Consider the following 55,646-nt stretch of genomic DNA (forward strand, 5'->3'; position numbering starts at 1 on the left):
TGGATCACGTCGTAGGCGAAGAACATCGGGATCTTCAAGCGGCTGCGCATGGCCGCGTCCTGCATCGGACGGTTTTCCGGGCGGGTGATGGAGTTGAACGTGCCACCGATGCGGCCGGCGGCGATTTCCTTGCGGATCAGCTCGCGGGGCATCTCGGGGCCGATGCTGATCAGGCGCAATTGGCCGATCTTTTCGTCCAGTGTCATCTGCTTGAGCAGGTCGCTGACGAAGGCGTCCTTGTCTTTAAGCGCAGCAGGCTTTGTTTCTGCCCAGACGGGGTGGGTGGCCAGAGTGGCAACAAGGCCGAGCAAACACAGCTTTTTCATGAATATCCTTTTTCGGCTCACTGCGCAGCATCAAGGGAACGCTGGCGGCCAAAATGTGGGGAGCGTCTATTGTTGTTCGGGTGTTGTTCAGATAAATGCAGCACACTCTGAACTCTTTTTCGCGCTGGGCATCTTTGTAGCTGATTGGCTCAATGCATTCCAGTGGTGGCGGATTATGCCCCAAGCGCGCGGTGTATAGGGTCACTCGTAACATTCCATCAAGATTGGGCAGGAGAAACACCATGCAAGCAGCACAAGGTTACCGCTGGGGCTTGAAAGCCGCGGTTTTGCTATTGATCAGCACAGTGCTGAGCGGTTGTGGCATCAACAACATCCCGACCCTGGACGAACAGGCCAAGGCTGCCTGGGGCCAGGTGCAGAACCAGTACCAGCGCCGCGCCGACCTGATCCCCAACCTGGTGGAAGTGGTCAAGGGCTACGCCGCCCATGAGCAAGACACCCTCACCGCCGTGATTGAGGCGCGGGCCAAGGCCACCTCGATCCAGGTGGATGCCAGCACCCTCGACAACCCGGAAAAACTCAAACAGTTTCAGCAAGCCCAGGATGGCTTGAGCGGCGCACTCAGCCGTTTGATGGTGGTGTCCGAGCGCTACCCGGACCTGAAGGCCAACCAGAATTTCCTGGCCCTGCAATCGCAGCTTGAAGGCACCGAAAACCGTATCGCCGTGGCCCGCCGCGACTTTATCCAGGCCGTTCAGGCCTACAACACCGAGATCCGCACTTTCCCTGGCCGCCTGTGGCACAGCGTGATGTACAGCGACTTGCCGATCCGCGCCACGTTTGAAGCCACCAGTGCCGATGCCGATAAAGCGCCGCAAGTGAAGTTCAAATAAAGCTGCACTGAGGTGTCGATGCGTTTATTACGGATAGGCCTGGCGCTGTGGCTGTTGGCCTGCGTCGGCGTGGCCCAGGCCGCACTGAGCTTCCCGGCGCTGAGCGGGCGGGTGGTGGACACCGCCCAGATGATCGACCCGGCGGTGCGCGAGCAGATTACCCAGCAATTGCAGGCACTGGAGCAAACCCGTGGCGACCAGATCGTGGTGGTCACAGTGCCAGACCTGCAGGGTGTGCCCATTGAGGACTACGGTTATCAACTCGGCCGCCAATGGGGCATCGGCCAGAAGGGCAAGGACAACGGCGCGCTGTTGATCGTCGCCCGCGATGAGCGCAAATTGCGCATCGAAGTCGGCTATGGCCTGGAAGGTGTGCTCACTGACGCGCAGTCGTGGGTGATCATCAACCAGGTGATCACACCGTCTTTCAAAGCCGGTCACTACAGCAAAGGCATCAGCGACGGCGTGGCCGCGATGGTGCAGGTGGTCGGCGGTGAACCGTTGGCCGTGCCGGCCCATGTGGCGGACGCCAACTTCGCCAAGGATAATCCGGTTTTTTCCATCGGCTTGTTTATCCTGCTGATCGGCGTGTTGTGGCTGTGCCATCGTATGGGGCTGCCGGTGGGCGCTATCCTGCTGGCGATTCTCAGCAGCAGCGGACGCGGCGGTGGTGGTGGAGGCGGCGGCGGTGGTTTCCGGGGCGGCGGTGGCGGCTTCGGCGGCGGCGGGGCTTCAGGCGGCTGGTGATGATAATAATGAGAGAGCAACGACAACCATGGCATTACTGACTGAACACGAGCAGCGCCAAGTCGCCGAGGCGATCGCCCGGGTGGAAAAAACCACTGACGCGGAACTGGTGACCGTACTGGCCGCTCGCGCGGACGACTACGCCTATATCCCGCTGCTGTGGGCCAGCCTGATCGCCTTGGTGGTGCCCGGTGTGGTGCATTACTTGTCGGGCTACCTGACCATGTACACCTTGCTGCTGGCGCAATGGGCGACGTTCATCGTGTTGTGCCTGGTGTTTCGCCTGCCTAAGGTCACCACACGCCTCATCCCCCGTTCGGTCCGTCACTGGCGTGCTTCGAACCTGGCGCGTCGGCAGTTTCTGGAGCAGAACCTGCACCACACGGTGGGCAGTACCGGGGTGCTGATTTTCGTCAGCGAGGCCGAGCGGTATGTGGAGATCCTGGTGGATGACGGCATTTCCAAGTGCCTGGATGACAGCAGTTGGGATGCGATCGTCAAGGCGTTCACCCAGCAGGTGAAACAGGGACAGACGTTGGCGGGGTTTATCAGCTGCATTGAAGCCTGTGGCGAGTTGCTCAAGGTGCATGTGCCGGTGACCCAAACCCGTAACGAACTGCCTAATCGCTTGGTTGTACTCGAATAAAAAACTCAACACGGGGCTAAAAATGTGGGAGGGGGCTTGCCCCCGATAGCGGTGGATCAGCCAATAAATCGAGTACTGACACACCGCCATCGGGGGCAAGCCCCCTCCCACATTGGGTTTTGTGTCATCCATTCAGAGCACCGCTGATCAAATAACCCCGTGCCCTGAATCACGATCCCCCCTAAAATGCCCGGCATTCCCTGCCCGAGGCGTTTTTGTTCATGTCTGTCACTGCTCAACCGGATCATCATGCCCAGTTCATCGAACTGCTGAGCGCAAGCCTCGCGCAGAATGCCTTTATCAAGCTGGTGCTGGCCAAATACGTCGGTGACGAGACTGAGTTGCAGCGTTTGATCATCAAGCCGGTAACGGTCAAGGAGCAGCCGTGCCTGTCCTTCGTCTACCGTTACAAGACCCGCGATATCACCAAGAACTTTCCTTTGGCAGACGGCGTGACGGCGATTGCCGAGCTGCTGCCCGCCCAGTTCAAGAACGCCCACCTGCTGTCGCTGACCGACGAAGCCCAGCTGGAATACAGCAAGAAGAACAAAAGCTCGCTGTTCAAAAGCAAATCGCAGCAACTGCGCGAAGCGCCCTCGGCTGAGCATAACCGCGAGAAGAACCGCTTCCTTGACCTGAGCCGGCCGTTCCTCGCCGACCTGGGTGTGACCGACGCCAAGCAGGCGCTGATCCCATCGATGTCGCGCAAGTGGAAGCAGATCAACAAGTTCATCGAAGTGTTCAGCCATGCGCTGACCTCGTCACCGTTGAAGCTGGACCAGCCGGTGCGCGTCGCCGACTTCGGTTCGGGCAAGGGCTACCTGACGTTTGCGATTCACGACTACCTGCGCAACACCCTCAAGGCCGAGGGCGAGGTGACGGGCGTCGAGCTGCGTGAAGACATGGTCACCCTGTGCAACACCGCCGCCGCCCGCCTGGAACACCCGGGGTTGGTGTTCAAATGTGGCGATGTGCGCAGCGTGGCCCCCAGCGAGCTGGACGTGATGATCGCCCTGCATGCCTGCGACATTGCCACTGACTATGCGATCCACACCGGCATTCGCTCCGGCGCGTCGATCATCATGTGCTCGCCGTGCTGCCACAAGCAGATCCGCCTGCAGATCCAGAGCCCGGTGCTGCTCAAGCCCATGCTGCAATACGGCCTGCACCTGGGCCAGCAGGCGGAAATGGTCACCGACAGTCTGCGTGCGCTGTTCCTTGAAGCCTGTGGCTATGAGACCAAGGTGTTCGAGTTCATCTCGTTGGAGCACACCAACAAGAACAAGATGATCCTTGCCGTGAAGCGCGCCGAGCCGGTGGACAATGCTCAACTGCTGGAGAAAATCCAGGAGTTGAAGGCGTTCTACCACATTACCGAACACTGCCTGGAAACCTTGCTGCGTGCGGAGGGTTACCTGAACTGAGCACCGAACCCCTGTGGGAGGGAGCAGGCCCCCTCCCACATTTAGACTGTGCTGGGCTTGGTGGCTGGTGCAGGCTGCACCGCCGTCTTGCGCCCCAGCATCACCGTCACGATCACCCCGCACGCAAACACCCAGGTGATCGGCTCGATATGTTCACCAAAGAACAACGCCGAAAACGCGATGGTGAAGAAGATCTGTAACAGCTGGATCTGGCTGACCCGCGCGATGCCGCCCATGGCCAACCCGGCGTACCAGGCAAAGAACCCGAGGAACTGCGAGAACAACGAGACATAGCCAAACGCCCACCACGCGCGCATCGACACCGCGCCTTGATGCTGCGCCGCCAGGTACCACACCGGGCCGATCAAGACCGGTGTCGACAGCACCAGCGCCCAGCAGATCACCTGCCAGCCGCCCATCTCCTTGGCCAACCGGCCACCTTCGGCATACCCCAGGCCACCGACAGCGATCGCACCCAGCATCAGCAGGTCACCGGCTTGGATACTGCCGGCCCCGGTGATCAGCGCATAACTCAACACCAACGCACTGCCCAGCGCGGCACAGGCCCAGAAGGCTTTTGATGGCCGCTCGTGGGACAGCCACGCCGCGTACAGCGCCACGCACAGCGGTTGCAGGCCGTTGACCAGCGCGCCGTGGGACGCCGGCAAGGTTTGCATGGCCCAGGCCGATAGCACCGGAAAGCCGAGAATGACGCCGGCGATCACCAGGCACAGCCCGCGCACCTGGCGCCAGGTGGGCCAGCGCTCGCGGCGCCACAGCAACAGCGCCGCCGCCGGAATCGCCGCGAACAACGCACGGCCCAGGCCGTTGAGCAACGGGTGGATTTCCTGCACCACGATGCGGGTGAAGGGCAGGGTCAGGCTGAAGATGATGACGCCCAGCAGGCCGAGGGCCATGCCGGTGTTTTCGCGCGAGCTCATGGGAGGGATCCGAAATCCAGAGGGCTTCAAGGGAAGCCCATCTAGCCACATCCCCCGCAGAGTGCGGGCCTACAGCTGGGTACGGATTTATCCGTACAGTTGAACACCGCGTCGCCTGCATCGCGGGCAAGCCCGGCTCCCACATTGACCGTGCCGGTCTTCAGAAGAAGCGGGTGATGCTGATCTTGGCGTTGCGGCCTTCGCTGTAGACACCTTCGCCGCTCAGCGCGGGCTGGTAGCTGCGGTTGAACAGGTTGTCGACGGTGAAGTTGATTTCGGTGCCTTTGAGACCTGCCTGCTGCGGTTTCCAATTGGCGAACAAACCTTGGGTGTCATAGCTTGGGTTTTCGGTCTGGTCGTAGATGAAGTCGCCAATGGTGGAGTTCAAGCCGCTGGGGTAGATGTCTGTGGGCACGCGATCGGTCTTGCGCACGAACTGGCCCTGCCAACCCACCTGTGCGTCCCAGCTCGGGATCTTGGTACCCAGCACCACCACCCATTTGGCCGGTGGAATATCCCGCGCCCATACGTGCAGGTTGGTCGCCCAGGGGTTGGTGTAGGGGTTGTCGCGCTTGCCTGTGGCCCAGGAGTAAGTCAGGGAACCGAACAGGTAGGTCGAGTCGTAGTAGCTTTCCAGCTCAACGCCCTTGATGGTCATGCCACCCACATTGCGATAGTTGGTCCTGGATGCCGCGTCGCTGCACACCGAACCGATACTGCCCGGCACTGTCAGTTGCCGTTCGCAGCCGATGCCGGTGGCCTTCATGATTTCGTCTTCGATGCGGTTGTGGAACAACGTGGTGCGCAGTTGCAGGTTATCGTCGCGGGTGAAGAGCCCTGAGAAGTTGGTCACGTTGCCCGCGGTAATCGCCGTAATGCGCTCCGGGTCCAGATTCAGGCTGGTGGCGCTACGGGTGCTGATAGGGCCCTGGACTTCGTACTGTTCATCGATCACCGGCGCACGCCACGTGCGGTTCCAACTGGCGAAGAAGGCCACATCCGGGGTCACGTTCCAGAACGCCGCCAGGCGCGGCGACCAACCGGTGTAAGTGCGGTCGCTGTAGTCGTGGCCCACGCGTGGGTCAGGGCTGCTGTAGTACGGCGCATCATTGGCTTCGCCGCGGTTGCGCACATGGTCGTAGCGCAGGGACGGCGTGATTGTCAGGTCACCTAGGGTAATGGCGTCCTGAATATAAAACGCGTTGCTGTCGACCTTGCCGTGGGGCATGAAATACGGCTGGAAATGCCCATAGTTGTATTGGGCGGTGTTGTAGGTCGCGCCTGGCATCCAGCTTTCGGTTTCACGCTTGTGCTTGCGGATCTGCACGCCGGTGGTCACGGCGTGCTCCAGCGGGCCGGTGGTCAGTAGGCTGGTATTGCGCAGTTCGAGGATGCGGTCGGTGTAGGACGTATCCATCTTGCGTCCGCCGGTGGCCAGGCCAATCACGGCATTCGCGGCGCGCTCATCGGTCTGGTCGGTATTGGACTGCGAGTAGCTCAGCTTCAGGTCGATCAGCGGGTTGTCCAGTGGGTGGTATTCGTACTTGCTCGACCAGGTGGTGTCCACCGTGTCGCGGTCGGCCAGAAAGCGCGAGACGGCCGTGGCGTAGCCATAGCGGTCGATGTCCGATTGCCTCGGCGGCGATGGGTAGGATTTAGCCGAGAACGGCGTCATACGTTGGCTTTGGGCGCGAGAGTAAGACAGGCCCATGCTGTGTTCGTCGGTGAAATAGGCGTTGAACTTGAACAACTGGCCTTCGACATCCTGCGCGCTGTTGGGCAAGCGTTTGGGGTTGATCGGGTATTGATTGCGCGGGTCGGGCGGTGTGTCGGCAAGCTTGAGGTCGTCGCCGTCGCGCTGGGTCAGGTAGGCCAGGGCGTCCATGCGGCCGTCGTCGGTGCGGCCATACACTGCGCCGGTGTAGACCTGTTCGTGGGTGTTGCTGGCGTAGCCGTATTTGACCATCGCTCCGGTATTGCGCCCGTCCTTGAGCAGGTCGGATGCGTCTTTGGTGATCATGTTGACCGTGCCGCCAAAACCGCCGTTACCGGTGAATGGCGAGTAAGGGCCTTTCTCCACTTCAATGCTTTTGATCAACTCGGGCTCAATGAAGATGGTGCCTTGTTGATAGCGCTCGAAACCGCTTTTGGCCGCGCCATCCACGGTCATTGGCACATCCTCGGCATCGCCCATGCCGCGGATGTTCATGGTCTGGCCGCCGGGCTTGGGTGAGCCGCCCATGGATACCCCGGGCAGGGTCTGCAACAGCGAAGGAATGTTATCGGGCTGGTAGCGGTCGATATCCGCCTGGCTCAGGGTGGAGCGGCCGACGGTGCTGGAGTCGACCTCGTTACCGGTGCCGATCACGCTCAGGGCATCCAGTTGGATCGCGCCGCTCTGGGTGGTTTTCGCCTCTTCGGGCCTTACCACGTAGGTGCTGCCGATCTTGATCAGGGTGAACTCGCCGTTTTTCAGCAGGGTACGAATCGCCACTTCCGGCGTGAAATCACCGTTGAGCGCCGGCGCTTGCACGTTCTTGAGCAGTGCTTCATCGAACAGCAGCTGGATCTGTGCCTGCTGCGCCACTTGGCTCAGGGACGTGGCCAGCGCCTGGGCGGGTAGTTGGAATGTCTCGGCCTGGGCACTGAGGCTGAACGCCAGGCAAGTGGCGATGAGGGTCGGTCGAAGAAGCAGAAGCGAAGCGTGGCAAGGCGCGCGAAACATGAAATCCCCCGGTGCGGCCAAATGGCCAAAAAGATGTGCGTATCAGGTGCAGACCGGAGGAAGACGGGGCAGGTGAAAAAATCCACACCTGCGAATGCAAAATATTCTCAAGTACGTGTCTTTAGGGATTATTTGCTCGGTTCGATGCGTACGATGCCATCGGCCGACGCCACGGTTTTTACCGGTAGCAACGCGGGCAGGGCATTGAGCAGGGCGTCGGGGTCGTTTACATCCAGATTGCCCGACACCTTCAGGTGCGCCACGGCTTTACTCACCTGCAGCGGTGCCTGGGGGCGATACAGGCTCAACTCATCGATCAGGCTAGCCAGTTCGCGGTTGCGAAACGACAAGTGCCCGCTGCGCCAGTCAGCGACTTCCTCTGCGGGGAGGGTTTGCTGTTGCAACGTGCCTTTGGCGTAGCTGTAGAGGGCGCGTTGCTGTGCACCCAGCAGGCTGACGGGGCTTTTCGCGTCAGGCGCGAAGGCGACCTGGCCATGGGCGACGCTGACCACCAGTTGCTGCTGGCTGCGCCGCACATCGAAGCCGGTGCCCACCACGCGCACATTGGCTTCGCCCGCCTGCACGAAGAGTGGCCGTTCCTTATCGGCGGCCACGTCGATGTACACCTGGCCCTTTTCCAGGTGCACGATGCGCTGGTACGCCGTGAAATCCAGCCGCACGCGGGTGTTGGCATTCACATACAAGGTGCTGCCATCGGGCAGTTCCAGCGTGCGCATGCCTTTGGCGTGGCCCGCGACGTGAGTGTGATACAGCGCGCGGGGCGCGCCGATAGGGGTGGCCAACACCGCGCACAGCAAGGCGGCGGCCACGGCCACGGCGGGGCGCCAGACCGACGGTTTGCGCTTGCCCAGCGCCACCGGTTTGTTCAGTTGCTGCAACTGGGCCAGGTCTGCCCACAGCTGCTCGAATTCGGCATAGGCGCGGGCATGGGCGGGCTCGGCTTGCCAGGCGGCGAAGGCTTTGCGGTCGGCACGCCCCGTGTCATTGCGGTTGCGGGCAAACCAGCTGGCGGCTTGGGCATCGATGGAGTCGCTCGCTTCGATGTCCAGGGCGTCGGTGTCGCTCAGGCGGTTCATTCTGGCTGCTCCGTGCCGGGTTCGGGTTGAAGGCGTCGCTTGCAGTGCAGCAGGGCAAACGCGATGTGCTTTTCCACCATGCTGGTCGAAATGCCCATGCGCTTGGCGATCTGCGTTTGGCTCAGGCCTTCGAAGCGGTGCAGCATAAGGGCTTCTCGCCTGCGGGGCGAGAGTTCGGCGAGGACTTCTTTCAACTGTTCCAGGCGTTGCAAGCGTTGCGCGGCGACCATGGGCTCGTTTTGCTCGTCGGTGGCAGGCTCCACGTCCCTGTCGGCCTGATCGTGATGGGCGGTCTGCCGTACCTTCTGTTTGCGCCAGTGATCACGCAGCAGGTTGCGCGCCATCTGGAACAGGAACGCCCGTGGCTGCTCGACCTTGGCTCGGTCGCGGTAGTCCAGCCACTGAGTAAAGACATCCTGGGTCATGTCCGCCGCGTCGCTGGCGTTGTCCGTGCGTTTGCGCAGGAAATACAGGATATCTGTATAAAACCCGCGAAAGGCATCGGCCGACAACGGGTCGGGCTTGGGACGAGACATGGATATCCTTCTTGACGAAGCACGACGTGGAAAAGTCGCGGATTCTATCGAGAATCATTATCATTTGTCTCTATTTATAGGATGTGCTCGATTTAAAATGTGGAAGGGGGGCTTGCTTCCTCCCTCCCTCCCACATTGGCTCGCGGCTTTAACGCAGCAATGTTTTCAGCTGTTCGATTCCGGCCTCGCCCAATGGGAACACCGGCAAACGTGGGTCACCCACCTCCAACCCGGTCAAGCGCAGCCCGGCCTTGATCGTCGCTGGCAACCCGCCCTTGAGGATGAACTCCAGCAAGGGCAACTGCGCATAAAACAGTTCGCGCGCCTTGCCCAGGTCATTGGCCAACACTGCCGCATACAAATCCAGATTCATCTGCGGGATCAAGTTCGGCGCGGCCGTGCACCAGCCCTTGGCACCCGCCGCGAAGGCCTCCAGCGCCAGCGGGTTGCAACCGTTGTAGAACGGCACATCGCTCTGGCGATGCAATTGGTGCATGCGCTGAATATCCCCGGTGCTTTCCTTGACCATGCTCACGTTGGCGACCTGCTTGACGATGCGCAGGATCAAGTCCACCGACATGTCGGTGCCACTGGTGGCCGGGTTGTTGTAGAGCATGATCGGCACGCCAATGCTGTCGCCAATCGCGGCGTAGTGGGCGAGGATTTCCGCTTCGCTGAGTTTCCAGTAAGACGCCGGCAGCACCATCACCACATCGGCGCCATTGGCTTCGGCGTAGCGGGCGCGACGCACGGCTTTGGCGGTGGTCAGGTCCGAGACGCTGACGATGGTCGGCACGCGCCGAGCGATTTTCGCCAGGCTGTAGGCGCTGACTTCATCCCACTCGGCGTCGCTCAAATAGGCACCCTCGCCGGTACTGCCCAAGGGGGCGATAGCGTGTACGCCGCTGGCGATCAGGCGATCGATGGAACGGCCCAGGGCGTTGAGGTCAATGTGCTGGCCGTCGGCGCTGAACGGCGTGATGGTGTAGCCGATGATGCCGTGAAGGGTGGGGCTGGACATGGACGGTCTCCGGGTAAAAAAAAGGCAATCAGTTCAGGCAATCGGCGTGTTGGCGCAGGTTCTGCCGGGCGTAGTAATTGAATGCGGCGCCATGGCGCTTGGGCCGGGAGATCCAGTCATGGGCCTCGCGCCCCAGCTCCGGCAGGATCGGCTTGATGGTGCCGGCCGCCATTGCCAGCAACTGCAACTTGGCTGCGCGCTCGATCAATTGCGCGATCACGCAGGCTTCCTCGATGCTCGTCCCGGTGGACAACTGGCCGTGGTGCGAGAGCAGGATCGCGCGCTTGTCACCCAGTGCCGTGGTGATGATTTCGCCCTCTTCATTGCCCACCGGTACACCCGGCCAGGCCTCCAGAAATGCGCAGTCTTCATAGAGCGGGCAGAGGTCCATGTGCGACACCTGCAGCGGTACTTCCAGCATCGACAGCGCGGCGATGTGTGTGGGGTGCGTGTGGATGATGCACTTCACATCCGGCCGGCCACGGTACACCCAACTGTGGAAACGGTTGGCCGGGTTGGGGATGCCATGGCCCTCCAGGACTTCAAGGTCTTCATTCACCAACAGCAGGTTGCTGGCGGTGATCTCATCAAAACCCAAACCCAGTGGCTGAGTGTAATAGGTGCCCGGTTGCGGCCCGCGCGCGGTGATCTGCCCGGCCAAGCCGGAGTCGTGGCCGTTCTCGAACAGGATGCGACACGTCAGCGCCAGCTTTTGCCGGTCGGTCCACGTATTATCCGCGAGGGTGTTTTGCATCTGGATCAGCGCTTGCTTGACCAGCTGGTCTTTCGGGAGTGCTAATGTCTTGGCCATATCGGTGTCCTTTGGGTGGTTCAATGGACGTCTTGGTTTGCTGTCTCCCGCTGCTCGCAAGGTCGTTGGGTGAACGCAAATGACACTAAAGATGCTATATGACACATTGTGTCATTGGCAAGCACAGCTCATCGCTTACTGCATGGATTAATCGCAGCGCATGTCTATCCGTTTGAAATTATTGAGAAAAAAACTTGGCGTGACCTTGGAAGCGCTGGCTGAAAAGTCCGGCATGACCAAGAGCTACCTGTCCAAGGTCGAGCGCGGGCTCAACACGCCGTCGATTGCCGCCGCGTTGAAACTGGCCAAGGCGTTGAACGTGAAGGTCGAAGAGCTGTTCAGCGAAGACAGCGTGAGCCTCGACAGCTACAGCCTGGTGCGCAGCCATGAGCGGCCGGACACCTCACCGGGTTACGCCGTGCTGGCCCATCAGGTCAGCGAGCGCAGCCTGCTGCCGTTCATCATCTACCCGCCGGCGGAGTTCACCGACAAGACCTTCAAGGAGCACGTGGGGGAAGAGTTTCTGTTCGTGCATGAAGGCCAGGTGGAGGTGGATTTCATGAGCGAGCGGGTGATCCTGGAGCGTGGCGACGCGCTGCACTTCAATGCGCAGAAGCCTCATCGGTTGCGCTCGGTGGGGCCGGTGCAGGCGCAGTTGCTGGTCGTGGTGCACAGCACGGAAGACTGACGTCGCTCAATGTGGGAGCTGGCTTGCCTGCGATAGCATCAGCTCGGTTCAACTGACAGACCGAGGTGCCTGCATCGCAGGCAAGCCACACACATTGGATCTAAGTCGCCCGAAAAATCAGCGTTCGACGGGGACTGACAGTGCTGGATTGCCCAATGGATGCGTCCGCCCCGCAAAAAATTTCAGCTCCACTCCAGAGCCATCAAACAACTCCGAATACCGCCGCTTCTGCTGACGAATAAACCCGTCAGTGCGCCCCGACACCGAGATCGCCAGCGTCGTCACGTTGGCCTGGCGAATCGCGTCCACCAGATGCTTGTCCTGCGCCCCCAAATCATGGCCGAAGACGCACAGCGCACCTTCATGACTCAGCAACTGCTCATAACAGAACGACAGGTAATCCGAGCTGCGGATGGTCTTGAGCTTCTCTTCCACCTTGCCCTCGCTGACAAACAGCGGCACGTCATCCAGGGTCTTGAGGGTGTTGTTGATCGCAAAACTACTGAGCAAGGTACTGTCGGTGGTCGGCAATTTGCGCGCGGTGCCATCCAGGTTGCGCACCAGGTGCAGGCCCCCGTGCAAGTACAAAATGCGCGTGGTGTCGGTACGGGTATTGCGCAGATCGAAGCTGGCGTCGGCGCTGCGGAACAAGTCGTCGATGCCGGGGGCATGCAGGATCGCCCAGTAGTTCAGCAGGTCGTAATTGGTGGTAAACACCGTGGGGTAGTTCGCCAGCTCGCTGTTGATCGTCGCCAGCGTCGACGGTTGCACCAGGCGCCATGGGATATGCACGGTGTGGATAGTGTTGATCAACGCTTCCTTGATCGCGTAGTAGCGATTGCGCGGTGCCGCCGAGCTGACCGCCAAGGCCTTGTTGACCCGGCTGGTGGTCTTCAACGCGCCCAGGGCCTGCTCGAAACTGCGGGTCTGCAGGGCGTCGAACACGCTGAGTTCGGATTGGCTCAGGGGTTTCTCTTCGACGGTGCGGGCGTTTTCGAACAGCGAGTCGTAGGCGAAGTCTTCCCAAATCGTGCGGCTTGCGCCGTTGCCGATCAGAATCCCGCTGAAGTCGAGGGTCGCGCGCAGTGCGCTCCAGTCTTCAAGGTGGGCGTCAATATCCTGGAAATCCTTCATTGCGGCGGGTCTACTCGAAATCGGCTGGACGGTGACTTTATCACGGGTTGGCGTTGATCCTGATCAAGATGCCGCAGGCAAGTGAGGTGGATGCTGTAGGCATAAACGTCATCCGAGGATTCGCCATGAGCAGCACCTTCTTCATCCCCGCCGTTAACATCATGGGCACCGACTGCCTCGACGAAGCCATGATTGCCATCCGCAACTACGGATTTCGCAAAGCGTTGATCGTCACCGACGCGGGCCTGGCCAAGGCCGGTGTGGCCAGCATGATCGCCGAGAAACTGGCGATGCAGGACATCGACTCGGTGATCTATGACGGCGCCAAGCCCAACCCCAATGTGGACAACGTCGAAAAAGGCCTGGCGTTGTTGCAACAGAGCGAGTGCGATTTTGTGGTCTCCTTGGGCGGCGGCTCGCCCCATGACTGCGCTAAGGGCATCGCCCTGTGCGCCACCAACGGCGGGCATATCGGCGACTACGAAGGCGTCGACCAGTCCAGCAAGCCACAGCTGCCACTGGTGGCCATCAACACCACCGCCGGCACCGCCAGTGAGATGACCCGCTTCTGCATCATCACCGACGAAACCCGCCACGTGAAAATGGCCATCGTCGACCGCAACGTCACGCCGCTGCTGTCGGTCAACGACCCAAGCTTGATGGTCGGCATGCCCAAGGGCCTCACCGCCGCCACCGGCATGGATGCACTGACCCATGCCATCGAAGCCTATGTGTCCACCGCCGCCACACCGATCACCGACGCCTGCGCCATCAAGGCCATCGAGCTGATCAGCGCCAACCTGCGCCTGGCGGTACGCGACGGCAGCGACAAGGTCGCGCGGGAAAACATGGCGTATGCGCAGTTTCTTGCCGGCATGGCCTTCAACAATGCATCGCTGGGTTTCGTGCACGCCATGGCCCACCAGTTGGGCGGTTTCTACGACCTGCCGCACGGTGTGTGCAACGCGGTGTTGCTGCCCCATGTGCAAAGCTTCAACGCCAGCGTCAGCGCCAAACGCTTGAGCGACGTGGGCCGTGCGTTGGGTGCCGACATCAAGGGCGTCACCGACGAAGAGGGCGCCCAAGCCGCCATCGCCGCCATTCGCAGCCTGGCCCATGACGTTGAAATTCCCGCCGGATTGCGGGAGCTGGGCGCCAAGTTGCAGGACATTCCCTTGCTGGCGACCAATGCGCTCAAAGATGCGTGTGGTTTGACCAACCCACGGCGGGCGGATCAGCGTCAGATCGAGGAGATCTTTCGCAGCGCGTTTTGATCCGACCGGCAGCGGGCGACGCACATTGATGCGGCGCCTGCCAACGCCACACATAAAACGGCTAACGGCCACGCCTGCGGACTCACCAGCAGGCTCGCCATGCCGCCGATCAATGCGGCCATCAACTGATGCATAAAGCCGCTCAAGGCCATGGCATAGGAGCCGTTCACCGGCGATTCATCGTTGGCCACGGATAAACTGATCGGGTAACTCATCGACTGCCCCAGCACGGCCACGCAATACGGTAGCCACAGCAGGATGGCGAGCCCGCCAGCAAACACGCTGCCCAGCAGCATCACGGCCGTCCCCGTCAGAACCAGGGCCACGCCCCAGCCCATCATCTTCAGCCGCCCCGTGCGAGCCACGAAGCGGTTGACCATCAATGCCCCCGCCAGATACGCCGCGCTGATTGGCCAACCCAGCCAGCCATATTGCGCTGCGCTCCACTCGAAACGTCCTTGCAGAATCAACGGTGCGCAGGTGTTGAAGGCGATGATCACCCCATAACCCAGGCCACCGGCCAAGGCTGCATGCAGAAACGGCGGATGCCGCACGATCGTGGCGTAAATGCGCCAGGCGGATGCACAAGCGTCGGCTTTCACCCGTGCCGGGAACATCACTCGCTGCAACACCAGCATCAACATGACCGCGCCAATCGCCAACCCGTAGAAGATCGCCTCCCAGCCGAAGATCACCTGCAACAACGACCCAACGAATTGACCGATGCCCAAAGCGATCACGAACGTCATGCCCAGCCACGACAACCCTTTTGCAAGCAATGCACCGCTGAAGCTGTCACGCACCAACACCCGCGCCATCACCGAAACACCGCCTGCCCCCAAACCTTGAACCAGCCGCAACGACAGGAAGACTTCAACGCTGGACGCCGAGGGGATCGCCGCACTCGCCAACGCGTACACGGCAAGCGCCGCCAACAGCACAGGCTTACGCCCAAAACGCTCGCCCAGGCTGCCCCACAGCAACATCGGCAACGCCATGCCGACCAGGTAGATCGCCAGGGCCAGCGCGACGTGGTCTTCAGCTGCAGGGAGGGCGCGGGCGATAGCGGGGACAGCGGGCAGGTAGCTGCTGATGCCGACTTGGGCAAGGAAGGCGGCGCTGCAGGCCAGGGCGAGGGTGGTGGTATTGTTCAAGGGCAGGCTTTTCCTTTTTCAGCGGTAAACTACAAGCTGATAGTGTGTTTGTCTCTAACGTGCGGCTAATCGTTTGTAACCAAGGAACCAACCCATGAGAGTTCTGTTATTCGGCGCCACCGGCATGGTCGGCCAGGGTGTTCTGCGCGAGTGCCTGTTGGCCGCTGACGTTCAGGAAGTCGTCGCCGTCGGCCGCACGGCCTTGACCCAGGAGCACGGCAAGCTGCATCAGGTGTTGCACGGTGACATGCTGGATTTCCAGCCCTTGGAGAACCTGTTGCAAGGGTTTGATGCGTGCTTCTTCTGCCTCGGTGTCTCATCGGCAGGGATGAATGAAACCAAATACACCCACCTCACCTATGACCTGACACTGGTCGCCGCCAGCACGCTGGCGCGGCTCAATCCGCAGATGACCTTTATCTACGTGTCCGGCGCCGGGACCGACAGTTCCGAAGCGGGCAAGTCGATGTGGGCGCGGGTCAAGGGCAAGACCGAGAACGCCTTGCTGCGCCTGCCGTTCAAGGCGGTGTATCTGTTTCGGCCGGGGGTGATCCAGCCGTTGCATGGCGTGCGGTCGAAGACGCCGTTGTACCAGTCGTTCTATTCCGTGCTCGGTCCGTTGCTGTCGTTGGTGCGTCGGCTGAAACCGGGCTGGGTGGTGAGTACCGAGACGGTGGGGCGTGCCATGTTGCAGGCGGCCAGTCACGGCGCACCCCAGCCGGTGGTGGAACAGGCCGAGATCAACCGGCTGGCCAGCGAGCGTCGCTGATGCTGCACAAGAGCCTGGTACGTCGGCTGGACCTGATCACATTGCAGCTGTTCGTCGCGGTGTTTGAGGAAGGCACGCTGACCCGTGCCGCCAACCGTGAAGCCATTGCCGTGTCGGCCGCCAGCAAGCGCTTAATGGAGTTGGAGCAGGTGCTGGGCGTCAGTCTGTTCGTGCGGCGTGCCAAGGGCATGGACTTGACGGCGGCTGGCGAAACCCTGTTGCACCATGCGCGACAGATGCTGTTCAACGTCGAGAAGATGGGCCTGGAACTGGGCGAGCATAGTCACGGTGTGCGCGGTTATGTGCGGATGCTGGCCAATCTGTCGGCGATCATTCAGTTCCTTCCGGAAGACTTGCGGGACTTTTCTGAATCGCACCCCGAAGTGAAAACCGACCTCGAAGAACGTCCCAGCAATGGTGTTGTGCAAGGCGTGCTGGATGGCGTGGCGGACCTGGGGATCTGCTCCAGCGACACCGACACCAAAGGCCTGCCCAGCGTGACTTATCGCCACGACAAACTGGTGGTGTTGATGCCGAAGGATCATTCGTTGGCCTCCCGCGAAAGCCTGGCCTTCGCCGAAACCCTCGACAGCGATTACGTCGGCCTGCACGCCGCCAGTTCCATCAATATGCGCACCCACGCCGCCGCGCGTGAGGCGGGCAAGATGCTGCGCCTGCGCATTCATGTGCCGGGGTTTGATGCGATGTGCCGGATGGTCCAGGCGAATATGGGCATCGGTGTCCTGCCGCAGAAGGCCTATGAGTTGTTCGGCCGCGCACTGGGTTTGCATGCCGTGCCGCTGACGGATGACTGGTCGGATCGCAACTTGATTCTGGTGGTGCGCGACGAGGCGCAGTTGTCACCCGTGAGCCGGTTACTGTTCGATTATTTGAGTGTTCGCGTTTAGCGAACGCTCCTTGCCAACTGACGGTTGGATTTCTCCTGCGCCGCGACTCTAGTCTTGGCAGCACATTCCAAAAACAAGAGGTACACCCCATGACGGCTCCCCTGAGCGGTATCAAGGTGATCGAGATCGGCACCCTGATTGCCGCGCCGTTCGCCGCCCGGCTGATGGCCGAGTTTGGCGCCGAGGTGATCAAGATTGAAGCCATGGGGCAGGGCGACCCACTTCGCAAATGGCGAAAGCTGCACGAAGGCACGTCACTGTGGTGGTACCTGCAATCGCGCAACAAGAAGTCCTTGGCGCTGGACCTCAAGTCGCCGGAAGGCCTGGACCTGATCAAGCAATTGCTCGGTGACGCCGACGTGCTGATCGAAAACCTGCGCCCCGGTGGCCTGGAAAAACTCGGCCTCGGCTGGGACGTGTTGCACGCCCTCAACCCCAAGCTGACGCTGGTGCGCATCTCGGGCTACGGTCAGACCGGCCCGTATCGCGACCGCCCCGGCTTCGGTGCCATCGGCGAGGCGATGGGCGGCATCCGCTACACCACCGGCAACCCGGACTCGCCGCCGGCGCGGGTCGGCGTGAGCCTGGGGGATTCCCTGGCCTCGCTGCACGGCGTGATCGGCGCACTGATGTCGCTGCTGCGGGTCAAGACGGGGCAGGGCGACGGGCAGATTGTCGATGTGTCGTTGGCCGAAAGCGTGTTCAACCTGATGGAAAGCCTGGTGCCGGAATACGACATGCTCGGCCATGTGCGTGAACGCAGCGGCGGCGCCTTGCCTGGCATTGCGCCCTCCAATACCTACCTGACGGCCGACGGCGCCTATGTGGTGATCGCCGGCAACAGCGACCCGATCTACAAGCGCCTGATGACCACCATCGGTCGCACCGACCTGGCCGAAGCCCCCGAGTTTGCCCATAACGATGGCCGCGCCGCCAAGAGCGGGTTGCTCGACGCTGCGATTACGCACTGGACCAGCAGCCTGCCCATCGAGCAGGTGCTTAGCGCCCTGGAAGCGGCTGAAGTACCCGCCGGGCGTATCTACTCCGTGGCCGATATCGTCAGCGACCCGCACTACCAGGCGCGTGACATGTTGCTCAATGCCGAGCTGCCGGGCGGTGTGTCGGTGAAGATGCCCGGCATCGTGCCCAAACTCTCGGAAACCCCCGGCGGCGTGAACTGGCAGGGTCCGTCCCTGGGGCAACACACCGACGAAATTCTCGGCAGCCTGGGCCTGGCCGGCGCGGATATCCAACGCCTGAAAACCTCGGGAGTGGTGCAATGATCACAGACTATTCAGACCCGCTGATCGTGCAGGAAGTGTCCCCGCGCGATGGCCTGCAAATCGAGCCGACCTGGGTCGAAACGCAGGACAAGATCGCGTTGATCGACCAGCTTTCCCTGGCCGGTTTCTCGCGGATCGAAGCAGGCTCGTTCGTCTCGCCCAAGGCCATCCCGGCATTGCGCGATGGCGAGCAAGTGTTCCAGGGCATCGAGCGCAAGCCGGGTGTGATCTATGTGGCGCTGATCCCCAACCTCAAGGGCGCCCAGCGTGCCATCGAGTCCCGCGCCGATGAGTTGAACCTGGTGATGTCCGCCAGCCAGACCCACAACCTGGCCAATATGCGCATGCGCTGTGAGGCGTCGTTGGCGGCGTTTGGCGATATCACACGCTTTGCCGCCGACCACCCGGTAAGGCTCAACGGCAGTATCGCCACCACCTTCGGTTGCCCGTTCGAGGGCAAGATCGATGAAGACCGCGTGCTGCAGATTGTCGAGGCGTACCAAGCGCTTGGAATCACCGGCATCAGCCTGGCCGACACCACCGGCATGGCCAATCCGCGACAGGTCGAGCGCTTGGTCAAGCGCGTGTTGCAGCGCGTGTCCGCCCGCGATCTGACCCTGCATTTCCACAACACTCGTGGCCTGGGTCTGTGCAACGTGCTGGCGGCTTATGAGGCCGGCGCCCGTCGTTTTGACGCAGCGCTCGGCGGGTTGGGCGGTTGCCCGTTTGCGCCGGGGGCGTCGGGCAACATCTGCACTGAAGATTTGGTCAACCTGTGCGAGGAGGTCGGGATTTACACCGGTATCGACCTGCCGCACCTGCTGCACATGTCCCGTCGCTTGCCGGCCCTGTTGGGCCACGAACTGCCCGGCCAGGTGGCCAAGGCCGGGCGTAATTGCGACCTGCATGCCCCCCCGGCCTACATCGCCGCGCTGTAACACAGCACCAGACAACAAAAACAATCGGGCGCCAATGAGCAGCCCGCTGGAGAGAAAGCATGAGCACTAATACGTTGGAGGCCGGCGTGCGCCCGGCCGCTGAAATCGATGCCGAAAAAGCCCTGGTCAGCAAGGTCGCCTGGCGCCTGATGCCGCTGATCATGGTGTGCTACCTGTTCGCGTTTTTTGACCGTATCAATATCAGCTTCGCCAAGTTCCAGCTGCAGGCGGACCTGAGCCTGAGCGACACCGCCTATGGCTTGGGCGCGGGGTTGTTCGTGGTGGGTTATGTGATCTTCGAAGTGCCGAGCAACATGATGCTGTACAAGGTCGGTGCCCGGCGCTGGATTGCGCGCATCATGATGTCGTGGGGCCTGGCGACGGCGGCGATGGTGTTTGTCACCGCCGAATGGCAGTTCTATGGCCTGCGCTTCATCATCGGTGCGATGGAGGCGGGTTTCGCGCCCGGCGTGCTGTATTACCTGACGTTGTGGTTCCCGCAGCACTTCCGGGGGCGTATCACCTCGATGCTGTTCCTGGCGTCGGCGTTTGCGGGCCTGGTGGGCGCGCCGTTCTCCGGCCTGGTGCTGGAGCACCTCGACGGCGTCTTCCAGATGCGCGGCTGGCATTGGCTTTTCCTGCTCGGTGGCTTGCCGTGCATCGGCCTCGGGTTCCTGGTGCTGACATTGCTCAAGGACCGTATCGAAGACGCCCATTGGCTGACGCCGGCGGAGAAGGCCTTGCTGGCCAGCCGTATCGCCAAGCATGAGCCGAACCCGCATGGAGGCTCGCTGCTGTCGGCGATCCGCATCCCTGGGTTCCTGATGCTTGGGTTTATCTACTTCCTGATTCAGGTGGCGTCCTACGGCCTCAACTTTTGGGCCCCGCAACTGATCCGCAGCGCCGGCACCCAGAGCCCGGTGATGATCGGACTGCTCACGGCGATTCCTTATGTGTGCGGTGCCATCAGTATGGTGGTGATCGGGCGACTGTCGGATGCCACCGGCGAGCGGCGTAAGTTCGTCTGCGGCCTGGTCGTGCTGGGGGCGGTGGGCTTCTTCTGTGCGGGCATTTTTGCCGACCACACCACCTTCCTGATCATTGCCCTGGGCATGTTGGGCGCGGGCATCATCGCCTCGATCCCGACGTTCTGGACCCTGCCTCCCAAGTTGCTGGCCGGTGCCGGGGCAGGCGCGGCGGGCGGTATTGCGGTGATCAATACCCTCGGGCAGTTCGGTGGCATCGTCAGCCCGGTGATGGTAGGGCGGATCAAGGACCTGACCGGCAGCACCACCCCGGCGCTCTATGTGATCGGCGTATGTGCGCTGTTGGCCGCGGCGCTGTTGTTGTGGGGCCTGCCACAAAAGCTGCGCACCCTCGATAAGGGCTGATCAGCCAGCGGTCGCCAAGGCGCGGGCGGGCGTGGTGCTGAACTGAATCAACGCTACGCCCCCGATCAACAACAACGCGCCAAGAATCCGGGGCGTTGTCAGTTGACGCTCCACCAGGCCGAACAGGCCAAAATGATCAAGCGCCAGCGAGGCCAGAATCTGCCCGGCCATGGCCAAGGCGATAAAGCCCGACGCGCCGAGTTTGGGCAGCAGTATCAACGCCAGGGAAATAAAGCACACGCCAAACGCGCCGCCCGCCCACATCCACAGCGGCGCCTTGCTGATAAACGCCAGGCTTGGCAACGGCAAGCGCAGCGCCATCATCACCGGCAGCAACACGAGGATGCTCACCAGCAATGACGCCAGCGTGGCCCACAGCGGGTGACCCAGCCCGCGCCCGAGGTTGGCGTTGATCGCACTCTGGAACGGCACCACCGCTCCGGCGACGACCGCCAGTGCCAATAATCCCAACCAATGCAACGTGGTCATTTTTGAATCTCCCAGAGGTTTTGCTGGACTCTAGGCTATTCGTCGCGCAAATTTAAATTCCAAGTTCTTATGCCGAGCATGCAGCTGATGAATGATCTGCGCCGCATCGACCTCAACTTGCTGGTGATTCTTGACGCCTTGCTCAGCGAGCAACAGGTCACCCGCGCCGCCGAGCGTTTGCACCTCAGTCAACCGGCGGTCAGTCATGCGCTGGCGCGCTTGCGTGATCTGCTCGGTGATCCGCTGCTGGTGCGTCAGGGCGGCAGGCTGGTGCCAACCGCTCGCGCGCTGGAGCTGGCCACGCCACTGGCTGAAGCCCTGGCCCAGGTACAGGCCTTGCTGGCGCCCAATCGCTTCGACCCGGCGTCGGCCAAACGCCGGTTTCGTCTGGCGATGTCTGACTACAGTGCGGCGATTTTCCTACCTGACCTGGTGCGTACTTTGCGCCGTGAAGCGCCGGGTATCGACCTGCAGATTATCCAGGCCAGCCGCGAAGGCATGATGGATGGGGTGCTCAATGGCGACCTCGACCTGGCGGCGGGGGTCTTCCCCGACATGCCTGCCGAACTGCGGACTACGCCGTTGTTCGACGAGCACTACACCTGCCTGGTGGACCGCAACAGCCTGCCGGCAAGTGGCATATTGGACCTGCCCACCTACCTGTCACGTCCCCATGTATTGCTGGAAATGCGCGGCAGTGGCACGCCGGAAATCGAACGGGCGCTGACAGCGATTCGTCAGCGTCGGCATGTGGCGATCAGCCTGCCGCATTGGGGTGTGGCGCCGCAGTTGATTCAAGGCACCGACCTGATTCTTACCGTGTCGTCGCGTGGCTTGCTGAATATTGATCACGCGCACTTGCTGGCCGTACCGCCGCCGTTTCATATTCCGTCTTTTGCGTTTGAGCTGGCATGGCACGCAAGGCGGGGCGGGGATGCGGGTTTGCAGTGGTTGATTGGGCGGGTGCAGGGGGGGGTAAGTGATTGAACATCCGCTACCAGGATGCGGGCGGCTGGCGCCGCGTATGGAAAATCCGCATGACTTGTAATCGTCCCTCTCGGATACGGTACGGAACGATGTAGGGCCATCGAGGCATAACCCTCTCGCGTGTTCCAAGTGCAACATACTACATCGTCACCGCCACCATGATTTGCCCCGTTCGTGAGGGGGTAGCGTTCTGAACGTGAAAAGGATATTTCCATGCTTTGCGGCTTCAACCACCTGACCCTGGCTGTCACCGACTTGGACCGCAGCGTCCGCTTCTATCATGAGTTGCTGCAACTTCAGCTGGATGCCACATGGGACACCGGCGCGTACCTCTCGCTGCCGGGTCTATGGCTGTGTCTGTCACTCGATCCACTGCGCGACGCCAAGCCGGCGGCCGATTACACCCATTATGCGTTTACCGTCGCGGCGGCTGATTTCACCGCGTTGGTCGCACGCCTGCGAGCAGGTGATGTGCAGGAGTGGCGTGACAACCGCAGCGAAGGGGCGTCGTTCTATTTTCTCGATCCCGATGGCCACAAACTCGAAGCTCATGTCGGTGACCTGGCTTCACGGCTGCGGGCCTGTCGTGCCAAGCCCTATGCGGGAATGAGGTTTTACCCTTAGCCTGGGAAGGTGCAGAATTCCCGTACCTCTTGACCCTCTGTTTGAGTCGCGCCCATGACCCCATCCTTGTTACTCGCCGTCCTCTCATCTGGATTTATCTACGGTATTACGCCTGGCCCCGGCGTGTTGGCTGTGTTCGGCATCGGCGCCGCCCGTGGTCGCCGCGCAGGGGCGGGTTTCCTGTGCGGGCACTTGCTGGGGGATGTGGTGTGGTGCTCGACGGCATTGATCGCCATCGTTGGCGCGCGGGAAGTGGGCAGCAGTGCGTTTGATGTGCTCGGCGTGCTCAGCGGCCTGTACTTGTTCTGGCTCGGCTGGCGTGCGATTCGCACTCAGCGTCGCAGCGGCGATACACCTCAGGGCGCGGCACGGCATCCGTTCTGGCACGGCATTCTGTTCGGCCTGACCAACCCCAAGGCGTACCCGGTGGCTGTGGCGACGTTTACGGCGTTGCTGTCCAGCCGTGCCGAGTTGCTGACCTGGTCGATGCTGCCTTCGCTGATCTTCCTGAGCTTCATCGGCGGCGTGCTGGCCTACGCGATCCTGATCGGCGTGGTCGGTGCCCAGCGGGTGCGCACGGTGTATCAGCGGCACGAAATCCTCATCACCCGGCTCTGCGGTGTGATGTTCATCGGTTTCGCCATCAATGCCCTGGCGCACGCGTTGCCAGGCCTGTTCGGCAGCAAACCCACCTGAATTGAGGACGACCGTTCGTCGCACTGGCGAGTTTTTTCTAAACCTTTGCCGCGCATAAAATTCGAATCCAGGGCGGGGTGTGTTCCCCCGCACTTATTTTTACCCTGGAGGAACCCATCATGAGCCGCATGGCTATCCGGTTACGCACCGCCAGTTTCGCGATGCTGCTGGGCCTCGGCGCCAGCAATGCTTTCGCCCAGTCACCTGCTGAATTCATCGAGCAGGCTTCGGCCAAAGGGATGGCTGATATCGAAACCAGTCGCATGGCCCACGCCAAAACCTCGTCCCAGGAAATCAAGGACTACACCATCGAGGTGATCAACGAGCGCACCCTGGCCAACCAGCATTTGGCGGCCATTGCCAAGAAGCTCGACCTGCCGGTGGCGCCGCGCGAGAAGATCGTAGATAAAGCCGAAACCCTGATGCCCGAACTCAAGGACGGCGACTCCTTTGACGCCGCCTACACAGCGCAACAGGTGAAAGAAAACGAAGACGCTATCGCCCTGTTCAAAAAGGAAGGTGCAGCGTCGGATGTGCCGGAAATAAAGGCCCTAGTGGATGAGACGTTGCCTAAGTTGGAGGAGCGTCTGCAGAAAGCCCGCGCATTGGCCTCGACTTACGGCAAGGGTCATCAAGGCGACGGTTGAGTCTGTCACCTGAACTGAAAAACGGCGGTTGGAGCTTCTCCAACCGCCGTTTTTTCATGCCTGGTTCAAATCGGTTTTGATCGGCGCCGCATCGTCGACGTGCTCGCCGCAACTGCTGTTGAGACTGACGTTGCCCGTCGCGCCGATGCTGCGGTATTCCTTGCGCAGTTTCTCCAGTTCTTTACGGTCCAGCCCATCCAGGCTCAACACCGCATTCTGCGCATCCTTGGAAACGCGCAGCAGTTCATCGATCTTGATATGCAGGATGTCGTTGTCGCGGTTTTGCGTGTTCTGGATCAGGAACACCATCAGGAATGTGATGATGGTGGTTGAGGTGTTGATGATCAGCTGCCAGGTGTCGTTGTAGTGGAAATATGGCCCGCTCAGGCTCCACGCCAGGATCAACGCCATCGCCGCGTAGAACGTACGCGGGCTGCCTGCCCAACGGGACAGGGACTGGGAGACTGCAGAGAATTTCATGACCGCTTTTCCTTTGGAAGGGGGGTGATGAAAGAGTGGACCGCAGCGCGTCTTTGAAATTTCTTTTTACATTTGGCGTGATGAGCAACGTGGAACGTTTTGTCGTTAGCGACCTTAAAAAGCCAATTGCGCCTGGCCGGTGCCTTCCAGTGCCAGCAAATACTGCTTGGCTTGCAACCCTCCGGCGAACCCGGTCAGCCCGCCTGATGCACCGATCACCCGATGGCACGGCGCAATGATCGAAATCGGGTTACGTCCATTGGCGGCACCTACCGCACGTACGGCTTTCGGCTTGCCGATCTGCTGCGCGATCTGGCTGTAGCTGCGGGTTTCGCCGAACGGAATCGTTAGCAGCGCCTGCCAGACCTGCTTCTGAAAGTCGGTGCCCGAGAAATCCAACTCCAGCTCGAATTGGTGGCGGGTACCGGCGAAATATTCCTTCAGCTGGCGCTCGGTTTCCAGCAGCACCGGGCTGTCATTGGCCTCGCGCAATTCACCCAGGCGCACACGGTTGGCGCGCTCGTTTTCCCACAGGATGGCGCCGAGTCTGCCGTTGCGCGCCACCAGGGTGAGTTGGCCAACGGGGGAGGGCATGAGCGTGTATTCGTAGGGCATGGGCGTAATCCGTGACTCTGTATGGCGCCAGTATCCGTCTTGCGTGCCTTGGGGAAAACTCGTTTTTTGCGATGGAATTCTACACGGGCTAAAAACGCCAGTGAATCCAGTTGCCTGACCCATAGACCCAGGAAACCAGGAAGATAAACCAGATTATCGAGGGCGTTGACAGTGCGACCACTGAGCCTAGGTTGAGTAGAGCAATGATGGCCGCGCCGATTGTCAGGCCTCGGCTGGCATGTTGCCTTGCGTACCATGCACCGTAGAAGGACCCGGCAACGGCCGCTATCGATGCAACGCGTCCCAGGCCAAAAGGGATCGGCGTCAGTGGGAGCAGTAGCGGGATTATCAGCACTAACCCCACGACTTTTCTAAGAACCTGCCTCGACGTTTTTTGTCCACGCGGGAGCATTCTGCTGTGTCCTGTGGCTGGGTAGGGTGCTTGCGATGCTGATAGGCCAACGATGAAGCCTCTGTAGGGATTGGCTTAATCAATGTTCCTGCTGAAGCACTTTCAGCGCCGCTGACGCCAGAAACCCCGAACGGCTTTTTTCTTCCGGGTGGTGCAGCACATAGTCGTCGATGCGGTTCAGCAGATAGCCGGGTAACGTGATGTTGAGCTTCTGCGCCTTGCCCAGGTACTTGGTGACATCAATGTCCACTACGGCCCAGGTGCAGCCTGCGTATTGAGGGTTGGCGGCATGTAAAGTGACCTTTTGCGCACTGGGAATCGGTGCACCGTCTTCGGCGAGGATCTCGAAGTGGCCTTCAATGGCTTCGCGGGCCATGGCCATGGCGTCGTCCAGGTCGTCGCCGGCGGAGTAACAGCCGGGAATATCCGGTACCTCTACGCCCCAGGCGTGATCGTTGTCGCCGGTTGAAATCGCAATCGGGTAAAGCATGTTTGTTGTCCTCCACGGACGATTAACTCAGCAGCGCCTGTTTCAAAATGCTCTTGGCTGTTTTGTCCAACAGGTCCTTCTTCGGATGGGGAATCGTCACCAGCCCCGGCTTTGTCGGGTGCTTGAAGTGGTGGTGACTGCCTCGTATGCGCGCCAGGTACCAACCGTCCGCAACAATGTGGCCTATCAAATATCGGCTATCCACAACACCTCCTTGTGGTGTGTGTTGGTGGTGACTATAACCACTGATTTGGAATTATCAATACTCTACCTACCAGCGGTCGATGACCGGCATTCTGGTAGGCGGTAAAGGGAGTGTATGAGCGCCTCAGAATGGCGCCGGAGATAGGTATTGCGGGGTTTTGCTAAGGCGTTACCGAGTATGTAGCGTCTGTGCAATGACGGCGAGAAACGCATCCACCAGCACACTTTTTGTTTCAGTTCGGGTCAGAGCCAGCAACTTTGCACACGCATCCCCCTCCACCAGCGGCCTGTATGTCACGCCTTTATTCATCAGACTCTGCGTGCACGCCGGTACCAATGCCACACCTTGACCGGCCGCCACCAGTGCAATGATCGATGTGATCTGCCGCCCGGTCGGGCCGGGGCGCATGGGTTGGCCGTGGTGTCGGTAAAGCTGTTCGATGGACTGGTTGAGCCCCGATCCATAATCCGCTGGAAACAGAATCAACGGGTAGGCACTGAGCTGCGCCAGGTTGACGCTCGGCTGACTGGCCAGCGGACTGCCACTGGACACGGCGGCCACCAAGCGTTCTTCGCCCAAGGACAGCGCTTGCACCTCGTCGCTCTGTGGTAACAGGCGACTCAGCCCGATATCCAGCCGACCGTCCGCTACCTGCGCGCCCAGGCTGCCTGAGGCACACTCCACCAAGGTCAACTGCACATCGGGAAACCGCAGGGCAAACGCCTGGATCGCCTGGCTGAACAGATCCGACAACGCGATCGAGCTGACATACCCCAGCGCCAGCTGCCCGGCAGTGCCCGCCGCCAGCTTGCCGGCGATCACTTGCGCCAATTCCACCTGCTCCAGCACGCCGCGTGCGTAGGGCAGGAATGAACGACCTTGAGCGGTGAGGGTGACGGTGCGGCTGGTGCGATCAAACAGCTTGAACCCCAGCTCGGTCTCCAGCGCCGAAATCTGCCGCGTCAGCGGCGGCTGCGCCAGGTGCAGCCGAATGGCCGCGCGACCGAAGTGCAGTTCTTCGGCGACGGTCAGAAAGTAACGCAGCTTGCGTAGGTCGAGCATCCTGGTCCTTGGGTATTGATCGGTCCGAAATCGGTATTGGTTCAGGACCCACCGGCCATTCTATAAAGACCTCACAAAATAAAACGAGAGGTTTCATGAAACCGCGCCTGCATTGTGCCCGCCTTGCCCTGTTCCTGTGTGGCTGCGCGGCGTTCCTCAACCTGTACGCCACCCAGAGCATTCTCCAGACCTTTGCCACGCAGTTTCAGATCAGCGCCAAGGCAGCAGGGTGGAGTATCACCGTGACGACGTTGGCCGTGGCAATGACTGCGCCGTTTGTCAGCCGGCTGACCGGGCGCTTTGAGCAACGCACGGTGATCAGCATGGCGGCCTTGCTGCTGGCGGTGCCGGCGCTGATGACTGCCTATGCCGACAGCTTTGCCGAAGTGCTGGTGTGGCGGTTTGTCGAGGGTATGTTGATCCCTGTGGTGTTCGCCACCAGCGTGGCGTATATCGGCGACCGCTGGAGTGGCGGCACGGTGACGGAAGTCACCAGCCTGTATGTGGCGGGCACCGTGTTGGGTGGCTTTGCCGGGCGCTTTGTCACGGGGGTGATGACCGAATACGTGGGCTGGCGCGAAGCCTTTGAAGGGTTGGCGGTGTTGAGCCTGATGGTGGGTGGGTTTATTCAGTTCTTGTTGCCTGTGAGTCGTGCGCGCTCGGCGAAGGTTCAGTCCCCATTTTCGGCTGTTTTTCGCAAGCCTTTGCTGGCGGCCTACGCTGTAGGATTTTGTGTGCTGTTCTCCCAAGTTGCAGCGTTTACCTACGCAGGTTTGTACCTGGGATTACCGCCATTCAACCTCGGACCTGCGGCGTTGGGCACGCTTTACATGGTGTTCCTGCTGGCGCTAATCGTTATCCCCATCGCCGGTCGCCTCAGCAAGTCGCGGCCTCACGCCGAACTTCTAAGCGTTGCTGCGCTGCTCGGCATCAGCGGCTCAGCGCTGACCCTGGTGCCTTCGTTGTGGTGCATCGTGGTGGGCCTGGCCCTCAGTTCCACCGGCGTGTTTCTCGCTCAGGCGGCGGCCAACGCCTTTACTGCCGCTACCGCCCGCGATAACAAAGCAAGTGCCGTGGGCGTGTACCTCACGTGCTATTACCTGGGGGGCAGTTGCGGTGCGATTGTCCCGGCTTTGATTTGGGAGCGCTGGGGCTGGACCGGGTGTGTGGCGCTGATTATCACCTTCCAGATACTGACCTTGCTGATCGCCCTGAACGGCTGGAAGCCCTCTGAACCTGAACTGATCCCGACGCCATGAACGACACTGTTGCTGTGCCCGCTCCCGCCTCATCAACCCGTCGACGCACGCTGATCGCCGGCTGCAGCGCCCATGCCGTGCATGATGGCCTTACCGACGTCATCTACGTGCTGCTGCCGATCTGGCAAACGCAGTTCGCGCTGTCCTACGCTCAGGTCGGACTTTTACGTGGGGCTTATTCGGGAATGATGGCGGTGTTCCAGCTCATGGCCAGCCGCGCCGCGAAACGCTGGGGCCGTGTGCCGATGCTAGTGGGCGGAACCGCCCTCGCGGGGACGGCTTATCTAATGGTGGGGCAAGCCACTGGACTGGTGATGCTACTGCTGGCGTTGCTGTTGGGCGGATTGGGCGCCAGTACCCAACACCCACTGGCGTCCTCGATGATCAGCGATGCCTATGAGGACGGTGGCGGAATCAAGCAGGCCTTGGCCCAGTACAACTTCTCCGGTGACATTGGCAAAACCCTGGTTCCCGGTCTGGTCGGCTTGTTGCTCACGGTCATCAGTTGGCGCGCCAGTGCCACGTTCCTGGGATTGCTGGGGTTGGCTGCGGCGGGGTTGTTGTGGTGGCTGATTCCCCGCCAGCCGGACGCCTCGTCGGCGACCCGAAAAAACAAGTCGCCTATCGGAGCCGGCTCTGTCACCGGCCTGCGCGCACTGATCCTCACCGGCACCCTCGACAGCGCCGTGCGCATGGGATTTCTTACCTTCCTGCCGTTTCTGCTGCAAGCCAAAGGTGCGGGCACCGCCGGTATCGGCCTGGCCCTGACCCTGCTGTTTATCGGTGGCGCGTTCGGCAAATTATTCTGCGGCTACCTGGGCGCGCGCATGGGCATGATGAGGACGGTGTGGTTGACGGAAAGCAGCACGGCGTTGCTGATCGTCGCCGCCGTGTATTTGCCGCTGACCGGGCTGATGGTGATGTTGCCGTTGCTGGGCCTGGTGCTCAATGGCACGTCGTCAGTGCTGTACGGCGCGGTGCCAGACCTGGCGGGTGCAGGTAAGCGGGAGCAGGCGTTTGCGGTGTTCTACACCGGCACGATTGGTGGCGGGGCGCTGGCGCCGGTGGTGTTTGGCGGGGTGGGGGACGCATTGGGCGTGCCGGTAGCGGTGATGGTGCTGGCGGGGGTGTTGTGGGTGACGTTGCCGTTGGCGTGGGTGGTGCAGCGGGGGATGGAGAGGGAGGATTGATTGCCTCTTTTCCGGAAACGCAGTTCTGTCCTACACATGCGCAGCCTTAAACGGACGAATCCAGCGTAAACGGAATTCGCAACGCACCAATAGGCCCTTCCCGAACACCGCACATTTCATCGTGTACGCAGTGCTGCACCAGCACACAGGGAAACGGCGGAACCCGTTGCAACAAATCGCGCAAATGCGTGGTGGAGCGGATGCGCAGCGGCTTGGCATCATCGCCCTGCAATGTCATTTCGGCATGATCCAGCTTGACGCGCGCGAGGTAGAAACCACCCTCCAGCGACAGCAGCTGAAGCTCGCGAATTTCACCTTTTACTGCCAATTCAGTCAGCCTGTGCAGATTCATGATTCTCTCCCGTGGTGGGTCATTCACTGACGACGAAAGAACAGCGTGACCTGGCCCCATTCGACGCCGAACTTGGTCATGCTGGAGCGGTTGATCAGGGTGTCTTCGTCCATCAGGTACATCCAGTCATCAAAGCTCACCTCGTAGACCGAGCCGTCCACCGGCAGGTTGAGTCGGTAGCGCCAACGCAGTGCGTTACCCGCCACTTCGCCGATCGCCTCGCCGACCACATCACCCGCTCGACCGCGCCAGCGCCCCGGGCCGTCCGGTGTCAGCGTCCACACCCGCTGTTGACGCGTGCCGTCGCTGTACAGGAAGCGCTCGTCGAGAATCAGGGCGTTCCCCTCGCGTCGGCTGGCGATATTCACTTCAAAGCGCTTGGCCACTTCGCCCGAGCGTTTCTGGAAAATCCCCCAAGCCTTGACGGGCTTGCTGAAGAATCGCTCCAGGTCCAGTTGCGGCTGTTGGCCAGCGTAGTGCTCGACGCCTACGTTGGCGCAACTGCCCAAGCTCAAGGCCAGCAACAATGAAACCAATAGACGTGTCATTGCTCGGCTCCGTGATCGTGTGTCAGTGCTTGAACTGAAGTGAGTCGTACATACCGCTCGTGCCCCCGTAGCCCACTGGTGAACACATCTAGAGGCGCGGGGGCGATTAACGCCAAAGAGAACGTCCTTTCTTCGTGGCTCAGCGGCGAAACAGACGGTCTAAAACCAGCAGCGCCACTGCACCAATCGCAATTGCAGCAACTGGTTTTTCTCTTACGAACGTAGATACGCTGTCTAGTGCATCGCCATAGGTTTGCGTCAACTGACCAGCAACTTGGCGCCCGGCACCTTCAGCTTCCAGCTTCGAATCACCAAACAGTTTACCGACTGCGCTCTGCGCTTTGCCGGCAGCCTTTTCTACAACGCCCTCTACCTGTTCGCTCTTCATGATTCACCAGACCTTCGTGTGTAAGTGGGACGCTCAGGTGTCGACCTGAGCTAGAGGTTATCTGCAAAGGATTAGGGGCATGGGCGTCATGAATAGTTCAAAGTTGATGGGCTTCGGTAGCTGTGCGCAATCTCACTGGCCTGAACGGAATGAGGGGACTCCCCAAGGAGGACATTTCGCCATTCGTATCTCTACTGAAGGAATTTTCCTACTTACTACATCCGCTTCGCAAATCTTGCTCTTGGCAGTGGGGAGGGTCGAAGAGCTTCATCATGGTTGCTTAGGATGGCTGAGATCTTGAGCAAGGCTCATAGGTGTAAGCTGAATTGCGGCATTGTCTTTAAAGACCTCCAATATCCAGTCCACAAAGCAGCGCACACGAGCCGATAAGTGCCTGGAGCCAGGATAGACAATATGAACTGGACGAGGAGAAAAGTGCCAATCTGGTAACACGGGTACGAGCTTTCCGGATCGGACGAATCCTTCAACCGCGAACGGAGCACCAGGGCAGATACCGCTTCCCGCCATGCATGCTGAAATAGCTACATCGGGTTCGTCGAATTGCATGCCATCGCCTGGCTGCAGCGTAAAACGTTTGGGCCCCGACTCTAGCTCCCAGGCAAACGGATTGCGCTCTCTGCCATTGAACCAACTTATTCGCTTAAGTTGCGATAGCGCGTCCACTGCATCTACGCCCCCTATTGAAGCCAAGTAACTGGGCGACGCATACAACCCCATCTGAATGTCGCAAAGGTGTCTAGCGATCATGCTCGAATCCTTGAGCGTGCCACCTCGAATCGTGCAATCAATGCCGTCCTCGAGCAGCTGGCTGATCCGATCCGAGCTGCTCAGTCGCAACTGAATCCTTGGATACCGTGCCTGAAAATTGTGCAGCCTTGGAGCAATCACCCAACGTGCGATTGAGACGAGGGAATCCACCCTCAGCCGGCCAATGGGTGTCGCTGTTCCACCATTTAGCGTGGCCTCCATCTCGTCAATCTGCTGCAACAAGACTTGGCACTTATCAAAGTATGCAGCGCCGTCATCTGTAAGGCTCAGGGAGCGCGTCGTTCGATTAAGCAATCTCACACCCAAATGCTTTTCAAGGTCGCTGATGCGCTGGGATACACGCGCCTTGGGGAGATCGAGGGCATCGGCGGCGCGCGTGAAGCTGCCGGAATCCACCACCTTCACGAAGGTGGCCATTGCAGTGAGCTTGTCCATCCATTGTTCGCAATTATTGAACCAAGAGTCATTGTGGATCGTATTTTTCTTTTTTGCACGGCCAATTACGATTCAACCCGTCACGTAACTTACCTAAAAGTCACCACCCAAAGCGGTCGTTTAAGTTTCTGGATCCAGCCGTACCAGGTGTTTTGCCGGAACGGTCAAAGGACAAAGCCGCCTGGGCTTAATACTCGCGCCCATAAACCTCTTGAAGGATTTCAAACATGAAACTGTACTACTCCCCTGGTTCTTGCTCGCTGGCTGTCCACATAGTGCTCCGTGAAGCGAACGTTCCTCACGAACTCGCAAAGGTCGATCTTTGGAAGCACAAAACCGAATCGGGCAGCGACTACTACCAGATCAATCCAAAAGGCACGGTACCCGCCCTCGAGCTCGACGGTAATCTGCTGACTGAGGGCCCTGCGATAACCCAGTACCTTGCAGATCGTTACGCCCCCGAGTTGGTACCAGCCAACGGCACGCTGGAGCGCGCCCGGCTGCATGAAATGCTGAATTACCTATCTTCTGACTTTCACAAGTCTTTCACCCCTTTGTTCTACTTGGCTGCCAATGCCGATGCCACGGATGCGCAGCGCCCCGTGATTGCCAAGCTGACTTACCTGAATAAAGTTCTGGCTGGCGGTCGCCAGTACATCATGGGTGACACCTTCACCGTCGCAGACGCCTACCTATTCGCGCTCACACGCTGGTGTGCCAACTTCAAAATCTCGCTGGACGCGTTCTCGGAATTCAAAGGCTACATGGCGCGAGTCGAAGCTCGCCCGGCAGTCAAAGCAGCGCTCAAGGCCGAAGGGCTAGAAGAGGCATATGGTCAGCGCTGAGATCTCTTCACATATCTGAAGGGGGTTGAGATCAGCGTGCTGCTACGCGAAGTCAGCGTTGGCGGCTCGACGCTCATTTCAATCCGCAGTGATGCGACCCCATTTTTCTAACTCGTTTGTAGCGGATAGCCTGGAGATTGAAATGTCTAAAAAAATTCTTGTCATAGGTGCGACGGGAACCGTCGGCAGGCCGTTGGTTAAAGGATTGATAGCGCGTGGGGAAGCAGTCAAAGCTGCCTCGCGCCTGGGCCAATCGGTCAACGGCGCGGAGGGGACGCTTTTCGACTTTGCTAATCCGGATACCATTGCTGCAGCATTGGAGGGCGTCAACCGCGCCTATCTATTAATGCCAGCGGGCTATATGAATGTGCAAGCCCTCTTGCTGCCCTTCGTCCAAGCCGCAGCGGCCCGTAATGTGAAGGTGGTCTTCCAGAGCGTCATCGGTGTGGATGCGGATGACTCCATCCCCTATCGTCAAGTCGAGATAGCACTAGAGAAATCTGGGACATCCTATGTGATCTTGCGACCAAACTGGTTCTCGGACAACTTCCATACTTTCTGGAAGCAAGGCCTTGATCACGGTCAAATAGCCCTGCCCGCAGGAGATGGTAAATCTAGTTTCATCGATGCCCGCGATATTGCCGACAGCGCAATAGCGGCGCTGACCACAAGCACGTTCGATGGCAAGGCATTCAATCTAAATGGCCCCGATGCACTTACGTATGCTGAAGCGGCAGTGATCCTTTCCGAAGTTATTGGTAAGCCGGTGCAGTACACCGCGACCTCGGACGAGGCGTTCATCGATATGCTGAAGGGCGGCGGTGTGCCCCCAGACTACGCAGAGTTCATGGCGTCGATATTTTATCCTGTCCGTGTAGGTTGGACGGGCGCAGTGACCAATGATGTCGCTACGCTTACGGGCAAAACACCGCGAACGCTTAAAGCCTATGCGCAGGACAACTTGTCTGCGTTGAGGGCCTAGCCCAAACTGCAGCACGGCCCCACTTTTAAGGTCGTGACGCTTTCACCGCGCGCGACGTTTGGTGTTGTAGGGGCGTTCTGCGACTTCAAAAAAATTCGCCAACACGAACTCAATAAGGTTACCGGAGAATCTTTTTAGTGCTGCGCTATGCTGAAGCCTCCCTAAGGAGCCCAAGCAAATGCCCAGTGAATACTCGTTATCAGACGTGCTGGAAAGGATGTACCAAAACCAGCTCGCCCTAGAGGCGGCCCTGATGGAGCTGACCTGAACTGGTCAAGTAATCTTGGCCACTGATTTGGGCGCTATCATAGCGCCCGATTGAAGTGTCCAAAATCATTAGGCCAGTTCACCATGCCTCCCTGCGTGCCTGATATCTATTGACTGCGTCTGACAGTGATGACCGTTTGCTTTGATGCTCGGTTTTCTTTATTCACAATCTGATGCGAGCGCAGGTGGTCGCTGATTTGCGCGGAGAAAGAGCTGCTTGATTGGGAGATGAGTCAGGATGAGCGAGAGCGCTGATCAGAGAAGGTGGGCGGAGAGCCCGTTTTTACTGGGGGAGGAGCCAACTTTATGGAGCGGGTAGAGGGAATCGAACCCTCAACTAAAGCTTGGGAAGCTTTCGTTTTACCACTAAACTATACCCGCGTTTTGCACGTTCCTATGCTCACAAAACGACTTGTCCTATAAGAACCCTCGTCGCTTGGGAAGCTACTGTTCTACTACCCGCTCAGAGCGGCTGACTTTGTACCAGATGTTCACCGGGATTTGAAGTTTTTCTTCAAAAATGTGTGTGGGAGATGGCTTGCCTGCGATATCGACACCTCGGTGTGTGAGTCACACTTCAGTAAGGCTGTCGCAGGCAAGCCAGCTCCGACACAAGCTTGCATCTCAGATTGCAAACGCATGCTGCGTCTGGCCATGTTGATAACGCAATCGGCTGACCTGCCGCTCCGGTTTCAAGAAGCCCACCACCGCATCCCGACTGTCGCGGCATGCTGCTTTGTGCTCCATGTCCAGAAAATGCCCGGTGGCCTGGATGGTACTGAAGCTGCTGTTAGAAACATGCTGCCCAAACAACTTAGCATCCTGGGCGCTGGTGTACTCGTCCCATTCGCCGTTCAGGAACAACACCGGAATATCGATCTGCTTGGCCGCCTTGAGGTAGCACAGGCGATCGCTGTTCAGCACATGGCTGATGTGAAAGTGCATCTGCCCGTACTCATGCTCGGCCAGGCTGCTCACGTGTTTGTAGTTGAACCGCTTGAACAGTGACGGCAGGTGTTTGCCGATGGTGCTGTTGACCAGGTGGCCGACGCGGTCGCGGTCGAGGTTGCCGAGGTAGTCGACGCCTCGTTCCAGGTAGTCGCGCATCGGTGCGTTGATCACCGGGGAGAACGAGCTGATCACGGCTTTTTCCACGCGACGAGGGCGGTGCGCGAGGGCGACCAGGGTGGCGGCGCCGCCCCAGGAAAATGACAGCACGTGTTCGGCGGCAAAGTGGTCGATGAGTTCCAGCAGGAGCTGGCCTTCGACTTCCTTCGTCAGCATTTGCTCATGGCGGTTATGGATTTTGGAACGACCCGCGTAGGGCTGATCGTACAAAACCACATTGAACTGCGGGTACAGGCTTTTCACGGTTTGGGCGAAGGATGCCGTGGTTGCCATGGAGCCGTTGACCAGGATGATGGTCTTTGCAGCAGCGTCCGCGCGATAGAACTCCGTGTAAACCCGGTATTGACCCTGTATATCCAACACAGCGATTTCTGGCCTCATGTCGTAAGACTCCTGGCAAGCGGGTAGGGCGCGCAGATCACTCTGCACGAGCTATGTGACAGGTAGGCATACGCCTGGAAAGTGAGGGCCCATGTCGATCCGATGACGGCTGGCCGACGGGTGTTGTTATGGCGGGCTGTTTGCCGGGAAGGCCCGTAGATCAAGCGCGGGCGGGGCAAGGTGTTTCTTGGAGGTTATAGGCGACTCGCCAGTCATATTTAAACTGGTGATTCTGATTCAAGCAGCAGAGCGGGTGCCCCGCAAGGCGATGGAGCAGTTTTTTGCCCATCACCGGCTGAACGGTCGTCAGACCTGGCGGATTTCGTCGTCAGTCAGTGCACGATATTGGCCCGGCGCGAGGGTCGCATCCAGTACCAACGGGCCCATGCGCTCGCGATGCAGGCCGATTACCTTGTTATCAAAGTGTCCGAACATGCGCTTCACTTGATGGTAACGACCTTCGATGATGCTCAGCCGCGCCGTTGTTGGCCCAAGCAATTCCAGCTCGGCGGGTTGAGTCGTGAGGTCCTCGAAGGCGAAGTACAGGCCGTCGGCAAAGGTGGTCGCATACTCAGGGCCGATGTCCTGTTCGGTCTCCACGTGGTAGACCTTGGGCAGTTTGGTCTGCGGCTGCGTCAGGCGCCGCGACCATTGGCCGTCGTTGGTGATCAGCATCAGGCCGGTAGTGTTGAAATCCAGGCGACCGGCGATGTGCAGTTCATCTTTGTCCGGCTCGTCGAGTAAATCCAGGACGGTCGGGTGTTGCGGATCCGCCGTGGCGCTCACGCAACCCTGGGGCTTGTGCAGCATGAAGTAGCGCGCCGGTTTGCCCGCCTGCAGCACTTCATCGTCCACGCATACGCGGCTGAATGTCCGCACCTCATGATGAGGATCGCTGACGGCCACGCCGTCGATCGACACGCGCCGCTCAACCAGCAACAGGCGCACTTGCTTGCGATTGAACCGAGGCAGGTTGCTGAGGAAGCGATCAACCCGCATTACGTCGGCTCAGCGCCACGCAACTGCGCATCGACCTGGGCGCAACGCGGGCACAGGCAGGCTGTGTTGCGCAACTCATCGGGCAGGGCTTGGAGCACGGCGGGGTCGATGGTGACGCTGTAACACCAGCAGGCCTGGTCGACCGTACGTGGGTCAGCCAGGGTGCAGTCGTTGCGGGCCCCGCAGGCGGGGCAAAGGGTTGGCGTGGTCATGGGCAGGTTCGGGCTGGATCGGGCAAGGTTGCGGAGAATCCCGCTGTGCCTTGTACGATACAGGGCCGACCCTGCCCGGGCTACTTAGAGCTGGAACTTGCTGACCAGTACGTTGAACGAGGTGGCCAGGCGCGACAGGTCCTGGCTGGACGCGCTGGTCTGATGGGCACCGGCCGCCGTCTGGGTGGACAGGTCCTGAATGTTCAGCAGGTTGCGGTCGACTTCGCGGGCCACCTGGGCCTGTTCTTCCGAGGCGGAGGCGATCACCAGGTTGCGTTCATTGATCTTCGCCACACTGGCGGTGATCCGTTGCAGCGCTTCGCCGGCGTTCTGCGCCAGGGTCTGGGTGTTGTTGGCCCAGGTCAGGCTCTTATTCATTGCCGCAACCGCATCGTCGGCGCCGGTCTGCACTTCACCAATCATCTTTTCAATATCGACCGTGGACGTCTGGGTGCGATGGGCCAGCGCTCGCACTTCATCGGCGACCACCGCAAAGCCACGACCTTGCTCTCCCGCCCGCGCCGCTTCAATGGCGGCGTTGAGGGCCAGCAGGTTGGTCTGGTCGGCGATGCCGCGGATCACATCGATCACCTTGCCGATTTCCCGCACCTGGCCGGCGAGGTCTGCGACCGACTGCGTGGAGTCGTTAATCTCGACCACCATCGAACTCATGCCGGACACGGCCTGTTCCACTTGCTGACGGCCATCTTCGGCTTCGGTGGTGGCCTGGCGCGAGGCTTCAGAGGTCGAGACGGCGTTGCTGGCCACTTCGTCCACGGCTGCGGTCATCTGGTTGACGGCGGTGGCCGCTTGCTGGATCTCATCATTCTGACGGGTCAGGCCACGGCTGCTTTCATCGGTGACCGCACTCAGTTCTTCGGCGGCCGATGCAAGCTGGTCGGACGCGTTGGCGATTTCCACCAGGGTGCTTTTCAAGCCGCCCTGCATATCCGACAGCGCCACCAACAGTTGCCCGGCTTCGTCGGTACGCTCGGTGGTTATGGCTTGGGTCAAGTCGCCCTTGGCAATGCGTTGTGCACTCTGCACGGCCTGAGCGATGGGGCGAGTGATCAGGCGGGTGATCAATACGCCGACAGTCAGGGCGATGATGAAGGCCAGCACAATGCCGCTGATCATCCACGTCAACGCGCTGTTGCGCAGTTCGTCGGCGGCGACCGCCCCCTCTTTGATCTGGCGGTTATTGGATTCGATCATCACGCGGATCAGCTCGCGCGCCTGACGGAAGACTTCATTGTTGGTGGTATTGAGCTGGGTGCGGGCCTCATCGACCTGGTTGCCGTCGAGCAGCGACATGATGCGTTCGGAGCTGCTGATGTAGGTGGGCAGGATCTGGTCGAGTTTGTCTCCCGCTGCGCGTTCATCATCTTCCAGCGGCGTTGCGCGGTAGGTGGCGTACGCAGCTTGGCTGCGCTTGAGTTCCTGGGCGATATCCTGGCGCACGCGTTCACGATCCTGGGCGGACACTTCGCCTTTGCTGGCATCCATCAATCGGTACAGGCCCCGGTTATGGGCCACCAAGCCATTGAGGGTAGCGGCGGTGTTGCTCACGGAAACCAGGTTGTTGGAGAACGTTAGCTCTAATGCCGTGGCGAGGCGCACCACGCCTTTGATGCCCAACAAGCCGACCCCGAGGGTGACCAGCGCACACAGTAGAAATGAAAGCAGCAGCTTGGTTGAGATTTTCATGGCTTGAATCCGACGGTAGTAACGGAGGACGCACGGTAGAGCCTCCCTGGCCTGGTGCAGTGTCATAGTGACATCATCGCAATCGACAAAGTTTCGATCCAGACAAATTAACTGAATCGATAAAGCTTGCGCAGATGTATCAAGCCGTTGCAAGAACGCACCAGATTCCGTTTTTGATGTCAGATATTTCGTCATTCAGCGAAAGCTGGATGCCGCCCTCCCGCGTCGCTGGAGGTGCTCTTCCGCGGTCCAGGAGGCCGCCATGTATCGACGACTGCTGCTCAGCGCTTTACTCGGTCTGACCCTTTCTGCTTGTGTGCCTTATTACGATGGAGGCCAGAGCTACTATCGATCCGAGGTCTACACCTCACCGGCACCGGTGTATTACTACGGGGGTGGCACGGCGTACCCGTACCGCCGTGATTACTACCCTGCGCCGCGCTATTACGCGCCCCAACCGCGTTATTACTCGGCCCCGCGCTACTACCAGCCGGCCCCGCGTTACTACGGACCGCGTGCCGGTTACCGGCCTTATCCGAACCAAGGCTGGGGCGGCGATCGTTGGGGCAATGGCGGGCACGGCCGCGGTGACCATGGAGGCGGTCGCGGCGGTCATCGCTGACCGGTCTGTAGTGCAAGCGGCGCAGGAAGCGCCGCTTTTTATTGGCCACAATTAATCAATAATCGGACAGGTCTGCCAGCGGATGGCGGCCTTCCCACGCCTTATTGAAGTGCGCCTGCACCACCGCCTCCGGAATCGCGTTGATATCCGGCCAATGCCAATGCGGCGCCTGGTCCTTGTCGATCAGCCGCGCACGCACGCCTTCGCTGAATTCGGGGTGACGGCAGCAATTGAGGCTCAGGGTGTATTCCATCTGGAACACCTGCGCCAGGGACAGATGCCGGCCACGCTGGATCTGTTCCCATACCAGGTGCGCGGTCAACGGGCAGCCTCCGCTGAGTGTCTTGCCGGCCCGGCTGAACAGTGGGTCGGCGTGTTCGCGCAATTGACTCAAGGCGCGCCAGGCGCATCGCACATCACCCACGTCCAGCCATTCGTCGATCTGTGCCCGGCGCGGCAGCCATTGTGCTTCGGGTTGCTGATCGACGGCTTCCTGGGCCAGCGCCTTGAGCAGGCTGTTGAGTTGCATCGAGGTCTGTTCCTGCCAGTTCAGCTGCAGCAGGCCATCGAGCAGTTCGTCTTGCTGGTCGTCGCGCAGGAAGCGGTCGGCCAGGCCCAGGTCCAAAGCGTCGCGGCCGTTGATATGGGCACCCGTGAGGCCCAGGAAGAGCCCGAGCTTGCCTGGCAGGCGTGACAGGAACCAACTGGCGCCGACGTCCGGGTACAGGCCGATGCTGATCTCCGGCATGGCCAACCGGCTGCTGGGGGTGACGATGCGCACTGCCGCACTCTGCAGCAGGCCCATGCCGCCACCCAGCACGTAGCCGTGGCCCCAGCAGATCAGCGGTTTGGGGTAGGTGTGCAGGCGGTAATCAAGGCGATACTCCGCGGCAAAAAACTGCGCGGCCAGGTCCGGCACAACCCCTGGCTGTTCCCGGCAGGCCTGCGCCAGGCTGCGGACTTCGCCACCGGCGCAAAACGCTTTGGGGCCGTTGCCGCGCAGCAGTACACAGACGATGTTCGGGTCCTTGGCCCAGGTATCCAGGCGTTCGCCCAGGGCGAGGATCATCGGCAAGGAAAGGGCATTGAGGGATTTTTCAGCGTCGAGGCTGGCGATGCCGATGCGGGCACCGTCGCTGCCGGTCAGCTCTTCGAAGTGCAGGTTCATCGTGACCTCAATCGATACGTTGAAGGATGAGTATGATCGCTTCGTAGGAAAGTGTCGGTGGTGTGTCAGATCAATTGACAAGCGGGGTCGGCTTTCCTAGGGTTCGCCTCATTCTTTTTGACAAGACTATTCAACCATGACCGAAGACGACCGTATCAAACTCGAACCCAGCTGGAAACACGCCCTGCGGGATCAGTTCGAGCAGCCGTACATGGCGCAGTTGCGCGAGTTCCTGCGCCAGGAACATGCCGCCGGCAAAGAGATCTACCCGCCCGGCCCGCTGATTTTCAACGCGCTCAATTCCACGCCGCTGGACAAGGTCAAAGTCGTGATCCTCGGCCAGGACCCGTACCACGGCCCCGGCCAGGCCCACGGCCTGTGCTTCTCGGTGCAACCGGGCGTGCCGGCGCCGCCGTCACTGGTCAATATCTATAAAGAGCTCAAGCGCGACCTGAACATCGACATCCCCAATCACGGCTACCTGCAAAGCTGGGCGGACCAGGGCGTGCTGATGCTCAACACCACCATGACCGTCGAGCGCGCCAACGCCAACGCCCATGCGGGCAAGGGCTGGCAGTTCTTTACCGATCGGATTATCGAAGTGGTCAGCGAGCATCAACCGCACCTGGTGTTTTTGCTGTGGGGCGCCCATGCCCAGAGCAAGCAGAAGCTGATCGATGCCACCAAGCACCTGGTGTTGACCTCGGTGCACCCGTCGCCGCTGTCGGCATATCGCGGGTTCCTCGGGTGCGGGCATTTCAGTCGTACCAACAAGTTTCTTGAGCAGAATGGCGAGACGCCGATCAATTGGGTGTTGCCACCTGCCTGAATCCCTTGGGGCGGCAGGCTGCCGTTCATCGGTAACGGCGGAGCCCTGTTATTTCTGACAGTATCCGCGCGCTTTTTTTGCGCATTCAATAAGTATCCGGACCTGAGCGTGCTGATCGCCCGGGTCGATCCTCGATTGATTGCTCAAGGAGCGTGACCATGTCTGATTCGAACCTGCCCTCAGGCCGGCGGCCCCCTCATGGGTCAAGAGCGGCCACGAAGCCGATGCGTGACCCGACGATACTTGAGCTGGACGCGCCTAACCCTTCCCAGGCACTGGATTTGGAGTGGGACGAAGCAGCTCGGACCTTGCCGCTTGCTCTTCATGATCAGGATCTGGAAGTTACGATTGCACGGGTCTGGCCATTCAACCTCCATGAGGAGGACATGGTGACAACGGTGGAATATCGTTGGAATGGCGACACTGTGCATACCCACCCTATTAAAGGTCCGTACAACCCTGACGACATCTTTCCGTTGGTGCAGTACTTACCCAAATCGATCTTGTCGACCGAGGGCATCCATCGGCTGACTTATAATGTCAGCGCCAGATTGATTGGGCCGAGCGACTCATTTCCAACCTTCGTCAATGTCGACAAAACCGCTCCGAATGGTGGTAACCCTGGCCCGGATGTGCAGGTGGATGACGAGGCTCGCACTGAGGTGACGGATGGGTACTTGGTCACGCACGGTGGCATACCGTTCTGGCTGGTGCGTTGGTTTGATATGCGTATTGGCGATTTGATCTACGTCTATTACGGAACACTTCCTGATCTAAGCCTGGCTGCCACCTTTGTCATTACGAGAGCGCATGTGCAAGGCGCGCCCATCGCGTTCACCCTTCCTGAGGCGCACGTGCGTGCCAGCGGTAGCGGTGACAGGTTCGTGTCCTGTCGGCTTGAGGATCGAGGCGGCAATGTGGGGCAGTTTTCTGATGCACTCAAGCTCAAGGCCTCTCCGGTTGTGTTGCCGGACCTGCCTCGTCCTTACATTGAGCCGGCTGAGCTGACGGGTGTGGTCCTCTTTGAAGATACCTGGCCGCCGAAAGAGCTGGCGGTCACCATCCCTCGGATAGAGGGCGCAGAAGCGGGGGCCAAAATTTACACCTATTGGAATACTCATTCCCTCGGCATCCAAGAGATTGGCGATGTGCAGCACTGGCCGATTCTCAGGCCTGTGCCGTGGTCTGTTATTGCTGCCGGTGGTTTCTCTACGCGTTATCCATTGCGTGTGCGCTATGTGTATGAGCAAGGCAGCGCTTCCAAGCCGTCACCGGACAGCTTTTATGATGTAGATATGCGTGTGGCCGGTCCGGACCCCAGCGGGCCTGATCCGATCAATCGCAAGCTGGCCGTCCCCATCATAAAGGGCAAGACCGGCGACAATGTGCTGACTTCCGTTGATAGCCCCGGGCCGGTGCGGGTAGAAGTGCGATTGTTTGAAAACCCGCAACAAGGCGAACGCCTTGAACTGTGCTGGAACAGCGACGACGTTATCGTCGCGGCCTATGACGTACAGCTGGGGGACGTGGCCGGGAAGTTGATCACGCTGTGGGTGCCCTGGGCAGTGGCGTCGTCCGTCAACCTCGCTGAAGTCTATTACTGGACAGACAACGGCATAAACCGGCAGCGCAGCCCTTCAACGCCTGTACGGGTAACCCTCGACACGCTGACCGGCCTCAAGAGTCCGGTGCTATTGAATGACAGCCCTCTGTTCTTTATTGCGTGCGGTACCAAACCGGAACCTTATGAAGGCGTGTTCATTGGCATACTCTGGGATTTTACTCATTTCAGTACCGGTGATTACGTGCATTTATATTGGAAAAGTTACCCGTCAAAAAATGGCAGTGGTGAGCCCTTCAGTGGTACCGAGGTGAGTTTTGAGCATCGCCTGACATCGGATGATCGTGACAGAGGCCAAGTTGAGATCCGTATCGAGCCATTCAGCTTGATCACATTGCCGGGTTTGGTGAAGGATTTCGGCTCGGCGGTTGTGCAGTATCGTCTGTTCAAGGCAGCGGGGGAGACCGGGTTGTCCTCCAGGAAACTTATCTATATCGATTTGAAGATACCGGGTGGTGGAACGTGCCTGGGGCCGCATAGTGGCGGCGTTTAAACGTTGGCTGAAATAAAAGAGGGCGAAAGCCCTCTTTTTTATTTATGAAAAATCTGATGATGTTTTTGCATTGGAGTGAGCCGAAGACTTAGGTTTGTTTAGAGTAATTGGTGTTAAAGGTGTTTGGTTTTTAGCGTGTTTGTTATTAAGGCAGCTGTTTAGGTGGTCTGTCATTCAGATGCATAGTTTGTGCATTTGTGCAGCTGTCAAGTTTCACAGGCTGTGCAAGTTGATTGAGTGATGTCTAATTAAGCTCTCATCCCTCGCGTGCGTCGGGTGACGAGCGTGAATCATTTAACTTACAGGAGTAAGCAGTGATGGCTAAGTCAAATAACACTCAAGCAGCTTCAGTCGATCAAAAAAAGAAGTCGAAGGGCAACGATAGTAGCGCTACTCAATGCGTCAATCCCTTGGAGGCCCCTGTTCCCCATGGTCTTGCGCCCCACGGACCTAGAGCTGTGGATGACCTCAGAGTTACCAATGCCCTGCCTCCAGTGGTCGGTTTACCGCCTAATCTGATGAAAACTATCGTTGCGCAAACGGAAGGCGTCAAGCTTGAAGTTGATATGTGGGACGATACCTTTCCGCTTCCTGGAAGCAACCCTGATGTGTTTCGGTTGTTCGTGAATGGCGTCGTTTATGGAGATCCTATAGAACGACCTAAGCCATTGTCGAGTCTGGTTTGGCCATTGGCAGTAACTATCAAAGATGTCGATGTATCGAACCATGGGGAGTATCGTGTCAGTTATGAGATCGCTTTGGGATCGGGGGGTAACGAGCAGTCCAACACTACATTGGTGAACGTCGATACTATTGGCCCTGCCGGTGGGATTTTATTGGATGCTGTGACGTTGACAGGCGGTGCAGTAGGTGGGAAGGTCACGCTGGAGTCACTGGCCGCGAATGGCGATGCACTTGATATTACTGTTCCAGGGCGTCTAATTGCACGTGCAATGGATGAGCTTTGGTTGTATGGGAATGTTACAGATGCGGATCCAATAAAAGTTGTTAGCAGTCTGCCGGTTAATACTTTGCCTGTCGTTGTCTCTCTCACTAAAGATGAAGTTGTCGCTAAGGGGTCACGTGTAGAGCACCTGTCGTTCCGTTACTTTGACTACTCCGAGAACTCAACAATTTATCCGACGAAGTTGAGAGAGGTTGAGTATCTTTTAACGCCCCAGCCGACGAACTTGACCGACCCCGCAGTACCGGCGGCACCGTTGGACCTTCGGGACGCGCAGTTGAAATTGGCGGAAGTGTATATTTTTGGCTGGACCAATTATAGACCTGGCCAAACCCTGAACATCGACTTGGGTGGGCACGTGTTCCCGGCTGCATTGTCGTCCGAGCCGACCCTTGCAAACCCCGCAAAGATTGAAATTCCATGGCTCATTCTCTTCGCGGCCTATGGGATCACTGTTGCCGGTACAGCCAACCTACGTTACCAAGTGGTGGATGGCGGCACGGCTTCAGCATGGTCCAACTCTATTTCGGTGGCTGCAGACTTCCGGTCAGCCGCTGGAGAACCTGGAGGCCCCGGTCCCATCCGGGATTACCTGCCGCAGATTACGGTAACCTCCTTCGACGGACTCACCAACGAGATTGGACCGGGTGATGACGGCCCTGCTACCGCCGCATTTGGTGTGTATATCGGAGCGATGCCAGGGCACCAACTTCAGCTCTACTGGGACGGGATACCGATTTTCACCCCCACCCCTCATACCGTGACGCAGCCTGAAATTGACTCAGGGGCGTTTTCCTTCACTATTCCTGCCTCAATCATCGCTGCCGGCCTTAACGGACTGGACAAAGCCGTCTGGTACAGCCTGACGAATGGTGTGAACCCCAACATGGACACGTCCCTGTCTACGCCGGTTGATGTGTTTGCCAGTGAACTGACGAACCTGGCGCTGGCACAATTCCCTAAATCCGTGAGTGCGGGCGGCACCTTGCGCTCGATCAGTTGCAAGCAGTTTGTTGAGCTTGGCATTGACACAAGAATCAAGGATGCGGTCAATCTGAAAACAGGTGACACGATCAGGCGTTTCTGGACCCTGTATGGAGAGGGCTTGGAGTCCTCCAACATACTGGTCCAAGCAGAAATGCTGCCTCCGATTGTGGTCGTAAATGATCACAGCCTGCCGGGCCACAATGGCGAAGAATTCGTCGCGGATTTCGCCACGTATGTCCAGCCGGCGATTTTGGGGCGAGTAGAGTTCTATTACACCGTACTCAAAGCCGACGGGGTGACGACAGGCCAATCCCTACCGACGATTCTCTATGTCAGCCGCCGTAACGCCGATACCACCGTTTGCGGTGCTCTGCCTACTCCTTAAACGCGTCGCCCGGTATGAACCGTCATGGGTAGCCGTGACGGTTTGTACCGTTCTTTTTTAGCGAGCCCCTGCAGGCTCAAATTTCACGACCTGCTGTGATTAAGGAAAGTCCTACGTCGCCTTGGACGATCCCTACATGAACCTCCCTGCCTGATCCGTACCCTTGCCGCTTCTGAAAGCCAGAGTCGATGGACCTTTAAATCGCTTGGCTTGTTCAGTCACCGACTAGAGGTACTTAAGCATGTCCACTGAAAAAACATTTCTTCTTTCTCGTTTATCACTAGCTATTAGAGTATTGGCCGTCATGCCTGTCGCCTTGGCGGCGACACAGGTCAAGGCGTTGAATATCTACCCTGGGCAAAACGTCGTCATTGACGCTGACACGTTAGTTGATCGCTACCACGTGACGGAGGCCACCCTGACCTCGAATGGGGCCAGGATCCTGGGGGTTAAAGCCTATGATTCGACCTTTACGATGAGCGGTGGCACTGTCAAGAACACCGCCGGTACTGAAGTGGGTGTGGCGCTTTATGGCAGTAAAGGTACCGTGCGCGATGCTTCGATCTACAGCGGCGGTGCCGAAGGCATGATTGTCGGCACCAATTCGGACCGCGGCTCTGCCGTGGAAGTGTTCGATAGCGACGTGACTGGCGCCACAGATGGCATTGTGCTCAGCGGCTCCAGCACTTTGGCCCTGCATAACACTCAGGTCAGCGGTGCAAACGCTGGTTTGAGAGCGTACGACGGGCAATTGACCACCCAGGGCGGCCGAATTTACGGCGGCACCAACGGCATTGTGGCGTATCGCCTGCCTACGGTGGATAACCCCTCCGTGCTGAACCTCAACCAGACTGAAGTGGTGGGCGGAACAGGGGCTGCCATCCTGGTGGACTACCCCGGTGGCACCGAGATCAACATCAACAATGGCACGACCTTGGTCGGCGGCAACGGCAACATGCTTGAGCTTGCCCACGGCGGCGCGGCCGATGTCAATGTCTCTAACACGACGCTGGGTGGCAATATCCAAGTCGGCAAAGACAGCGCCCTGGACATGAACATGGATTTCGCCTTCATGAACGGCGACATCATCAACAGCGGCGGCAGCGCCAACGTTGGCCTGAACAATGGCTCGGTGCTGACCGGTCGCCTGGACAATGTCGACAAACTGTCGGTCAACAGCGACGCCACCTGGGTGATGGTGGATGGTCAACAAGCGCTCAACACATTGTCGATGAACGGCGGTAACGTTAAGTTCGGCGAGTCCGGAGCCTTCTATAAGCTGGACGTGGCTAACCTCTCCGGCACCGGCGGTACGTTCATCATGAAGGCGGATTTCGGCTCGCTGACCGGCGACTTCCTAAACGTCACGGGCACGTCTGCTGGTCACCATCAGTTGCTGCTCGCCGCCACGGGGGCCGACCCGTTGAACGAGCGCCTGCACATGGTGCACACCGCCGACGGTGTGGCGGATTTCAGCCTGGTGGGCGGTCGGGTCGACCGCGGTACCTATTCTTACGACCTGGCGGCGGATAACCAGAATCATGATTGGTACCTGGACCCGGATAGCAAGGTCATCAGCCCGAGCACCAACTCGGTGTTGGCCTTGTTCAACGCGGCGCCGAGCGTGTTGTTGGGGGAAATGACTAACCTGCGTACGCGCATGGGCGAACTGCGTTTCAACGGTGGACAGACCGCTGGCTTGTGGACCCGTGCCTACGGCAATAAGTATGAAGTGTCCAACGACAAGACTGGCTTGGGTTATAACCAGACCCAACGCGGTTTCACTTTGGGTGCGGATGCACCGCTGGAGGCCGGCGATGGGCAGTGGCTGATCGGTGCAATGGCCGGCCACAGCCAATCGGACCTGGACTTGAACCTGGGCAGCAAAGCCACCATCAACAGCTACTACGTGGGCGGCTATGCAACGTGGCTGGATAGCGAAAGCGGCTTTTACTTCGACGGCGTGCTCAAGTTCAACCGCCTGCACAATGAGTCCAACGTGGCCATGAGCGATGGCAAGAAGAGCAAGGGCAACTACACGCAAAATGCCACAGGTGCCTCGGCTGAGTTCGGTCGTCATATCACGCTGGATGACGGCTATTTCGTCGAACCCTACGGCCAATTGGCGGCGGTGATCACCCAGGCCCAGAGCTACACACTGGACAACGGCCTGAGCGCCAAGGGGGATCGTTCGAGTTCGGTGATCGGTGAGTTGGGCGTCACTGCCGGCAATAATATCCAACTCGACAGCGGCGGCGTGCTGCAGCCTTACTTGAAAGCCGCAGTCACCCATGAGTTCGACCAGAGCAACAAAGTGTTTGTCAACGACAACTCGTTCAACAACGACCTGTCGGGCTCACGTTTGAAGCTGGGGGCGGGTATGGCGATGTCGGTGTCGCAGAACTTGAGCATGCATGCGGACCTGGAGCGCAGCGTGGGCAAGAACATCAAGCAACCCCTGGGTGTGAATGTGGGGCTGCGCTACGCGTTCTAAGCGCGGCCGGTGCAGTACTTTCCGCTTGTCGGACAAACCGCCAACCTGTCAAATCTGACAGTAGGCGGTTTATTTTTTTGGGGGCTAACTGGAGGGGCATTCCTAATCAGGAGATTCCCATGCATCATTTTATGAGTAAGAAAGTTATGCGTACTGTCCCCAAGGTATTACTGGCGGCAGGTGTCGCTGTGCTGCTTGCCGCTTGTGCCAGTGGCCCTTCCGAGACGGTGTCGAGTGAGTACCCAGGGCTTGATCCTGTCTGCACTCGTGCAGGCACCTTCAAAAGCATATCGCCGGGTTGGTATTACACCTGCAGGTACGACACTAATTCCCAGCGGTGGATAAGGCAGCCAAGACAGTGCCCGGCTGGACAAGATTTCAATGAAACTCTTCAACGATGCATACCCAGATAATAACCCATTGAAAGGCCTCTCTTCCTGACGGTAGAGAGGCCTTTTTTATTGCCTTCAATGTGCTGCTGTCGGGTGGCTATGTCGCCACCCGGCAGCGGTCTTGAGCAATGAATCTATGGCCGCTCCACAACCAAAATATCATCCAGTGAAAACTCTGCCCCTGAGGTAATACTCTTGAAGTAGATGCGCATAGGCAAGAACTGAGAGGGAACCCCGGCAGGCAATGCAAAGGTCCGGGAGTGTGAGGTCCACACACCGGGATTAACATGGGTGAAAGATTGTGACTGAGTGCCGAACTCTATGAATACCTGGGGTAGATAGGGGTTCAAGTCCACCTTCATTTTGAAGCTCAAGTCGTAGGTTTTACCGCTCTTGATATAAAAGGTTTTAATGACGCCGGGAAAGAGAGGGCTGCCATTATTGAGTTTCACATACCAGAAATTGTTGTTGTTGACGTTTCTGATCGCGCCCAAGACATTGATGATGTTGACCCAGCCATTCCAGGACAATAACTCAAAGTCTGTCAAATCATAGAGCCGAAGCGCTGTGATGGTGTAGTTGCTCGACGGAAAGGGCTTGGCGGTCAGTTCATTTGAATCGCCATTGAAAGTGACGGCTGCCGTTGCCGTCACCTGGCTGCTATCCGCAAGTACGGTAAACCAATCACGCATTGCCTTTTCATTCACTATCCCATTATCGACCTGCGTCTGGTCGATCGGATGGCCGTTCAGCAGTGTCAAAGGGGTTGCGCCAACACTATGGAGTTTGAGCCAGATCCGTTGGCCCTTCCGGCTCAACGTCCAGCGCACCAGGCTCACCCAGCAATCGGTGTTGAATGTATTCAAGTCGATGGTTGAGCCGGATGGCAGGCCATTGAGTCTTGGCTGCGGCAGTGGATTGCCGCCGGGTAATTCATTGAAGTCCAGTACGCGCAGATTCAGCACCCTTGAGTCATCGGTGACGCCGTTGGTTGTGACGTGATACTGAAGACGCAGGACGCTTCCAATGTAGTCGCCGATGACGCTGTTGGAGAATTTGAAATCGACGAAACCCGTAGTTGGGTTGCCGTATTGGGGCGTTATGGACGGCAGCGTCGCACCGGGCTTGCCTTGCAGTTCGAGCTTGATGAAGTCGTTCGAAGACATCGGTGCAAATTGCACGCGTACCGTCACCTCTGGCGTGTTGTCAGCAATGACCGGGTTGATGGTCGCGTTTCCGTCGTCCACGGGGGTGCTGTTGTAAACCAAAGGCGCGGGCAAATGGCGCACTGCGAGGATCTTCATGGGTACGGTGTTCGACGTGCGTGGTGCAACGCCTGGGCGGGCGCGGTCGTAGAAAATATTCATGCTTTGATTGAGCAGGATGTACTGGCGCTTAAGCGTGAAAGGCAGCGGCCGGTCTTTCCAAATGTTTGAGACAAAGAAGGGTTGTGGCGGAGCGCTTCCACCTGGCGCAGTGCCTTCAGCGTGCAGGGTGACCGTATCCCCCACTTTGATATCGTTGTGGGGGTCAACCTCAATGGTGGCATCACCGGTGGATTGGTTCGGATCAAATACGTAATCAGGCGGCGGAGCCTCATGCACCCTCGGTTCGGGCAGTACGGCCGTAGAGGCACCGACATAAACGGTTGTGTCCGGGGATGGTATTGTTCCCTCGCTATTCTGACGGGTATAAGAAGCAGTCAGGCTGCCACCTGCCAATTTGGCAATATCACCCTCGGGGCCATTGATAATCGAGAACACCACATTGCCTGTACCTGCATTTTTGAATTCTTCGTGGTAGTAAAATTTACCGTTAGGGTAGCGGCCCAACAGCTTCAGCGTGATGCGGTCAAAGAAGTCCTGTCCATGATATTTACGGATGTCGATGTTAATGATGGGGGTATCCGCAATCAGAATCCCATCGACAGCCTCCCGAAATGTCGGGGCGTAAAGCCCACCGGGAATGGCGGTGCCGATCACACTGACCAGCGTGAGGTGTGAGCCTCTATTCGGCGCGCCAAAGCGGATTCGCTCATAGCGAAGTCGAGCCTGCCCTCTGATCAACGGTATCAGGTCGCTTACCGGGCATGGAATTCTGAGTTGGCGCGTCGTGGTGGATGTCAGTGGATCGGAACTGTAGGTTTTCCTCACCGTTTGCCCATCCGCCGTCCTGCCGGTGAGGGTCACCTTGATCACGTCGCCCAATCGGTAGCCGTTACCCGCGATTGGAACGACGATCGTCACAAAATCGCCACTGACTTCATCGAGGTTGAGGATGTCTTCCGGAGCCTCATCGAAGAAGCAATGGGGCAACAATGGCTCTGAACCATCGTTCAGGAAGACCTCGAGGAATTCGGCGACCGACCAGCCATCCGAGTAGTTTCCGCACTCATCAATCACGTTCCACTCAGCGACGTGAGAGCCGCTGCCGATCTGAAGCCAGTGTTCGATGCACAGCCTGAAGACAATGTCGTCATGGTGATCCGCTTCTGGCTGCGACACGGTGTGCTCGAATAGTGCGTCGCCGATTTTCAGGCGAACAACATCACGCACCGCGCGGTGGGTGCGTGGTGACAATGAGGTATCGGCAGGGTAGTAGGGGACGCGAATCTCTATGCAGTTTTGGGCATCTTCTTCTGTAACGCCAAAGTCGAGAAACGCTTGGGGAATGATCGGCTTGGGCAGGTTCGTGTTTACAAAACTGTAGCCGTCCGGGTTGTCCCCGGCGGGTTTCACCTTATCAACCTTCAGTGCGAATTTTCTTGTTTCTCCTACCGCCAGGCCGAGGCGTGTCACCCGGAAGAACACCGGATAGACATTACCGTCGGTGATCGCACCCGACGGTACGAACAGGGGAATCACCTCAGCGTTATCCACTTCATGCTGGTGGATGGTGGTGGATGCGACGGGGTTGCTCAGATCGCCCCAGAACAGTTCCACGAAATCCAGGGCTGCCATCTCCAGAAATGGCAGCAAGGCAATCAGTAGTCCCTCCTTGTGCATCGTGATCGCGACGAGATTGATACCTGCATCGACGCCTTGCACCGGCTGGGTATTTGCGGGGATGTACAGTACCAAATCTTCGAGGCGAACCTTTTTGAAGGCTTCCGTCGAATTGAGAGACAGGTCGGAGGGGCATGGCACCAGGTAACGAGGGTCGATGAAAGTACGCTGCACGGGCGGCGTCTTTTCAGGTGGCTGCTGGTTTGAGTAAGACGCAAGCAGTGAGCGCCCTTCTGGGAGCTTGATCAAGCGCTGGTTTGGATGGTTGGAAAGCTCTTCGTCGTTACCCATGATGAAACCCTCTGCAGTCAGTGAGGAACTCAATGTCTACGGCCCATATACTGAGTGGGAGTAGTTGCGAAGAGGTGTAACGCGGAATCTGGGGAGCAACCAGCTGTGAGAAATGACAGTGCCGACAAACGGCAACGGCCCGCTGGCGAGCCGTTCACGTTGCGGTGGTCAGGGTTGGCGGTTCCAGTGCCGGAACAGGGGTTCGGCGAGAAACAGAACGAACAACAAACGCATCACCTGCATGGCCGTTACCAGGGGGACGGACAACTGCAGCGTCTCGGCGGTCAGGCTCATCTCGGCAATCCCCCCCGGCATCATGCCCAAGGTCAGCGAGCGCAGGTCCAGGTGGGTCAAGGCGCTCAAACCCACCGCTGCCAGGGTCGCCAGCGCCATGGTCAAGGCCGTGCCGATCAGGGTGCGGCCCATGAACGACGGCGCCCGACGGAAGAACTGCCGGTTGAAGTGGCAGCCCAAACCGCTACCGATCAACCATTGGCCGATTTGGCTGCCGCCATCGGGCAGGCCGATGTGCAGGTTCCAGACCACACTGGCAGTGGCGCTTACCAGTAAGGGCCCGAACAGCCACGGGTTCGGCTGACGCAAACGCTGCCAACCCCAGGCGACCAGTGCGCCCATCGGAAACAGCGCTAACAGCCAAGGCCAACTCACGGGCGCCGGATGAAACTGCGGTGTACCGCCTTCCAGCAGGTACTTGAAGATCGCCGGCACACACAGCACCACCACCAGCACGCGCAGACTCTGCCCTGCCGCGACACGGCTGAGCACGGCGCCATTGCGGGCGCCGAGGTTGACCATCTCGCCGGAACCGCCCGGCATACTGGAGAAGAACGCGGTAGCGCGGTCTTCACCGCTGCGGCGCATCAACCATACGCCGACCACGCTCGACAGGCTGGTGACCAGCGCGCCGAAAAAGATCAGCCCGAAGTGGCTCATCACCTGCTCGATCACCACGGGCGTGAAGTGCAGGCCGATGCCGATGCCTACCACCCATTGGCCGCATTTGCGCCCACCGGGAATTTCCGCCAACTGCCAGGGTGTGAGGCAACGCACCAGGATGATCGCCAGCAACGAGCCAACCATGTATGGCAAAGGCCAGCCGACGAGGCTGGCCAGGTAACCGCCGGCCAGGCCGACCAGCGGTGTTCCCCACCATTGTTTAAAGGTGACCTCAGACATCGGCCACGGCACGACGCTGCAGGGCACGTTTGCGGTAGATGCGGATCAGCGGAAAGGCCAGCATCAGCGCGGTCAGCACCCACACACCAAAGGTGATCGGGCTCGACCAGAGGATCTGCAGGTCACCGTTGGAGATCGACAGCGCACGGCGCAGGTTCTGCTCCATCAAGCCGCCGAGGATAAAGCCCAGCAGCACCGGCGACAGCGGGAAGTCCAGCTTGCGCAGGATGTAACCGAAGATGCCGATACCGACCATCAGGAACAGGTCGAACGTGGTGGCGTGAACCGCGTACACACCAATCGCGGTGATGATGGCGATCACCGGCACCAGCGCCCAGTTCGGCACGGCGAGGATACGGGTGAAGATGCGGATCATCGGGATGTTGAGGATCACCAGCATGATGTTGGCGATGAACAACGAGGCGATCAGGCCCCAGACGATGTCCGGTTGCTGTTGGAACAGCAGCGGGCCCGGGGTGATGTTGTACAGCGACAGCGCGCCGATCATCACCGCCGTAGTGCCCGAACCGGGTACGCCGAGGGTCAGCATCGGCACCAGGGCGCCGCAGGCAGAGGCGCCGATGGCCGTTTCCGGAGCCGCCAGGCCGCGCATGTCGCCTTGGCCGAATTTACCGCTGGCACCGGCCAGGCGTTTCTCGGTCATGTAGGCAACGGCCGAGGCCAAGGTAGCACCGGCACCCGGCAACACGCCCATGATGAAGCCAAGCAGACCGCAGCGGATGTTGACGACGAAGACGGCGCCCGCTTCCTTCAGGTTAAACATCATGCGCCCGGTGGCTTTTACCGCTTCCTGGCCACGGTGGGTTTTTTCCAGCAGCAACAGGATTTCGCTGATGGAGAACAAACCCAGCACCAGCACCACAAACTGGATGCCGTCAGTCAGGTGAATGTTATCGCCGGTAAAGCGGTACACGCCGCTGTTGGCGTCGATGCCGACCGCCGACAGGAACAGACCGATCAGCGCCGCCACAAAGGTCTTCAACGGTTTGTCACCGGCCATGCCTCCCAGGCAGACAATCGCGAACACCATCAGTACGAAATATTCCGCCGGGCCGAAGGCAATCGCCCATTTAGCCAGCAGCGGCGCAAACAGCACCATGCCGCAGGTGGCGATAAACGCACCGATGAACGAACTCCACGCCGACAACGACAGTGCCACGCCGGCCAGGCCTTTACGGGCCATCGGGTAGCCGTCGAGGGTGGTCATTACGGTGGAAGCTTCGCCTGGGATGTTCAGCAGAATCGAGCTGATACGGCCGCCGTATTCACAGCCCAGGTACACGGCTGCCAGCAGGATCAACGCCGATTCCGGCGGCAGGCCCAGGGCGAAGGCGATGGGGATCAACAGCGCCACGCCGTTGATCGGGCCCAGGCCCGGCAACAAGCCGACGACAGTACCGATCAGGGTGCCGCACAGTGCGGTCACCAGGTTGTAAGGGGACAGTGCAACGCCGAAGCCCTGGCCCAAGTAGCCGAAAGTATCCATATCAGTTCTCCAGAACGTCGAGCAGGCCGAGGGGCAACGGCACATCCATGGCTTTATCGAACAGCAGATAAAGACCAATCGCCATCAGGCTGACGATCACCACGCTGGGCACCCAGCGGCCGCCATACAGGCGCGCCATCGGGATGCCGATCAGCATGCTGCTGAGGATGAAACCCAGGGGTTCGAAGGTGGCGGCGAACACGATCAACAGCGCGACGCACACGCCGATCTTGATCAGGGTGTCGCGGTCCAGCGCAGGCTCTTCTTCGGTGTGCTGGGTCGGCTGTGGACGAAACAGCATGTAGATCAGTGCCAGGCTCATCAGCCCGAGCATCAGCAGCGGGTAGGCACGTGGCCCTACCGGCTCGTAGGAAAACGACGCTTGATACGGCCAGGCCATCAGCGCCAGGCCGGCGCAGGCGAGCAAGAGCACGGCGGCGAAAATGCGTTGTAAGAGCATAGGAAACTCCTTGGAGACTCTTGTAGGCGCGCGCTTGTTCACGAAGGACGCAAGGACGTCGCGTGTATCAGGCCACACGCGTCATCGTTGACGTTTTTCGCGAGCAAGCCCGCTCCCACAGAGGGGCGATTACTGGATCAGGCCGAACTCTTTGGCCAGCACTTTGTAGTCAGCCACCTGTTTCTTCACGTAGGTGTCCAGCTCCGGGCCGGTCATGGCGAACGGGAACAGCTCGCGCTGGTCACGCAGCTTGGCGAACTCCTCGGAGACCAGCAGTTTGTCGAAGGCGTCTTTCCACCAGGCGTAGTCCGCATCGCTGACTTTTGGCCCGAGGTAGAAGCCACGTACCACTGGCCAGACGATGTCGTAGCCTTG

52 protein-coding genes, 1 tRNA gene and 2 pseudogenes (1 of these 55 running past the window's edge) are annotated in these 55,646 nt (G+C 59.3%); 24 read left to right on the top strand and 31 right to left on the bottom strand.

Features of this window, described 5'->3' with window-relative positions; all coding sequences use genetic code 11:
* Positions 1–326 (bottom strand): annotated as a pseudogene (locus tag AC3ZU9_RS16055) (beta-glucosidase); the annotation flags it as partial.
* 242 nt (positions 327–568) lie between these two features.
* Here AC3ZU9_RS16055 and AC3ZU9_RS16060 point away from each other — a divergent pair.
* The 4 genes from AC3ZU9_RS16060 to AC3ZU9_RS16075 all read left to right on the top strand — a co-directional run bounded on the left by AC3ZU9_RS16060 (position 569) and on the right by AC3ZU9_RS16075 (position 3,997).
* Positions 569–1,180: a LemA family protein gene (locus AC3ZU9_RS16060; RefSeq protein WP_046034499.1), complete on the top strand. Its 612-nt coding sequence runs from the start codon at positions 569–571 to the stop codon at positions 1,178–1,180.
* An 18-nt stretch (positions 1,181–1,198) separates the two neighbouring features.
* Positions 1,199–1,927: a TPM domain-containing protein gene (locus AC3ZU9_RS16065; protein WP_043204939.1), complete on the top strand. Its 729-nt coding sequence runs from the start codon at positions 1,199–1,201 to the stop codon at positions 1,925–1,927.
* 28 nt (positions 1,928–1,955) lie between these two features.
* Positions 1,956–2,573: a TPM domain-containing protein gene (locus AC3ZU9_RS16070; RefSeq protein WP_064055021.1), complete on the top strand. Its 618-nt coding sequence runs from the start codon at positions 1,956–1,958 to the stop codon at positions 2,571–2,573.
* 221 nt (positions 2,574–2,794) lie between these two features.
* On the top strand, positions 2,795–3,997 hold the full coding sequence (locus AC3ZU9_RS16075) for a class I SAM-dependent methyltransferase (RefSeq protein ID WP_093543970.1): 1,203 nt from the start codon (positions 2,795–2,797) through the stop codon (positions 3,995–3,997).
* 41 nt (positions 3,998–4,038) lie between these two features.
* Here AC3ZU9_RS16075 and AC3ZU9_RS16080 read toward each other — a convergent pair whose 3' ends face one another.
* The 6 genes from AC3ZU9_RS16080 to AC3ZU9_RS16105 all read right to left on the bottom strand — a co-directional run bounded on the left by AC3ZU9_RS16080 (position 4,039) and on the right by AC3ZU9_RS16105 (position 11,128).
* Positions 4,039–4,938, bottom strand: a complete 900-nt coding sequence (locus AC3ZU9_RS16080) for a DMT family transporter (RefSeq protein WP_012722707.1) — start codon at positions 4,936–4,938, stop codon at positions 4,039–4,041.
* A 160-nt stretch (positions 4,939–5,098) separates the two neighbouring features.
* Positions 5,099–7,663, bottom strand: a complete 2,565-nt coding sequence (locus tag AC3ZU9_RS16085) for a TonB-dependent receptor (RefSeq protein ID WP_122809857.1) — start codon at positions 7,661–7,663, stop codon at positions 5,099–5,101.
* Between the two features lie 128 nt (positions 7,664–7,791).
* Positions 7,792–8,760, bottom strand: coding sequence for a FecR family protein (locus AC3ZU9_RS16090; protein WP_122809856.1), 969 nt, complete (start codon positions 8,758–8,760; stop codon positions 7,792–7,794).
* On the bottom strand, positions 8,757–9,296 hold the full coding sequence (locus AC3ZU9_RS16095; RefSeq protein WP_102061783.1) for an RNA polymerase sigma factor: 540 nt from the start codon (positions 9,294–9,296) through the stop codon (positions 8,757–8,759). Before AC3ZU9_RS16095 ends, AC3ZU9_RS16090 begins: the two co-directional genes overlap by 4 nt.
* 148 nt (positions 9,297–9,444) lie before the next feature.
* Complete coding sequence (locus AC3ZU9_RS16100; protein WP_012722711.1) at positions 9,445–10,317, bottom strand: dihydrodipicolinate synthase family protein; 873 nt, start codon at positions 10,315–10,317, stop codon at positions 9,445–9,447.
* Between the two features lie 28 nt (positions 10,318–10,345).
* A complete protein-coding gene (locus tag AC3ZU9_RS16105) occupies positions 10,346–11,128 on the bottom strand; it encodes an aldolase (protein WP_046034501.1) in 783 nt (260 codons plus the stop codon).
* Positions 11,129–11,288: 160 nt separating this feature from the next.
* On the opposite strand from AC3ZU9_RS16105, the gene AC3ZU9_RS16110 reads away from it, so the two are divergent.
* Complete coding sequence (locus AC3ZU9_RS16110; protein ID WP_231808008.1) at positions 11,289–11,816, top strand: helix-turn-helix domain-containing protein; 528 nt, start codon at positions 11,289–11,291, stop codon at positions 11,814–11,816.
* A 117-nt stretch (positions 11,817–11,933) separates the two neighbouring features.
* Here the strand turns inward: AC3ZU9_RS16110 and AC3ZU9_RS16115 are convergent, their stop codons facing one another.
* Entirely contained in the window at positions 11,934–12,950 is a 1,017-nt protein-coding gene (locus tag AC3ZU9_RS16115) for a DUF4917 family protein (RefSeq protein WP_012722714.1), read from the bottom strand.
* Between the two features lie 125 nt (positions 12,951–13,075).
* Here AC3ZU9_RS16115 and yiaY point away from each other — a divergent pair, with 125 nt between their 5' ends.
* Positions 13,076–14,224 (top strand): L-threonine dehydrogenase, encoded by a 1,149-nt coding sequence (gene yiaY, locus AC3ZU9_RS16120; RefSeq protein WP_012722715.1) that lies wholly within the window; start codon positions 13,076–13,078, stop codon positions 14,222–14,224.
* Here yiaY and AC3ZU9_RS16125 read toward each other — a convergent pair.
* Positions 14,191–15,378, bottom strand: coding sequence for an MFS transporter (locus AC3ZU9_RS16125; RefSeq protein WP_490090978.1), 1,188 nt, complete (start codon positions 15,376–15,378; stop codon positions 14,191–14,193). The genes yiaY and AC3ZU9_RS16125 overlap by 34 nt on opposite strands.
* 94 nt (positions 15,379–15,472) lie before the next feature.
* Between AC3ZU9_RS16125 and AC3ZU9_RS16130 the strand changes: the two genes are divergently transcribed.
* The 5 genes from AC3ZU9_RS16130 (at position 15,473) to AC3ZU9_RS16150 (ending at position 20,667) form a co-directional block, all read left to right on the top strand.
* On the top strand, positions 15,473–16,147 hold the full coding sequence (locus AC3ZU9_RS16130) for an NAD(P)H-binding protein (protein WP_122809853.1): 675 nt from the start codon (positions 15,473–15,475) through the stop codon (positions 16,145–16,147).
* Positions 16,147–17,055, top strand: coding sequence for a LysR family transcriptional regulator (locus AC3ZU9_RS16135; RefSeq protein WP_012722718.1), 909 nt, complete (start codon positions 16,147–16,149; stop codon positions 17,053–17,055). The genes AC3ZU9_RS16130 and AC3ZU9_RS16135 overlap by 1 nt, the downstream gene beginning before the upstream one ends.
* 89 nt (positions 17,056–17,144) lie before the next feature.
* Entirely contained in the window at positions 17,145–18,338 is a 1,194-nt protein-coding gene (locus tag AC3ZU9_RS16140) for a CaiB/BaiF CoA transferase family protein (RefSeq protein ID WP_093543954.1), read from the top strand.
* Positions 18,335–19,276 carry a hydroxymethylglutaryl-CoA lyase gene (locus AC3ZU9_RS16145; RefSeq protein ID WP_012722720.1) on the top strand — a complete coding sequence of 314 codons (942 nt, stop codon included), beginning with the start codon at positions 18,335–18,337 and terminating at the stop codon, positions 19,274–19,276. Before AC3ZU9_RS16140 ends, AC3ZU9_RS16145 begins: the two co-directional genes overlap by 4 nt.
* A 59-nt stretch (positions 19,277–19,335) precedes the next feature.
* Complete coding sequence (locus AC3ZU9_RS16150) at positions 19,336–20,667, top strand: MFS transporter (protein WP_012722721.1); 1,332 nt, start codon at positions 19,336–19,338, stop codon at positions 20,665–20,667.
* Here the strand turns inward: AC3ZU9_RS16150 and AC3ZU9_RS16155 are convergent, their stop codons facing one another.
* Positions 20,668–21,156 carry a DMT family transporter gene (locus tag AC3ZU9_RS16155; protein WP_102061790.1) on the bottom strand — a complete coding sequence of 163 codons (489 nt, stop codon included), beginning with the start codon at positions 21,154–21,156 and terminating at the stop codon, positions 20,668–20,670.
* Between the two features lie 78 nt (positions 21,157–21,234).
* On the opposite strand from AC3ZU9_RS16155, the gene AC3ZU9_RS16160 reads away from it, so the two are divergent.
* On the top strand, positions 21,235–22,143 hold the full coding sequence (locus AC3ZU9_RS16160) for a LysR family transcriptional regulator (RefSeq protein ID WP_490090979.1): 909 nt from the start codon (positions 21,235–21,237) through the stop codon (positions 22,141–22,143).
* Between the two features lie 7 nt (positions 22,144–22,150).
* Here AC3ZU9_RS16160 and AC3ZU9_RS16165 read toward each other — a convergent pair.
* Positions 22,151–22,270: pseudogene (locus AC3ZU9_RS16165) on the bottom strand (type II toxin-antitoxin system RelE/ParE family toxin); the annotation flags it as partial.
* Positions 22,271–22,356: 86 nt separating this feature from the next.
* Here AC3ZU9_RS16165 and fos point away from each other — a divergent pair.
* The 3 genes from fos to AC3ZU9_RS16180 all read left to right on the top strand — a co-directional run bounded on the left by fos (position 22,357) and on the right by AC3ZU9_RS16180 (position 24,110).
* Positions 22,357–22,767: a fosfomycin resistance glutathione transferase gene (gene fos / locus AC3ZU9_RS16170; protein ID WP_102061792.1), complete on the top strand. Its 411-nt coding sequence runs from the start codon at positions 22,357–22,359 to the stop codon at positions 22,765–22,767.
* Between the two features lie 54 nt (positions 22,768–22,821).
* Positions 22,822–23,463 carry a LysE family translocator gene (locus AC3ZU9_RS16175; protein WP_012722725.1) on the top strand — a complete coding sequence of 214 codons (642 nt, stop codon included), beginning with the start codon at positions 22,822–22,824 and terminating at the stop codon, positions 23,461–23,463.
* Positions 23,464–23,582: 119 nt separating this feature from the next.
* Positions 23,583–24,110 carry a DUF4142 domain-containing protein gene (locus tag AC3ZU9_RS16180; RefSeq protein ID WP_005785958.1) on the top strand — a complete coding sequence of 176 codons (528 nt, stop codon included), beginning with the start codon at positions 23,583–23,585 and terminating at the stop codon, positions 24,108–24,110.
* Positions 24,111–24,164: 54 nt separating this feature from the next.
* Here AC3ZU9_RS16180 and AC3ZU9_RS16185 read toward each other — a convergent pair whose 3' ends face one another.
* The 5 genes from AC3ZU9_RS16185 to AC3ZU9_RS16205 all read right to left on the bottom strand — a co-directional run bounded on the left by AC3ZU9_RS16185 (position 24,165) and on the right by AC3ZU9_RS16205 (position 27,374).
* Positions 24,165–24,590 carry a low affinity iron permease family protein gene (locus AC3ZU9_RS16185; protein WP_046034509.1) on the bottom strand — a complete coding sequence of 142 codons (426 nt, stop codon included), beginning with the start codon at positions 24,588–24,590 and terminating at the stop codon, positions 24,165–24,167.
* Between the two features lie 114 nt (positions 24,591–24,704).
* The gene (locus AC3ZU9_RS16190) at positions 24,705–25,205 is read right to left on the bottom strand and encodes a methylated-DNA--[protein]-cysteine S-methyltransferase (RefSeq protein ID WP_046034510.1); all 501 of its coding nucleotides are present in this window, start codon (positions 25,203–25,205) and stop codon (positions 24,705–24,707) included.
* 491 nt (positions 25,206–25,696) lie between these two features.
* A complete protein-coding gene (locus tag AC3ZU9_RS16195) occupies positions 25,697–26,107 on the bottom strand; it encodes a type II toxin-antitoxin system HicB family antitoxin (protein WP_046034512.1) in 411 nt (136 codons plus the stop codon).
* Positions 26,108–26,129: 22 nt separating this feature from the next.
* Positions 26,130–26,312 (bottom strand): type II toxin-antitoxin system HicA family toxin, encoded by a 183-nt coding sequence (locus tag AC3ZU9_RS16200; protein WP_012722731.1) that lies wholly within the window; start codon positions 26,310–26,312, stop codon positions 26,130–26,132.
* 168 nt (positions 26,313–26,480) lie between these two features.
* Positions 26,481–27,374: a LysR family transcriptional regulator gene (locus tag AC3ZU9_RS16205; protein ID WP_012722732.1), complete on the bottom strand. Its 894-nt coding sequence runs from the start codon at positions 27,372–27,374 to the stop codon at positions 26,481–26,483.
* Positions 27,375–27,469: 95 nt separating this feature from the next.
* Here AC3ZU9_RS16205 and AC3ZU9_RS16210 point away from each other — a divergent pair, with 95 nt between their 5' ends.
* Together AC3ZU9_RS16210 and AC3ZU9_RS16215 are read left to right on the top strand one after the other, a co-directional pair.
* Positions 27,470–28,633, top strand: coding sequence for an MFS transporter (locus AC3ZU9_RS16210; protein ID WP_046034514.1), 1,164 nt, complete (start codon positions 27,470–27,472; stop codon positions 28,631–28,633).
* Positions 28,630–29,823, top strand: coding sequence for an MFS transporter (locus tag AC3ZU9_RS16215; RefSeq protein WP_490090980.1), 1,194 nt, complete (start codon positions 28,630–28,632; stop codon positions 29,821–29,823). The genes AC3ZU9_RS16210 and AC3ZU9_RS16215 overlap by 4 nt, the downstream gene beginning before the upstream one ends.
* A gap of 46 nt (positions 29,824–29,869) precedes the next feature.
* On the opposite strand, the gene AC3ZU9_RS16220 is transcribed toward AC3ZU9_RS16215, so the two are convergent.
* From AC3ZU9_RS16220 to AC3ZU9_RS16235, 4 genes are all read right to left on the bottom strand, one after another.
* On the bottom strand, positions 29,870–30,175 hold the full coding sequence (locus AC3ZU9_RS16220) for a DUF6482 family protein (RefSeq protein ID WP_046034516.1): 306 nt from the start codon (positions 30,173–30,175) through the stop codon (positions 29,870–29,872).
* 23 nt (positions 30,176–30,198) lie between these two features.
* Entirely contained in the window at positions 30,199–30,723 is a 525-nt protein-coding gene (locus tag AC3ZU9_RS16225; protein WP_046034517.1) for a DUF3833 domain-containing protein, read from the bottom strand.
* A gap of 139 nt (positions 30,724–30,862) precedes the next feature.
* On the bottom strand, positions 30,863–31,111 hold the full coding sequence (locus AC3ZU9_RS16230) for a CsbD family protein (protein WP_102061798.1): 249 nt from the start codon (positions 31,109–31,111) through the stop codon (positions 30,863–30,865).
* Between the two features lie 270 nt (positions 31,112–31,381).
* Positions 31,382–32,335: a LysR family transcriptional regulator gene (locus AC3ZU9_RS16235; RefSeq protein ID WP_490090981.1), complete on the bottom strand. Its 954-nt coding sequence runs from the start codon at positions 32,333–32,335 to the stop codon at positions 31,382–31,384.
* Positions 32,336–32,562: 227 nt separating this feature from the next.
* Here AC3ZU9_RS16235 and gstA point away from each other — a divergent pair, with 227 nt between their 5' ends.
* On the top strand, positions 32,563–33,180 hold the full coding sequence (gene gstA / locus AC3ZU9_RS16240) for a glutathione transferase GstA (RefSeq protein WP_102061800.1): 618 nt from the start codon (positions 32,563–32,565) through the stop codon (positions 33,178–33,180).
* Positions 33,181–33,322: 142 nt separating this feature from the next.
* Positions 33,323–34,162: an SDR family oxidoreductase gene (locus tag AC3ZU9_RS16245; protein ID WP_102061801.1), complete on the top strand. Its 840-nt coding sequence runs from the start codon at positions 33,323–33,325 to the stop codon at positions 34,160–34,162.
* 574 nt (positions 34,163–34,736) lie between these two features.
* On the opposite strand, the gene AC3ZU9_RS16250 is transcribed toward AC3ZU9_RS16245, so the two are convergent.
* From AC3ZU9_RS16250 to AC3ZU9_RS16270, 5 genes are all read right to left on the bottom strand, one after another.
* Positions 34,737–34,810 (bottom strand) — tRNA-Gly (locus AC3ZU9_RS16250).
* Between the two features lie 243 nt (positions 34,811–35,053).
* Positions 35,054–35,938, bottom strand: a complete 885-nt coding sequence (locus tag AC3ZU9_RS16255; protein ID WP_012722737.1) for an alpha/beta fold hydrolase — start codon at positions 35,936–35,938, stop codon at positions 35,054–35,056.
* A gap of 306 nt (positions 35,939–36,244) precedes the next feature.
* Positions 36,245–36,937, bottom strand: a complete 693-nt coding sequence (locus AC3ZU9_RS16260) for a pseudouridine synthase (RefSeq protein ID WP_046034518.1) — start codon at positions 36,935–36,937, stop codon at positions 36,245–36,247.
* Positions 36,937–37,149, bottom strand: coding sequence for a cysteine-rich CWC family protein (locus tag AC3ZU9_RS16265; RefSeq protein ID WP_046034519.1), 213 nt, complete (start codon positions 37,147–37,149; stop codon positions 36,937–36,939). Before AC3ZU9_RS16265 ends, AC3ZU9_RS16260 begins: the two co-directional genes overlap by 1 nt.
* A gap of 84 nt (positions 37,150–37,233) precedes the next feature.
* Positions 37,234–38,856: a methyl-accepting chemotaxis protein gene (locus AC3ZU9_RS16270; RefSeq protein ID WP_046034520.1), complete on the bottom strand. Its 1,623-nt coding sequence runs from the start codon at positions 38,854–38,856 to the stop codon at positions 37,234–37,236.
* Between the two features lie 262 nt (positions 38,857–39,118).
* On the opposite strand from AC3ZU9_RS16270, the gene AC3ZU9_RS16275 reads away from it, so the two are divergent.
* Complete coding sequence (locus tag AC3ZU9_RS16275; RefSeq protein ID WP_012722742.1) at positions 39,119–39,478, top strand: hypothetical protein; 360 nt, start codon at positions 39,119–39,121, stop codon at positions 39,476–39,478.
* Positions 39,479–39,533: 55 nt separating this feature from the next.
* On the opposite strand, the gene dspII is transcribed toward AC3ZU9_RS16275, so the two are convergent.
* Positions 39,534–40,646, bottom strand: coding sequence for an enoyl-CoA hydratase/isomerase DspII (gene dspII / locus AC3ZU9_RS16280; protein ID WP_490090982.1), 1,113 nt, complete (start codon positions 40,644–40,646; stop codon positions 39,534–39,536).
* Between the two features lie 136 nt (positions 40,647–40,782).
* On the opposite strand from dspII, the gene ung reads away from it, so the two are divergent.
* From ung to AC3ZU9_RS16300, 4 genes are all read left to right on the top strand, one after another.
* Positions 40,783–41,475 carry a uracil-DNA glycosylase gene (ung, locus tag AC3ZU9_RS16285; RefSeq protein WP_093543931.1) on the top strand — a complete coding sequence of 231 codons (693 nt, stop codon included), beginning with the start codon at positions 40,783–40,785 and terminating at the stop codon, positions 41,473–41,475.
* A 158-nt stretch (positions 41,476–41,633) separates the two neighbouring features.
* On the top strand, positions 41,634–43,589 hold the full coding sequence (locus AC3ZU9_RS16290) for a hypothetical protein (RefSeq protein WP_490090983.1): 1,956 nt from the start codon (positions 41,634–41,636) through the stop codon (positions 43,587–43,589).
* A gap of 317 nt (positions 43,590–43,906) precedes the next feature.
* Positions 43,907–45,925 carry a hypothetical protein gene (locus AC3ZU9_RS16295; protein WP_490090984.1) on the top strand — a complete coding sequence of 673 codons (2,019 nt, stop codon included), beginning with the start codon at positions 43,907–43,909 and terminating at the stop codon, positions 45,923–45,925.
* Positions 45,926–46,229: 304 nt separating this feature from the next.
* Positions 46,230–48,419 carry an autotransporter outer membrane beta-barrel domain-containing protein gene (locus AC3ZU9_RS16300; RefSeq protein WP_371914026.1) on the top strand — a complete coding sequence of 730 codons (2,190 nt, stop codon included), beginning with the start codon at positions 46,230–46,232 and terminating at the stop codon, positions 48,417–48,419.
* 526 nt (positions 48,420–48,945) lie between these two features.
* On the opposite strand, the gene AC3ZU9_RS16305 is transcribed toward AC3ZU9_RS16300, so the two are convergent.
* The 5 genes from AC3ZU9_RS16305 to AC3ZU9_RS16325 all read right to left on the bottom strand — a co-directional run.
* A complete protein-coding gene (locus tag AC3ZU9_RS16305; protein WP_490090985.1) occupies positions 48,946–52,107 on the bottom strand; it encodes a hypothetical protein in 3,162 nt (1,053 codons plus the stop codon).
* Between the two features lie 168 nt (positions 52,108–52,275).
* The gene (locus tag AC3ZU9_RS16310) at positions 52,276–53,304 is read right to left on the bottom strand and encodes an AbrB family transcriptional regulator (protein WP_012722749.1); all 1,029 of its coding nucleotides are present in this window, start codon (positions 53,302–53,304) and stop codon (positions 52,276–52,278) included.
* A complete protein-coding gene (locus AC3ZU9_RS16315) occupies positions 53,297–54,811 on the bottom strand; it encodes a tripartite tricarboxylate transporter permease (protein ID WP_012722750.1) in 1,515 nt (504 codons plus the stop codon). The genes AC3ZU9_RS16310 and AC3ZU9_RS16315 overlap by 8 nt, the downstream gene beginning before the upstream one ends.
* A gap of 1 nt (position 54,812) precedes the next feature.
* The gene (locus AC3ZU9_RS16320) at positions 54,813–55,271 is read right to left on the bottom strand and encodes a tripartite tricarboxylate transporter TctB family protein (RefSeq protein WP_043204945.1); all 459 of its coding nucleotides are present in this window, start codon (positions 55,269–55,271) and stop codon (positions 54,813–54,815) included.
* A 129-nt stretch (positions 55,272–55,400) separates the two neighbouring features.
* Positions 55,401–55,646, bottom strand: the 3' end of a protein-coding gene (locus AC3ZU9_RS16325) for a Bug family tripartite tricarboxylate transporter substrate binding protein (RefSeq protein ID WP_046034525.1). 738 nt of this gene lie beyond the right edge of the window; only the last 246 of its 984 coding nucleotides appear in the window; its start codon lies off the right edge, out of view; its stop codon occupies positions 55,401–55,403.

The sequence above is a fragment of the Pseudomonas sp. A39 genome, assembly GCF_058145955.1.

Bases quoted from the DNA above. Each gene is read 5' to 3' on its own strand.
- gstA (WP_102061800.1), top strand. From the start codon at position 32,563: ATGAAACTGTACTACTCCCCTGGTTCTTGCTCGCTGGCTGTCCACATA.
- AC3ZU9_RS16225 (WP_046034517.1), bottom strand. From the start codon at position 30,723: ATGACACGTCTATTGGTTTCATTGTTGCTGGCCTTGAGCTTGGGCAGT.
- AC3ZU9_RS16260 (WP_046034518.1), bottom strand. From the start codon at position 36,937: ATGCGGGTTGATCGCTTCCTCAGCAACCTGCCTCGGTTCAATCGCAAG.
- AC3ZU9_RS16095 (WP_102061783.1), bottom strand. From the start codon at position 9,296: ATGTCTCGTCCCAAGCCCGACCCGTTGTCGGCCGATGCCTTTCGCGGG.
- AC3ZU9_RS16300 (WP_371914026.1), top strand. From the start codon at position 46,230: ATGCCTGTCGCCTTGGCGGCGACACAGGTCAAGGCGTTGAATATCTAC.
- AC3ZU9_RS16310 (WP_012722749.1), bottom strand. From the start codon at position 53,304: ATGTCTGAGGTCACCTTTAAACAATGGTGGGGAACACCGCTGGTCGGC.
- AC3ZU9_RS16160 (WP_490090979.1), top strand. From the start codon at position 21,235: ATGCAGCTGATGAATGATCTGCGCCGCATCGACCTCAACTTGCTGGTG.
- ung (WP_093543931.1), top strand. From the start codon at position 40,783: ATGACCGAAGACGACCGTATCAAACTCGAACCCAGCTGGAAACACGCC.
- fos (WP_102061792.1), top strand. From the start codon at position 22,357: ATGCTTTGCGGCTTCAACCACCTGACCCTGGCTGTCACCGACTTGGAC.
- AC3ZU9_RS16270 (WP_046034520.1), bottom strand. From the start codon at position 38,856: ATGAAAATCTCAACCAAGCTGCTGCTTTCATTTCTACTGTGTGCGCTG.
- AC3ZU9_RS16320 (WP_043204945.1), bottom strand. From the start codon at position 55,271: ATGCTCTTACAACGCATTTTCGCCGCCGTGCTCTTGCTCGCCTGCGCC.
- AC3ZU9_RS16190 (WP_046034510.1), bottom strand. From the start codon at position 25,205: ATGCCCTACGAATACACGCTCATGCCCTCCCCCGTTGGCCAACTCACC.
- AC3ZU9_RS16060 (WP_046034499.1), top strand. From the start codon at position 569: ATGCAAGCAGCACAAGGTTACCGCTGGGGCTTGAAAGCCGCGGTTTTG.
- AC3ZU9_RS16175 (WP_012722725.1), top strand. From the start codon at position 22,822: ATGACCCCATCCTTGTTACTCGCCGTCCTCTCATCTGGATTTATCTAC.
- AC3ZU9_RS16180 (WP_005785958.1), top strand. From the start codon at position 23,583: ATGAGCCGCATGGCTATCCGGTTACGCACCGCCAGTTTCGCGATGCTG.
- AC3ZU9_RS16220 (WP_046034516.1), bottom strand. From the start codon at position 30,175: ATGAATCTGCACAGGCTGACTGAATTGGCAGTAAAAGGTGAAATTCGC.
- AC3ZU9_RS16210 (WP_046034514.1), top strand. From the start codon at position 27,470: ATGAAACCGCGCCTGCATTGTGCCCGCCTTGCCCTGTTCCTGTGTGGC.
- AC3ZU9_RS16245 (WP_102061801.1), top strand. From the start codon at position 33,323: ATGTCTAAAAAAATTCTTGTCATAGGTGCGACGGGAACCGTCGGCAGG.
- AC3ZU9_RS16305 (WP_490090985.1), bottom strand. From the start codon at position 52,107: ATGGGTAACGACGAAGAGCTTTCCAACCATCCAAACCAGCGCTTGATC.
- AC3ZU9_RS16085 (WP_122809857.1), bottom strand. From the start codon at position 7,663: ATGTTTCGCGCGCCTTGCCACGCTTCGCTTCTGCTTCTTCGACCGACC.
- AC3ZU9_RS16080 (WP_012722707.1), bottom strand. From the start codon at position 4,938: ATGAGCTCGCGCGAAAACACCGGCATGGCCCTCGGCCTGCTGGGCGTC.
- AC3ZU9_RS16215 (WP_490090980.1), top strand. From the start codon at position 28,630: ATGAACGACACTGTTGCTGTGCCCGCTCCCGCCTCATCAACCCGTCGA.
- AC3ZU9_RS16155 (WP_102061790.1), bottom strand. From the start codon at position 21,156: ATGACCACGTTGCATTGGTTGGGATTATTGGCACTGGCGGTCGTCGCC.
- AC3ZU9_RS16265 (WP_046034519.1), bottom strand. From the start codon at position 37,149: ATGACCACGCCAACCCTTTGCCCCGCCTGCGGGGCCCGCAACGACTGC.
- AC3ZU9_RS16110 (WP_231808008.1), top strand. From the start codon at position 11,289: ATGTCTATCCGTTTGAAATTATTGAGAAAAAAACTTGGCGTGACCTTG.
- AC3ZU9_RS16100 (WP_012722711.1), bottom strand. From the start codon at position 10,317: ATGTCCAGCCCCACCCTTCACGGCATCATCGGCTACACCATCACGCCG.
- AC3ZU9_RS16195 (WP_046034512.1), bottom strand. From the start codon at position 26,107: ATGCTTTACCCGATTGCGATTTCAACCGGCGACAACGATCACGCCTGG.
- AC3ZU9_RS16275 (WP_012722742.1), top strand. From the start codon at position 39,119: ATGTATCGACGACTGCTGCTCAGCGCTTTACTCGGTCTGACCCTTTCT.
- AC3ZU9_RS16105 (WP_046034501.1), bottom strand. From the start codon at position 11,128: ATGGCCAAGACATTAGCACTCCCGAAAGACCAGCTGGTCAAGCAAGCG.
- AC3ZU9_RS16185 (WP_046034509.1), bottom strand. From the start codon at position 24,590: ATGAAATTCTCTGCAGTCTCCCAGTCCCTGTCCCGTTGGGCAGGCAGC.
- AC3ZU9_RS16090 (WP_122809856.1), bottom strand. From the start codon at position 8,760: ATGAACCGCCTGAGCGACACCGACGCCCTGGACATCGAAGCGAGCGAC.
- AC3ZU9_RS16150 (WP_012722721.1), top strand. From the start codon at position 19,336: ATGAGCACTAATACGTTGGAGGCCGGCGTGCGCCCGGCCGCTGAAATC.
- AC3ZU9_RS16145 (WP_012722720.1), top strand. From the start codon at position 18,335: ATGATCACAGACTATTCAGACCCGCTGATCGTGCAGGAAGTGTCCCCG.
- dspII (WP_490090982.1), bottom strand. From the start codon at position 40,646: ATGAACCTGCACTTCGAAGAGCTGACCGGCAGCGACGGTGCCCGCATC.
- AC3ZU9_RS16065 (WP_043204939.1), top strand. From the start codon at position 1,199: ATGCGTTTATTACGGATAGGCCTGGCGCTGTGGCTGTTGGCCTGCGTC.
- AC3ZU9_RS16115 (WP_012722714.1), bottom strand. From the start codon at position 12,950: ATGAAGGATTTCCAGGATATTGACGCCCACCTTGAAGACTGGAGCGCA.
- AC3ZU9_RS16290 (WP_490090983.1), top strand. From the start codon at position 41,634: ATGTCTGATTCGAACCTGCCCTCAGGCCGGCGGCCCCCTCATGGGTCA.
- yiaY (WP_012722715.1), top strand. From the start codon at position 13,076: ATGAGCAGCACCTTCTTCATCCCCGCCGTTAACATCATGGGCACCGAC.
- AC3ZU9_RS16135 (WP_012722718.1), top strand. From the start codon at position 16,147: ATGCTGCACAAGAGCCTGGTACGTCGGCTGGACCTGATCACATTGCAG.
- AC3ZU9_RS16205 (WP_012722732.1), bottom strand. From the start codon at position 27,374: ATGCTCGACCTACGCAAGCTGCGTTACTTTCTGACCGTCGCCGAAGAA.
- AC3ZU9_RS16295 (WP_490090984.1), top strand. From the start codon at position 43,907: ATGGCTAAGTCAAATAACACTCAAGCAGCTTCAGTCGATCAAAAAAAG.
- AC3ZU9_RS16315 (WP_012722750.1), bottom strand. From the start codon at position 54,811: ATGGATACTTTCGGCTACTTGGGCCAGGGCTTCGGCGTTGCACTGTCC.
- AC3ZU9_RS16075 (WP_093543970.1), top strand. From the start codon at position 2,795: ATGTCTGTCACTGCTCAACCGGATCATCATGCCCAGTTCATCGAACTG.
- AC3ZU9_RS16255 (WP_012722737.1), bottom strand. From the start codon at position 35,938: ATGAGGCCAGAAATCGCTGTGTTGGATATACAGGGTCAATACCGGGTT.
- AC3ZU9_RS16140 (WP_093543954.1), top strand. From the start codon at position 17,145: ATGACGGCTCCCCTGAGCGGTATCAAGGTGATCGAGATCGGCACCCTG.
- AC3ZU9_RS16130 (WP_122809853.1), top strand. From the start codon at position 15,473: ATGAGAGTTCTGTTATTCGGCGCCACCGGCATGGTCGGCCAGGGTGTT.
- AC3ZU9_RS16230 (WP_102061798.1), bottom strand. From the start codon at position 31,111: ATGAAGAGCGAACAGGTAGAGGGCGTTGTAGAAAAGGCTGCCGGCAAA.
- AC3ZU9_RS16070 (WP_064055021.1), top strand. From the start codon at position 1,956: ATGGCATTACTGACTGAACACGAGCAGCGCCAAGTCGCCGAGGCGATC.
- AC3ZU9_RS16235 (WP_490090981.1), bottom strand. From the start codon at position 32,335: ATGGACAAGCTCACTGCAATGGCCACCTTCGTGAAGGTGGTGGATTCC.